A 57671-nucleotide genomic window follows, 5' to 3' on the forward strand; every position below is an offset into this window, starting at 1 on the left:
CGAAGGCAATCTCGCGCCGGGTGGCGCGATCATCAAGCAATCCGCGGCGAATGCCGAGTTGATGGAGCACGAAGGCCGCGCGGTCGTGTTCGAGAATGGCGCGGATCTCGCGGCGCGCATCGATTCCGACGATCTCGACGTCACCCCCGACGATATCCTCGTGCTGAAGAACATCGGCCCCAAAGGCGCGCCGGGCATGCCGGAAGCCGGCTATATACCGATTCCGCGCAAGCTCGCCGTGAAGGGCGTGAAGGATATCGTGCGCATATCCGATGGGCGCATGAGCGGCACCGCATTCGGCACCATCGTTCTGCATGTGACGCCTGAATCTGCGGTGGGCGGACCGCTCGCGCACGTTCGAAGCGGCGACCGCATTCGCCTGAGCGTATCGAAGCGCGAGATCAGTCTGCTCATCAGCGACGAAGAACTCGCCGCGCGTGCGAGCGCATCGCCGGTTAGCGTGCCGAGCGCGGATCGCGGTTATCAAAAGCTGTTTTACGACACGGTGACGCAAGCGGACAAGGGCGTCGATTTCGATTTCCTGCGCGCGACGACGACGCGTGGTGTGATTCCTCGGTCATGATCGTGCGCGCATGAATGAATTCAATATCACGCATGCAACATGCCGATGCGCGCGCTTCGCTTTAAGATAACCACTTCATCATGACCGGCCCTATGCGCCAGGAGCGGCAGGTGCTTTTATTGAAACGTGGACATGGCGCAGCGCTGTGCATGACCTGCGCGTTGTCGTTCGGACCGATATGCGCTTTCGCGGCCGCGCCGCGCGCTGGCCATACGGCGAGCGCTGTCGAAGCCGCGAGCGGTGCCTCGGCGCACGGCATCATGTCCGCCGATGCGCTTCCGCCGGACTTCGCTGGCGACGATCCCGAGCACGTCCGCGACGCGCTCGCGGGTCACCCTGCTCCCGGACAACCGGTCTCGATCACGAACCGCGTCCGGGCATTTCTGTCGCGTCCATTTCGAAAAACGGAGCAAGGCGCCTCCGCGGCTACGGGCGCGAGTCAAACTCGCGAGCAGGCCGATCGCACGTTCACGTTCGTCATTCCGGTTTCGTACGGGGTGCGCTACCTGTCGAAGAAGAAAGTGCTTTCGGTGAACGTCTCGCTGGCTGCGCCCGAAAGTCCCGACGCGATTCTGCTCAAGCAGACGGTGAAGGGACAAAGCGGCCGTAAGCTCGTCGTCGCGCCCGAGGCCAAGGCAAAAGGATTCGTCCAGAACTTCGACGTCATTCAGTTGAAACCGGAAAACGGCATCAAGACGACCGTCAATGGTCGGATCATGCTCCCGAGTTTCGATCACGAGCATGGCAGCGGCGACTTCGCGATCGTGCTCATCTGCTCGCTCGCGCCACCCTATCTGACCGATGATGTCGAGCACAGCGCGCCCACCGACGAAGAACCCACCGACATCACGCGCAGGACATCGACATTGAATGGAAGGGTCGACGCTGCGTGGCTCATCGATCGCAAGGACGGCACGATCATCACGAAGCGGCTGCACCTCGTGAAATAGGCTGTCCTTTGGATCTTTCGAATGCAACGAAGTAGACAACTTCGTCTACTATCGCAGGCACGGTCACCCGATTCCCGGACGCCCGTGCGAAACCAATGCGGTCGGAACGACTACAATCGGTGTGCGAACACGCGCAGGGCTATTCATCAGATGCGCATCATATGCGAATAAGCCCCTCAAACAGGGAGCTTTCCGACGCAAGGCGTGATCGCGCCGCACACGATGTCGTGCCGGGTCGTGCGGAAATGGCGTCACGCGGAGAACCTGAATGCCCGCCAGATTGAATGCGGTTCGCAAGACCGGACGCATGGTCAGTCGCCGGCTGATGCGACGCAACAGCACTGCCGCGATGCGCTTCGCCGATTCGTTTTCGCGCTTTCCGGCGCTCGCCGGACTCATCGGCACCGCTATCGCCATTTCCATGGCCGTGTTGTCGTTTGCCGCGCTATGGCAGGGACGCGCGCAGGCGCTGCAAAACGCGCATCAGGCAGCGGCCAACCTCGTCGCCACGTTGAGCGCCGATATCGCACGCAATGTCGAATCGAGCGATCTGTCGCTGCGCACCATCGTCAGCGGCACGCAAAATCCCGCCGTGATGGCACTGCCTCCCGATCTGCGCAAGCTCGTCCTCTTCGACGGCGCCACCGGCACGAACTTCGTCGGCGGCGCATTCGTGATGAATCGCGAAGGACGTATCGTCGTCGAACGAAAACCTTCAGAGCATGCCGACCTGCTCTTCGACGATCGTGACTACTTCAAGGTTCACGCCGAGCATCCCGACGCCGGCCTCTTCATTTCCGGACCGTACATATCCCGGCTGCGCAAAGGCACGGCTTCGCTCGCGCTGAGCAGGCGCATCGACGCACCGGATGGCTCGTTCGCAGGCGTCGCCGTGATCGCGTTGAACGTCGCCTATTTCAACAACCTGCTTTCGCGCGTGAGCGTCGGCAAGTCGGGCTCGGTGTTCATCGTGCAGCAGGACGGCGTGATGATCGCCCGCAAGCCCGCATTGCCCTCTGACGTAGCCGGATACGTCGCCAGATCGCCAACCTTCGCTGCGATGCGGGACGCGCCGTCCGGCTCGTATCTCTCGCGATCGCCGATCGACGGCGTGCGGCGGCTTTATACATTCCAGCATGTGCCGGGCACCCAGCTTATCGCGGCGGTCGCGCCCGCCGAGGATGAAGTGCTCGCGGCCTGGCGCGAGCGCAGCATCGTCATCGGCGGATTGACCATGATGTTCGGCGGAGGCTTTGTCGTCATCTCCTGGCTGCTCGCAATCTCACTGCGATCGCGGGCGATCGCGCAAGAGAAGCTGCAACGGCTCGCAGGTACCGATTCGCTCACCGGCCTGTGCAACCGCCGCGCGCTGGATCGCCGGCTCGACGAAGAATGGCGACGTGCCCGCCGCGCCGATCAACCGTTATCCGCTTTGTTCGTCGACGTCGACTACTTCAAGCTCTATAACGACACCTACGGTCACGCGATGGGGGACGATGCGCTCGTCGCGGTGGCCGATTGCATACAGAATTCCGCGAAGCGGCCCGGCGATATCGTCGCGCGCTATGGCGGCGAGGAATTCGTAGTCGTGCTGCCGGGCGCCGAAGCGAGCGGCGCACTCACGTTCGCCGAGCGTCTTCGTGAGAGAGTCGAACAACTCGACATCGCCAACAGCGCCGCGCCCAAGGGCGTGCTGACGATCAGCATCGGCATCGCAACCGCCTCGCCGCGTCAGATCGCGGACGCGCTCAAGCTGCTCAACAGTGCCGACTCCGCGCTTTATCTCGCCAAACGCACCGGACGCAATCGCGCGATCCACGAAGACAGCGTCGCGGGCGGCGAGCCGTAGCGCGAGGCTCCGCATTGTCGCGCGTATGATGCATCGTGGATGCAATCGTGCGTTATGTATGCCGCATGCAAACCACATTCGAGCGAATTCAGAACAAAAGGAGACAATCCGATGACCGCATCCACCGCCGTATTCGCGATTCTGTTCTCGCTGCTTTTGGGCGCGATGATTCCCGGCCCGAGTTTCGTGATCGTGGCCCGCAACTCGATCGGCATATCGCGCGCCGATGGTCTCGCGACCGCGCTCGGCATGGGCGTCGGCGGCATCTTCTTTGGCGGCATCGCTCTAGCGGGACTCTATACGCTGCTCGTCGCCGTCGAGTGGCTCTACATCGCGCTCAAGATCGCGGGCGGCCTTTATCTGATCTACATCGCGTCGAAGATCTGGCGCGGCGCCGCGAAGCCCATGCAGATGCCGACGCAAGACGACGCGCCGACGCTCACGACGAGCGCGCGCAAATCGTTCTGGCTCGGCCTCACGACGCAACTGAGCAATCCGAAGACCGCCATCTGGTACGGCAGCATCTTCGCGGCGCTTCTGCCGCAACATCCTCCGCTGTGGTGCTACTTCGTGCTGCCGCCGATGGTCTTCGCGATCGAGACGGGCTGGTACACCGTCGTCGCGCTGGGTTTCTCCAGCAAGCGTCCGCGCGAGATGTATCTGCGCGCGAGGAAGTGGATCGATCGCATCGCCGCGAGCGTGATCGCCATGCTCGGCCTGCGGCTCATACTCACCGCGGGCAGAACCGGTCTGTAATTCCGCATGCAAACGACATAAGGCGAAAGGCAAAAGGCCGGACGGGCCGCGAGGCACGTCCGGTCGTCTCACTGGCAGGAGCGAAGCTCCCGCATCACAGCGGATGCAGCTTGCCGTCGAGGTCCATCGTCCACTGTGATCCGTCCTTGAATGTCAGCACGCCGCTTTGAGCGTCGATATGAGTCGGCCTGCCGGCTGGCTCCTTCTTGTCGCCTCCGATGATCCGGGACATCTCGGCAGAGGACAGTTTCTGGGCATGTTGCAGATCGTCGAGCTTCAGGTTCGCCATGGCGTTTCTCCTTGCGGTGCGTAAGCGGGAGTTCATTAGAATCGAATCGAGCGTGGAGGCGCTCGCTTCAGTCTTTTGCATTGTGTATGCCAACGCTCGGGCATATGCCTTCAAAGCCTGCCGCGCCTTATGCCGTGGGCTTGCGGCATGCAAAACACATCAACCATCGGCGCAGCAAGTCAGATGCGCGCCAACACACGAGGCACGGCACTGTCGGCGTCGCGACGACATCTCACATCCTTTCGTTTCGCCAACACAAACGCCGCTCGCGGTCTTTGGCTCAGGACTTGCTTTTATCCGCGCTCACGCAACCGGCGATACGACCGGAACTTGCACAAGGAGGAGATGATGCAAGACGATGTCCGCGAGATCGCGGCGACCCCCGATGAACGAGAGAGCGGCTGGCTGATCCCGTCGATCCGCAAGGCGCACGAGCGGTCGGAGACATTCGGCCTGAACGCATCGACTCGTCCCGATTACGACGTGCTCACCGATGGCGACTTGCTGCTCAAGCTCGAGCAGAACCGTGTGCTATGCGCACACGCGACACCGGTGATGGAAACCCTGCGTGAACAAATCGTCAACACGCAGAGCATGATCGTGTTGACCGACGCTCAAGGCCTTATTCTCCATTCCACCGGCGACGACGACTTCCTGGCACGCGCCGAGAAGGTCGCGCTTATAGCCGGCGCGAACTGGGCCGAGGAACGACAAGGCACCAATGCGATCGGCACGGCGATCGCTGAATGCTCACCGACCGTCGTGCATGGCGATCAGCACTATCTCGCGGCCAATCGCTTTCTCACGTGCTCCAGCGTGCCGATCCTCGATCCTTATGGCGATCTGATCGGCGTGCTGGATGTCACCGGCGATCATCGAAGCTACCATCGCCACACGATGGCGCTCGCCCGCATGTCGGTACAGATGATCGAAAACCATCTGTTTTCCAGCACTTTTCAGGGCATGCTGCAGATCGCGTTCCATAGCCGCCCCGAGTTTCTCGGCACGCTGATGGAGGGCATCATGGCCTTCACCTGCGATGGCCGCTTTCTCTCCGCCAATCGCAGTGCGCAGTTTCAGTTCGGCCTGCCGCTCTCGGCGTTGCGCGCGCATACGCTTTCATCGCTCTTCGGACTGACGAGCGCGCAACTGATCGATCGTTCGCAGGCGAGCCGCGCGCCCCATATTCCGCTCGACCTGAACAACGGCGCCGTCGTGTGCGCGCGCGTGCGCCTGAACCGCGCTCCGATCGCCGGCATGGCGTCCACGCCCGTCGCGATCAAACCCGCGCCGCGCGCTTCCGTTGCGATCGATGCGTCATCAAAACTTGCGTCACTAGATACGGGCGATCCCAGAGTGGCCGCGGTGATCGGCAAGGTACGCAAGGTCATCGGCAAGGACATACCGATACTCGTCACCGGCGAAACGGGCACCGGCAAGGAGTTGCTCGCGCAGGCGATTCACAGCGATTCACCGCGTCGCGCGGGGCCATTCGTCGCGGTGAACTGCGCATCGATTCCGGAGAACCTGATCGAGTCGGAGCTCTTCGGTTATGAGGAAGGCGCGTTCACCGGCGCACGACGCAAGGGCGCGGCCGGCAAGCTGCTGCAGGCGAATGGCGGCACGCTGTTTCTCGACGAAATCGGCGACATGCCCTATCCATTGCAAGTGCGCCTGCTGCGCGTGCTGCAGGAGCGCGTCGTCGATCCACTCGGTTCCAGCAAGTCGATACCGGTCGATGTTGCCATCATCTGCGCGACGCACCGCAATTTACGAGAGATGATCGAGCAGAACAGCTTTCGCGAAGACTTGTACTACCGCTTGAATGGACTCGTCGTCAAGCTGCCGCCATTGCGCGAGCGCACCGACCTCGCGACCGTGATCACGAAGATGCTGCAGGCCGTGAGCGCCGACGAAGCGTGCGGCATGCGCCTGTCCATCGACGATGAAGTGATGACGCTCTTCGAGCGTTACGCTTGGCCCGGCAACTTCCGGCAACTATGCAATCTGCTGCGCACCGCGGCCGCGATGGTGGACGACGATGGCTGCATTCGTCGGGAACATCTTCCGGAAGACTTCTTCGAAGAGCCCCTCGGCAATGTACAAACCATGTCTGAAGCGTACCCTTCATCGGCGCTCGCTTCGGGACGGCTACAGGAAGTCACAGCATCCGTGATCGCAGCGGCGCTCGCGCGCCATCGTGGCAACGTATCCGCCGCCGCGCGCGCGCTCGGCGTTTCGCGCAACACGATCTATCGCAAGATGCCCGCTTGTTCACCGATGGAGCAATGAGTTGTTCCATGCGGTGTTCCACTTCGATACACCCCTGTCACGAAGAGGCACAGCGCGGCACATCGGCCACGCATCTTCGAAATTGAACTGAAAGGCAGAAGCGTGCACATGCACTGTCTTTTCATCGAAGGCATAGAGCTTGCATTTTCGACGTCCGATTGCGAACGCTTCGCGATCCAACTCGAACATCACCCAAGGAGATGAACATGCAATGGACGACACCTGCCTTCACCGATCTTCGCTTCGGCTTCGAGATCACGATGTATATCGCCACACGCTGATGCTTCGATGATGCAAGCCCGGGTTGCATCGCACCCGGGCCTGCCCTTCTTTTTCCGTCCCACATGAATCCAACGACCGCGCATGCGGGCGCACCCACGCGCCCGCGTTTGCGTGCGCCTCTGAAGCTGCATTGGCATGCGGACATGAGCACGTGTGAAATCGTGCATCCGAGCGGCAGCGTCGAACTCAATCGCAGCGCCGGCGAAATACTCGTGCGCTGCGATGGCACGCGCGAACTCGACGACATCATCGGCGAGCTTGAAGTGCGCTTCGGCATGGAGGGGCTCGCAGTCGACGTATATCGCTTCATCGATGAAGCGCGACGTCTCGGCTGGCTCGACTGAACTCGCATTGTCACATCGGGCAACACGTCAAACGTCCCACTGCTCCACGATGCAACACCCCCGCATCAACACCACATGCGTCCTCGCGCGCAGTGCTCGTGCATGAGATCCGCATGCAGCAAGGCACTCGCGTGCGTGAATGGTCAATGGCATATGACTTGCCTTGAAGATGCCGCAACCGTTTCGCATCGCTATCGAGATTCAAAAAGAAGTTGCATCGACAATACCCAGGAGACAACGATGAAGATTCGCTTCAGTCCGGCAATGCGCATCGCGGCCATTGCAGCAGGCGCCGCTGCCGCATTCAGCGTAGCGCAGCATCAGGCCATCGCGGCGAGCACCACGCCGACGCAGTATCCGGATGTCAGCTATGAGCGTCTCGCGAGTGCGCAGGAAGATCCAGGCTGGCTCACGTACTACCGCACATATAACGGTCACGGGCATTCGCCGCTCAAGCAGATCGACACCAGCAATGTGAAGAACCTGAAGCAGGTATGGAGCTACAAGTTTCCGAAAGACTTGCAGCAGGGCTTCGAAGCGACGCCCATCGTCAACGGGCGCTTTCTTTTCGTGACGACGCCCAAGGACAACGTCTATGCATTCGATGCCGCGACGGGCAAACAGCTCTGGAAATACGAGCCGAATCTCGATGCGAGATCGTTCAAGACCGCATGTTGCGATGTGGTCAATCGCGGCGTCGCGTTATATGGAAAGAACGTCTATGTCGCGATGTTGAGCGGCGAAGTAGCGGCGCTCGATGCGCAAACAGGCGCGCTCGTGTGGAAGAAGGCGATGTTCGATCCGGGCGTCGGCTATGCGTTCTCGCTTGCACCGCTTGCACTCGATGGCGCACTCGTCGTCGGCAGCTCGGGCGGCGAATATGGCGCGCGCGGCTTCATCGCGGCACTCGATCCCAATGACGGCAAGGTGCTGTGGAAGCGCTACACGGTGCCTGGCGCGAAGGAACCCGGCGGCAATACATGGCCGGACGGCATGCAGGAACATGGCGGCGCGCCCGCATGGCTCACCGGCACATACGACGCGGCGAGCAAGACGCTTTATTGGGGCGTCGGCAATCCGGGACCGTGGCTCGCCGATCTTCGTCCCGGCGACAATCTCTATTCCGATTCCCTGCTCGCGCTCGATCCGAAGACGGGCGACCTCAAGTGGCACTATCAATACACGGCCCATGACACGTGGGACTATGACGGCGTGAACACGCCCGTGCTTGCGAACATCAAGTATCAGGGCAAGGACTACGACGCGATCATTCATGCTGACCGCAACGGCTTTTTTCATGCGATCGATCGCAGCAACGGCAAGCTGATCTATGCGCGGCCTTTCGTCACCGCGACATCGGTCACGGGTTATACGGACGATGGCAAGCCGATTCAGGATGCAGCCAAGTATCCGAAGACGGGCACGACCATCGAAACATGTCCGAGCTTCCTGGGCGGCAAGAACTGGTGGTCCGTGTCATACGATCCGCAAACGCATCTCGCGATCGTGCCGGCCCTGCATGCGTGCATGTCCTTGTCGGGCAAGTCGGTGAATTACATGGAAGGTCTGCCTTATCTCGGCGAAGGCTTCGAGATCAAGCCCGAGCCGAACAGCAAGGGTTATGGTGAACTGCAGGCCATCGATGTGGATACCGGCAAGAAGGTCTGGAGTCACTGGAGCAAGCTGCCCTGGAACGGCGGCGTCGCGACGACGGCGGGCGGTCTCGCATTCAGCGGCTCGCTCGATGGCCATCTCTATGCGTTCGATGAAAAGACCGGCAAGGTCTTGTGGCAAAGCCCCAAGCTCGCGAGCGGCATCATCGCGCAGCCTTCGGTGTATGAGATCGATGGCAAGGAATACGTCGCCATTCTCGCGGGCTATGGCGGCGCGAATCCGATCTGGGGCGGACCGATGGCGAAAGCCGCGGACAAGGTCCCGCGCGGCGGCACGCTCTATGTGTTCGCGCTGAATCGCACCTGACCCAGTCTGATCGGACCGCGAGCTCGCGTCATCGCGCGCTTGCGGTGCTCACTGTCATCACCGGACGCATCGACATGAACCATCCTCTCAACTCCATTCGCGCGGCGGGCATGCTGGCCGCATGCATCGCGCTCGCGCCATCGGCCTCCGATGCCGCGGTGAAGATCTGCACGTTTCCCGGCAGCCCGTCGGCGGCGCTGGATCGCAGCGTCGCGCAGGCAGTCTTCGCCCGCGCCAACATCGCGGCGACGATCGTTTCAAACGGCATCGGGGAAGGCGACGACGACGGCGTGTCGCTCACGGAACTCGACAAGACACTCGCGCGCGATTGCGACGTGATTGCGGGCTTTCCACGTTCCACCGTCGCCGATGCATCCGGCGGCAAGATGCAATTCTCGCGCGGCTATCTGCGCGCAGGCTATGTCAGCATCGAAGCGCCCGGCGCGGATCTGAAGGACGCCGCGAAGCGCACGATCGCCGCGACCTATGCGAGCCCGGCACAACTGATCGCCGTGCAACAGCACGACGTGACGCTCGATCTGGAGAACACGTCGGCATCGACGGTGGAAGCGGTGGCGAACGGACGCGCGCAACGCGCGATCGTATGGTATCCCGCGGTCGTCGCGTATCGCGTGGCGCATCCCGAGCGCAGCTTCACGGTCGCAACCGCCGACTCACCGTATGCGGACTGGCAACTGACCTTCGCGTTCGGCGAAAGGACCGCCGCATTGCGCACGCGCATCGACGATGCGCTCACGTCGATGACCAACGATGGCCGCTTGCAGGCGCTGACGAAACAATGGGCCTTGCCTTCGCAAACAGCGTCGGCAACACGTTATCTCGACAAGCCGTCGAACGCATCGTCCGCGCATGTGGGCATCATGCTCGCGGATGCCAACGCAACGCGCGCAGGCCGCTTCATCAAGGTCGCGAATGAGGGTGGCGTCGAGCCGCCGTCGTTCGAACAGGCGCAAACCACGCACGGCAAGACGCTTTATTCGAGTTCGTGCGCGAAGTGCCACGGCGCGCAACTCCAGGGCGTGACCGCGCCCGCGTTGCAAGGTCCTGCATTCGCGCCGCCGTCGAATTCGCACCTGACTGTCGGCGGCATTTTCACTTACATGACGACCAACATGCCCGCGGATCGTCCCGGCAAGATGAAAGATCAGGACTATGCCGACATCATGGCCTTCCTGCTGATGTCGAACGGCTACAAGCCCGGCGGAGCGAAGATGACGGCGGACAGCGCACGTGCGTCGAAACTTCCGCTGAACGCCGGGCCCGCCCGATGAGTTCGCCATGCGGACGCCGGTCACGCAACTTTAAATACGTCACAACGTGACATATAATTAAGTTGTCGCGCGGGCGGATCGACATGGGGCCGCGGCGCGGCGCAATGCGCAAGTCAGCCGGTTCCAGCCGGCGGGAGGCCAGCGTCGTGCTTATCAATAACGAGTTTGAAATCGGCTATCTTGTCGTCGTTTTCGCTTTGCTCGGCGTCATCCTGATCGGCGCGCTGCTCACGGCGCTGCATCTGGATCGCTGGCATCCGAAGCTCATCAGCGCAGCCATCGGGGCGCTACTCGGGCTTGCGCTGATCGAAGCGGTGCCGATGCTCACCTGACGACACACCCTGACGCTTCGTCGAGACTTCGGTACGTCGCGGCACAAGAGCGGCAGCATGCTCGGCAACATGGAGCATGCGTGCCGCCTTGTTTCTTTTCATCCCTCACATCTTTCATTTCGCGCCGTGCGCATTGGCATAATGCAGCACGAGCACGCGCACGGGTCGCGTCTTCGCCGATCATTCCGCCTCATCACCGAACGAAACCGCATGACAGCGATCACTCGCACGCGACGACGCGTGCGCGCCTTCTTCGGCGCACCGGAAGCCAGACGCCTCCTTCGTACGCTGATGAGTTGCGCGATCAGCTACGCCGCCGCGCGGCTCGCGGCGCTTCCGGAAGGCTATTGGGCGCTCATCACGACGCTCGTCATCGTGACGCAACCGAGCCTCACGCAAGCCGTCGATACCGCTCGCGATCAGATCATCGGCGCGTTCATCGGTGCGGTGACGGGCGTGCTCGGTATCGTCGCGATGGAACGCGGTGCGCCGCCGCTCGCGGTCTTCTCCGTCGCGCTCCTGCCGCTGGCCGCGTTGAGCGCCAAACGTCCCGCGTTCAGGCTTGCGTGCGTGACGCTCGTGATCGTCGTACTGATTCCGGCAGGACCAGGCTCGCCTTTCGAACGGCCCATGCATCGCGTACTGGAGATTCTGATCGGCGCGGCATCGTCGTTCGTCGTGGCGGCGCTCTGGCCGAATCGCGCGCTCACGTCGGCACATGCCAGCGTCGCCGATACCTTGAAGAGCATCGGTCAGTTGATCGGGCTGTATCTATCGGGCGAACAGGACGAAGCGCGCGCGACGCGCCTCGAAAAGCAAAGCACGGACGCGCAAAAAGCGTTCGACGATGCGTTGAAGGAAGCCGAGCGCGAGCACATCATCGTGCTCGTGCAGAATCGCCGCTCGGATGCCATCGACAAGGCCGCGCCTTTTCTGCGGCGTCTGCATAGCGATGCGATCTTTCTCGCGAAGGCGGTGTCGCGTCTCGATCGCGAGACCTGCGCGGCGCGGCTCGGCGCAACGGGCCGCGAATTGCAATCGTTGTTCGAGACGCTCGCAAGCGTGCTTGCATCGAATCGTCAGGACGATACGAAACTCGCGCGCGCACGCTCCGCCGTGATCGAACTCAAGAGCATGCTCGCGAAGCAGGAGGCGACGCATGGCGCGCAGGAAGTGGCGCAGTTTGTCGTCGGCCTGATCGTCGCGGATCTCGATGCGTTGATCGCGACGATCTATCCGCTCAAGGAGTCATCGGCCTAGCGTGAAAGACCCCGCGCATCGATCGGCCATATTTCCGTCACGCGGCCATTGCGATGGCACACGTACTCGTCATAGAGATTCACGGTCGGATCGCAATGTCCGGGCGGCAACAGAATGCGTTTGCCCACCAGTCCCGCGAAGTCGCCATCTGACTCGTGCTGTGCTTGCAGCATGCCGTGTTCGTCGTTAGCGGAGATATAGGTCAGCGCCGGCGCGCCCTTCGCATCGAGCCAGTGCACGCTGCGCGGCAAGCCTGAATCCACTGCGAGCCCTTTGAGGCCGACATCGCACACGGCCATGCCGGGCCGCGTCGCGCTCATGACGGTCGACAGTACGAACAGGCTGTGACGCCAGCCTGATTCGCCACCCCAGCCAATGCTGCCGTAATCGCCGTCCATGAAAAGATATGAGCCCGGTTGCAGTTCGGTGAAGACGCCGCTCGCGGCATCGAACTCGACAGTGCCGGTGCCGCCGCCCGTCACGATGCCGCAACGCACGCCGCGTGCATCGAGCGCCTGCACGTAGCGTGCGGCAACGTCGGCGGCGCGGTTTGCTTCGTTCTTGCGCGCGGCCCAGTCCGCGACATGTTGTATACCGCCGTGATATGCCTGAATACCCGCGAAGCGCAACGCGCTCTGCGATGCGATGCCGTCGACGAGTGCGAGCAGCGCGTCCTCGCTCGTCACGCCGCAGCGACGTTGCCCTGCATCGACTTCAGGCAGCACATCGATCGTCACGCCCGCACGCTCTGCCGCGTCGCCGAGCGCATGCACTTGCGGCAACGCATCCACGCAAACCGAGAGGCGCACATGCGAGGCCAACTCGACCGCCATTTCCAGCTTGTCCGCGCCGACGAACTCGTTGCTCACATGAATGCTCGCGATGCCGGCCGCCGCTAACGGATAGGCCTCCGACAACTTCTGACAGCACACACCGACCGCGCCCGCTTCGATCTGACGCTTGGCGATCTCGCTGGACTTGTGCGCCTTTGCATGCGGACGCAACGCGACGCCATGCCGTGCGGCGAACGCCGACATGGCCGCGAGATTGGCGTCGAAGGCATCGAGATCGATTATCAGGGAAGGCGTGGCGACGGATGCGAGCGAGTCGCCCACGCGGGCGGCGGGTGGCGGTGCGAGGGTCATGGCGGGTCGTGTCGATGAAACGGGATCAGGCATCGATCATAGCGCTGAATATTGCATGTCGAATGCAAAAAACCGGTACGTCTGAAGTCGACGTCATGCCGGAACTCCCGCTTCGAGGATCGCGCCTTCATCCTTGAGCGCCTGAATGCGCGCATCGTCGAAGCCGTATTCGTTGAGCACCTCGGCGGTGTGCTGCCCGAGAAGCGGCGCAGGACGCGAAGCCTGCGTCGATCCCTCGGAGAAATGGATCGGCAAACCGAGGCCGCGCATCGGACCTGCGAGCGGATGTTCGGTCTCGACGATCATCCCGCGCGCGATTGCCTGCTCGTGCGACGACGCCTCCGGCACACCGAGCACCGCGCCGCTCGGCAGGCCGATTTCATCGAAAGTGCCGAGCCACTCGCCGGTGGTCCGCTCGACGAGGCGCGCGCTCAGGATCTCGACGAGCGCCTCACGATGCGTCAGGCGGCCCGCATTGGTGTGAAAACGCTCGTCTTCGGCGAGGCCGGGAATGTTCAACACGCCGACGAGCCGTTCGTAGTTGCGCTGGTTCGCCGCGCCGATGTTGATCCAGCCGTCGCGCGTGCGAAACGCCTGATACGGCGCGCTCGTCGGATTGGCGGAGCCCGCTTTCGGCAACACCGTGCCGTCCGCGAAGTAGTTGGCGAAGGCCCAGTACATCTGTTGCAGGCCGGCTTCGAAGAGCGACGTATCGACCATTTGGCCGAGGCCCGTCGTCTGCTTTCTGGCATAGGCCGCGCTGATGCCGAGCGCCGCCAGAATGCCCGCGTTGATGTCGGTGACAGGCGAGCCTGCCTTGATCGGCGCCTGTCCCGGCTCGCCGGTCATGCTCATCAGGCCGCTCATGCCCTGCGCGATGAGGTCGAAGCCGCCCTTGTCGGCCATCGGTCCGCTGCGGCCGTAACCCGAAATCGCGCAGTAAATGAGGCCGGGGTTCACCGACTTGAGCGTGTCGTAGCCCATGCCCAGCTTTTCCATCGTGCCGCGCCGGTAGTTCTCCGTCACCACATCCGCGCTCGCGAGCATCTTCCTGAGCACGTCCTTGCCGCCGTCCGTTTTCAGATTGAGGGCGATGCCGCGCTTGTTGCGGTTCACGATCAGAAACGACGCGGATTCGCCGCTCGGGAGAATCGGCGCGAAACGCCGGCAATCATCGCCGTTTGGAATTTTTTCGACCTTGATGACATTGGCGCCCATGTCCGCGAGCATCATCCCGCAGATCGGTCCCGACATAATGTGTGCAAGCTCGATCACGCGCATGCCTGCAAGCGGCCCCGCGCCGGGTGCGGCCGCCGGTTTCGTGTCTGCCATGTCAACGTCCCTTGAATTGCGGTTTGATCTTGTCGAGGAAGGCCTGATAGCCGGTCCGGAAATCCTCGGTCCCGAAGCACGCGAAGCCTTCGTCGCGCTCTTGGTCGGTGAGTGGCGCGGGGTCCATCACGCGGCGCACGAACTGCTTGTGCCAACGCGCGACGAGCGGCGCGCCGTCCGCGATGCGCCGCGCGGTTTCATACGCGTGCGCGGTCACTTCCCCATCCGCGACGACGCGCGCGACGAGTCCTTTGGCGAGCGCTTCCTTCGCATCGAAAATGCGTCCTTCGAGAAGAATTTCGAGCGCGACGGCGGGGCCCACGAGACGCACGAGCCCTTCCATTTCCGCATGCGCCATCACGAGACCGAGGTTCTTGATGGGCACGCCGAAGCGGCTCGACTCGCCGCAAATGCGCAAATCGCACATCGCCGCGATCTCGAGGCCGCCACCGACGCAGATGCCATGAATCATCGCGACGATCGGATGCCTGCACTGGCGCAACGCATTCAAAGTGCGATGCATGATCGCGCCGTACTCGCGCGCCTGTTCGACATTCGCTCGATCCGTGCGGAATTCGCCGATGTCGTTGCCCGGCGAAAACGCTTTCTCGCCCGCGCCACGCAATACGATGCAGCGCACCGTATCGTCGCTGGAAAGGCTCTCGATGGTCTCGCCGAGCGCGCGCCACAAGGGCTTGGTCATCGCGTTGAGCTTCTCGGGCCGGTCGATCACGACCGTCGAGATATCGCCATCGCGCTGGATCAGGATGGATGGTTCCGCCACACCGCCTCCTCGAATTGAATGCCGAATGCCGAATGCTGAATGCGTTATCCGATGCGGTTCAACGCATGCAAAATGCATTGAACCACCGCCGTCGCCGCCGCCCGATCACACGAACTTGCGTGCGTCTGCCGCGTCCTTCTTTTCCTCGTCGGTTTCGAGCGTGCGGTCCGGGCGCATCGTGAACGACAGGATGATGCCGACCGCCATCAGGATCATCGACACCGTGAACGGCAAATTCCAGTTGCCCGTGCGGTCGATCAGCCAGCCGCCCACGACCGGACTGATGATGGCCGCCAGCGCCGAGCCGGAATTCATGATGCCGGATGCCGTACCCGAATGCTTCGGTGCGATGTCCATCGGCACGGACCACATCGGGCCGATCGTCATCTCATTGAAGAAGAAGCCGGCTGAGAGACACACGGCCGCGAGCGTGATCGAGATGTCGGAGATCAGCATGATCGGCGCGAGCGACAGAAGCGTCAGCAGCATGCACACACCGACCATCACGTTGCGCGCCAGGCGCACGTTGCCGCTCTTTCTCAGGATGCGGTCGGTGAGTGAACCGCCGAGCCAGTCGCCGAGCACGCCGGCGAAGAACACGCCCGACGCGAACAGCGCCGACTTGCCGAGCTGCATGTGATAGCTATGCAGGAAGTATTGCGGAATCCAGCCGAGAAAGAGCCACAGCACCCAGCCATAGCAGAAATACACGGCCGTGACGGGCGCCATGCGGCCGAGCAGCGTGCGCCACGGCACCGGCGCGCGTTGCTTCACGCCCGAATAAGTCGCGAGCGTCGCGCACTCGGTTTCCGTGATGCGCGGATGATCGCGCGGGTTGTCGCGGAAGTAGAAGACCCACGCCAGCGCCCACAGGAAACTGATGATCCCGGTGATGATGAACGCGCCGCGCCAGCTCGTCGCGACCATCAACCAGACGATGAGCGGCGGCGCTACCGCATTGCCGATACGTGATGCTGCATGCGTAATGCCTTGTGCAAAACCGCGCTGGTCGGCGGGCATCCAGTTGGACATCGCGCGCGTGGCGGTCGGAAAGGTCGCGCCTTCGCCGAGTCCGAGCAGCACGCGCGCCACGATCAGCGACACGAAGCCGCCCGCGAGACCGGTCAGCACGGTGGCGCCCGCCCAGATGATCGCGCATAGCGTCAGCGTTCGGCGCGGCCCGAAGCGGTCGCCCACCCATCCACCGATGATCTGGAACACAAGATACGGATATGCGAAGGCAGAAAACACAAACCCGACCTGCGTGTGCGAGAGGCCAAGCTCCGCGCCAAACTGGGCCGCCGCGGTACTGACATTGACTCGGTCGATATAAGTGATGAAATACATCGCGCATAGCAGCAGCAGAACGCGCGTCGTGGCTCGACGGAACATCATCGTCTCCTTGTTGGCCGCGTGCGTGGGCGCGACGCCTTCGCTTTTCGAAAGGCGCCCCATGTCACGGCATGCGGAACTTCGCGTGGGTACGTCGGATGAGGACAGCGGCTCGATATGAGCCCGCTTATTGCGTTCTGCGGCGCAGCTTGCGAATGCGTGGTTTGCGCGGTGATGTCATCGCTCGTCTCCTGGGTCGCGGCTCGTTTGATGTCCGCTGTTTTGCTTCGGTGAATGAAACTCTGGTCCCGCCGTTGTCAATCCTTTGCGTCGAGCGCCATCGCCAGAACGCGTGCGACATGCAGCGCTTCTCTTTGCGCACCGTCCGCGATCTGATGACGGCAGCTCGTCCCGTCCGCCACGATGAGCGCGTCAGGTGCCGCACGCACGGTCGGCAATAGCGACAGTTCCGCCATCGCCTGCGACGCGGCGTAGTGCTCCGCTTCATAGCCAAAGCTGCCCGCCATGCCGCAGCATGACGATTCGACCGTCTTCACTTCGAGCCCCGGAACCCAGCCGAGCACTTTCTCGATGGGGCGCACGGCATCGAATGCCTTTTGATGGCAATGGCCATGCAGCAACGCTTTCGATCGATCCAGCGCCTTCAGCTTCAGTCGCAAGCGCCCTGCTGCCTCTTCGCGCACGAGAAATTCCTCGAACAGAAAAGAAGCTCGTGCAAGGTCGCGAGCGCTATCGCCATAGCCGTAGCCGAGAAACTCGTCGCGCAACGAGAGCAGGCACGACGGTTCCAGTCCGACGATCGCCACACCACGTTCGACATACGGCATGAGCGCATCGAGCGCGCGGCGCGCTTCGGCCTTCGCTTCATCGACGAGACCCGCCGAGAGGAACGTGCGTCCGCAACACAGCGGCCGCTCGCCCGCCTTGATGTTCAGGTGAACCGTGTAGCCGGCCGATTCGAGCACGCGCTTTGCGGCCCGCGCGTTCTCCGGCTCCATGTAGTTGTTGAAGGTATCGACGAAGAGCAGGACTTCGTTAGTCGCAGATGCAACCGGATTGCTGGCCGCATCGGTGAAAAAGGGCTTTGCAAAACGCGGAAACATTCGCTCCGGCGCGAGGCCGAGCGTGGACTTGAGCCAGCGTGCAACGCCCGGCATATTCGCTTCGAATGCGTTCGACAGCGCCGGCATGCGGCTCGCAAACGGCGCATAGCGCGGCAGGAACGCAATCAATCGCTCGCGCAGGCGCAGGCCATGACGTTCGGTCCATGCGGCGCGCGCCTCGATCTTGATGCGCGCCATATCGACGCCTGTCGGGCAATCACGCTTGCAACCCTTGCACGACACGCACAGATCGAGCACGTCCTTCACATCCTGACTCGCGAGCCCGTCATCGCCCAACTGTCCCGACAGCGCGAGCCGCAACGTGTTCGCGCGGCCGCGCGTGAGATGCTGCTCATCCTTCGTGATGCGATAACTCGGGCACATCGTGCCCGCATCGAACTTGCGGCAATGACCGTTGTTGTTGCACATCTCGACCGCTTTCGCGAGTCCACCCGACAGATCGCCGCCCGACCCCGCCGCACCCTCTTGTCCCGTCGATGGATCGCGCGTCACGTTCCATGCGGACCAGTCGAGCCGCGGCGTCAACGCACGCTCGCGATAAGAAGGAGGGAAGCGGAAGTTGCGCGCATCGTCCATCTTCGGCGGAGCGACGATTCGATCCGGGCTCAAGCGGTTCTCCGGATCGAAGAGCTGCTTGATCTCGCGAAAGGCCTGGTTGATACGCGGGCCGTATTGCCACGCAACCCATTCGCCGCGACACAAGCCGTCGCCGTGTTCGCCCGAGAATGCGCCCTTGTATTCGCGCACCATCGACGCGGCCTCTTCCGCGATCGCGCGCATCTTGATGGCCCCGTCGCGGCGCATGTCGAGAATCGGCCTCACATGCAGCGTGCCGACGCTCGCATGCGCATACCACGTACCTTCGGTTCCGTGCTGCCTGAAGACTTCGGTCAGCCGGCTCGTGTATTCGGCCAGATGTTCGAGCGGCACCGCGCAATCCTCGATGAAGGACACCGGCTTGCCGTCGCCCTTCATGCTCATCATGATGTTGAGGCCCGCCTTGCGCACTTCCCACAGCGCTTTTTGCGGACCCGCATCGGGCATCTGCACGACCGAGTTGGGCAAGCCGAGATCGCTCATCAGCTCGACGAGTTGTGCGAGCTTCGCGACTTGCGCATCGTGGTCCGCGCCGGCGAACTCGACGAGCAGGATCGCTTTCGGCTCGCCGACCAAAGCCTTTTCGATCACGGGCCGGAAGGCGGGATTCGACATCGCGAGATCAATCATCGTGCGATCGACGAGTTCCACCGCGACCGGTCCAAGCTTCACGATGTGCTGCGTCATGTCCATCGCGTCGTAGAAGCTCGGGAAGTTCACCACGCCGAGCGTCTTGTGCGCGGGCAGCGGCGCAAGCTTCAATGTCAGCTGACGGCTGAACGCAAGCGTGCCTTCCGAACCGACCAGCAGGTTCGCGAGATTCGGCTCGCCGTCTGCGCTGAAAGCGAGCGGGCTCTGGCAATCGAAGAGATCGAGGTTGTAGCCTGCGACGCGCCGGAGGACCTTGGGGACGTGCTCGCGCATTTCCTGCTGCTCGCGCAGCGCGATGCCGCGCACGCCGTCGACGAGATCGCGCATACGTGCATCGTTCGTCATGGCCGAGAGCTTGCCGAATCGCGCTTCGTGACCATCAGCGAGGATCGCGTCGATCGCATCGACGTTATGCACCATGATCCCGTATTCCATCGAGCGCGAGCCGCACGAGTTGTTACCCGCCATGCCACCGATCGTGCATTGCGCGCTCGTCGAAACGTCGACCGGGAACCACAGACCGTGCGGCCTGAGCCACGCGTTCAGATGATCGAGCACGACGCCCGGTTCGACCGTGACCGTGCGTGCATCCTTGTCGAAATGAACGATGTTGTTGAGCCACTTCGTCGTGTCGATGACGAGCGCCTCGCCGACCGTCTGCCCACACTGGCTCGTGCCCGCACCGCGCGCGAGCACGTTCGCGTGGCTGTCGCGTGCAACCTGCAATGCGAGGCGCAAATCGTCCTGATCCTTTGGCACGACGACGCCGAGGGGCATGATCTGATAGATCGACGCATCGGTGGCGTAGCGCCCGCGCGATGCGCGATCGAACCTCACATCGCCTTTCAGCTCGCGTTGCAGTCGCGCCTGCAGCGGCGTCGGCGTGGACCCGGGCCGCGCACGCGCGGAAGCGGGCATCAAATGAATCGGCTTGACGAGCCGGTCTGTAGGGGAATTGAGCATCGTCGCTGTCGGTGAGTGCCAGAGCGCTGTGCGGTTCGTGGCCTTATGAATGCGTTATGCGAAATGCAATTCGACGGCAGGCAAGCCCTCGATGCTGCCCACAGCCGTGCCGGGTGCTTCGGGGAACGCGAGGCCGGTGTACGAGCCCGCCGTGAGCACGGTGCCGCGCTCGACGGCAAGCCCGCGCGACACACTGTGGTTCACCGTCCAGGCAAGCAGGCGACGCGGGTCGCCCGCAGGGTTCGCGGGGGAGCCCTGGAAGAGCGGCGCGCCGTCGAAGGTGAACGTCATCGCGGGCGATACGAAGGGAAACGCCGCGTCGTAAGGCACGCCGTCGCCCACGATCAACGCGCCATGGTTCTGCAGGTCGGCGAGCTGCCAGGGCTTCTCGACATCGGGCCACGCGGCGAAACGGCTCGCCACGACTTCGATCGCGGCATGCACCGACTCGATCGCGGCAAACACGTCTTCATCGCCATAGGGACCGCTGCCCGGTTCGAAGCGCCGACCGAGCCTGAACGCGACTTCGAGTTCCAGTCCAGACTTGCCGAATGCATGCATCGAGAGACGCGCGCCTGAATCATGCATGCCATCGGCAGGAAGCGGCGCGCCCTGAATCGGCCCATCGTGCGATTTCGCGCCTACCTTCCATCCGCCGATGTCCGCGTTCAGCGCACGCAACGTCGCTTCCTGCGCGGCGTAGGCTTCATCGGCGTTCTGCGGACGCGCGCTTTCCGGCAACACTTCGAGCTTCGCCCGATGCGCGCGGGCCTCGACAAAGAGCCGTGCGAGCGCGTCGGCGTCGAACACGGCGCTCATGCTGCCGCCTTCAGCGCGGGCTTCGCGACGTGACTCGTCAGGTAGTCCATCGCCGCCGCGACACCGCTGCCCTTCAGTCCGATACCCGCGAGCCTCAATCCCATCTCGCAGCCGGAGAGCGCGGCCATCAGCGTTAGATCGTTGCAATCGCCGAGATGGCCGATCCGGAACATACGTCCCTTCACCTTGCCGAGCCCCGTGCCGAGCGACATGTCGAAGTGTTCGTAGATGAGCTTGCGCACCGCATCGGCATCGACGCCTTCGGGCGTCATCACGCCCGTCAGCACCGGCGAATACACGGCGGGATCGGCGCACTGAATCTCGAGTCCCCATGCGGTGACCGCCGAGCGGCACGCGGCCGCGAGCCGTTGATGGCGAGCGAACACGTTATCGAGCCCTTCGCCGAGGATCATGTCGAGCGCTTCCGAGAGCGCGTAGAGCAGGTTCGTGTTCGGCGTGTAAGGCCAGTAACCCTGCTTGTTCATCTCGATGATCTCGTTCCAGTCCCAGAACGCACGCGGCAGCGTGGCGCGTTTCGACGCCTCGCGCGCCTTCTCCGATACCGCATTGAAGCTGATTCCGGGCGGCAGCATCAAACCTTTCTGCGACCCGGAGACCGTGACGTCCACGCCCCATTCGTCGTGACGATAATCCGCCGACGCAAGACCCGAGATCGTGTCCACCATCAGCAGCGCAGGATGCTTCGCGGCGTCGATGGCGCGCCGCACGGCGGCGATATCGGACGTCACGCCCGTCGACGTTTCGTTATGCACCACGCATACGGCCTTGATCACGCCCTGCGTGTCCTCACGCAAGCGCTTCTCGATCATGTCGGCCTGCACGCCGCGCCGCCATCCGTCGATACCGGGCAAACCCAGAAACTCCGGCTTGAGCCCGAGGTTCTCGGCCATCTTCTTCCACAGCGTAGCGAAGTGGCCCGTCTCGTACATCAACACCGTATCGCCGGAACTCAGCGTGTTGCAGAGCGCCGCCTCCCATGCACCCGTGCCCGATGCCGGATAGATCACCACCGGCTGACTCGTCTTGAAGACCTTCTTGATGCCATCGAGCACCTTCAATCCCAGCGCGCCGAACTCGGGGCCGCGATGATCGATCGTCGGATAGCTCATTGCACGCAGAATGCGATCGGGTACCGGACTGGGCCCCGGGATCTGCAAAAAGTGACGGCCAGCAGGATGGAAATCGAGCTTGAACATGAGTCCGCGTCCTCTTAGATGTAATTTTGCATGCAAAATACAATAACGCAGTGATCGAGACGCGTAAAGGAATACATAGGCCGAACGGCCTAGGGATAACCCGCTGGCGGTTTTTTCCGCTAGCGCTGGGTTAAAATTGCCGTAAATGGAATCAGAGGTATTGAATGCAAAATCCCGATTTTCCGGAAACGCACGTTTCCTCGTCACTGCCGAAGGTCGAACGCCTGCGCCTGCACGACACCGTCGTCGATCATTTGCGCGGCTTCATCGTCGAGGGCTTGCTCGCGCCGGGCGTGAAGCTCAACGAGCGCAAGCTATGCGAGACGCTCGGCATCTCGCGCACGCCGCTTCGCGAGGCGCTGAAGGTGCTGGCCGCCGAAGGCCTCATCGAGATTTCGCCGAACCGGGGCGCGTCGGTATCGCAGATGAGTGAGTTCGAGATTCGCGAGATGTTCGAGTTGATGAGCGGGCTGGAGGCGTTTTCAGGTGAACTGGCGTGCGAGCGCATCACGCCGCTGGAGATCGCGGAGATAAAAGCCCTGCATTACGCGATGCTCGCGTGCCGCGCGCAAAACGATCTCTCGGGCTACTACAGCCGCAACCAGGCCATTCACGACAAGATCAACGAAGCCGCGCGCAATACCGCCTTGCGTCAGACCTATGTGTCGATCAACCGGCGTCTGATGGCGCTGCGTTTTCGTTCGAACTTCCAGACGCCGAAATGGGACAGCGCCATTCGCGATCACGAAGAGATGATCGAGGCGCTCGAGACTCGTGACGGCAGGCGCATGGGCGAGATCCTGCGCAAGCACTTGCTGTCCAAGCGCGATGCGGTTCTCGCCGAGCGCACGCTGACGACGGTGAAACCCGCAACACAAAAAAAGCGTGCGACGAACAAAGTAGACGGTGGATGAGCGCTAGAGAATAGAACGGTCACGCGATTTCTCGGAAGATGGGATACGATACCGGCCTACGGCCGCCAGAGCCTTCTACCGGGGAAAACCTTGACCAGAATTCGAGGGGTATGCATCGCGCTCGGCGCGGTGCTCGTCATCACGGGCTTCACGTTCTATCACTCTTCGGACTTCGACACTGCGCAGGCCGCAATGGACCGCCAGACTGTCGACTGCCTCACGCGCGGACTCACGCGTGACGAGAAAGTCCGCATCGCCCAACTGACCGCGGTGCACGACCGCGAAGGGCTTCGTCCCGTCTACAGTGATGTCCTCTCGCGCTGCGTCGTGCGTTCCGATCAATGGGACCGCCGTCCGCAACTGGTCACGAGCGCGCGCCAGGTCCTGTCTCAAGACCCCGAATTCAGGCAGATGCTGAACGCGAGCACGATGGAACTCGCGCGGCGTCCCTGATTCCGCGCGCATCGATCAAGCCGTCAGCCCGCTGCCCGCGCCGAGTTGAACCTCGGCGCGTGTGCTCGCCGCATGCGCACTGAGCACGGCGATTTCATGCTGCGTGTAATGCGTGACCGGCGCGATGGCCGCGAGCGCGGCGGTGATGACGATGGCGGCGATGCTGATCGAGATAGCGTTCATGTTCGGCTCCTTTGGCTGTTGTCGCTGAATCGTTGCTGTCGATGTGAGGCATTGTGGCCGCCTAAAGTTAGCGAAGAGTGAGCATCGGCGCGCGACGATCATGCAGGCTGCCGGAGTAAGATCGGCATGCAATCGACCATCGCGCATACGGCATTCAAAATGCATTCGACCATCGATACATCGACCGCCGCGCTCGAACTGCCCTTCAAGCGGCCTTTCGACTGGACGCGCATGCTGAAATTCATCGCGGGGCGGGCGTCCGCGGGCGTCGAATCGGTTGAAGACGGCGTCTATCGACGTGCGATCGAATGGCAAGGCGACGACGGCACCGTCGAAGTGAAGCCGCACGAAAGCAGGCATCGGCTCGTCGTGAACGTCGAGGGCGCGGTGGCGCGCCACGCCGATGCGCTCGCCGCGCCGCTCTCGCGCATGTTCGATCTGCATGTCGATCCACGCGAAATCGCCCGGTGCCTCGGCGATGACCCGGTGCTCGCGCCACTCGTCGCGGCCGCGCCGGGCTTGCGCGTGCCGGGCGCGTGGTCCGGCTTCGAGCTCGTGGTGCGAACGATCGTCGGACAACAGGTGAGCGTGAAAGGCGCATCGACGATCACGAATCGCATCGTGCAGCGCGCGGGGAAAAAGATCGCGGGCCATCCGCACGAAGGCACCGCGTGGCGCTTTCCCACACCCGCCGAGCTCGCCGCCGCCGACCTGGAGAAGATCGGCATGCCGACGAAGCGCATCGAGACCGTGCAACGCTTCGCACACGCGGTGGCGACCGGCGCGTTGCCGCTCGACGAACCGGGCGCCGACATCGAACTTCTGAAACGTGACATGCTCGCGATGCCGGGCATCGGGCCGTGGACCGTCGGCTATGTCGCGATGCGCGCGCTACGCGATCCCGACGCGTGGCCCGACGCCGATCTCGTTCTCATGCAGGCGATCGCGCGACGCGATCCGTCACTGGCGAAGCCTGCCCAGCAGCGAGCGCGCACCGAACGCTGGCGTCCGTGGCGCGCCTACGCGGCGATGCACCTGTGGAACGGCGTGGCGATGGAAACGGGACTTGCGCGCGGCGGCTGATATCGCATGCAACCGACCGCGATCGCATGTTGCGTGCATTTTGTACGCATGCAAAATGCCGGGAAGCGATGCCGGATTCACCCATGCAATACGAGCTTCTGCACTCGCCAGTTGAGCAGTTCCGCCACGAACAACGTGTTCTCCGCCGGACACGCCATTTCGTGAATCCATCCGAACTGCTTCAGTTGCTTGCCCGATCGACCGAGCACGCCCAAGAGTTTTCCATCGAGCGATAACTTGTAGATCCTGCCGGGAAACGCATCGGCGGAATACAGGAATTGAGTCGGACCCGGCGAAATGCAAATGGCCCACGGCGATCCCGGCGCAAACGTGCCCGCCGCGATCGCGGCTTCATCGGGCATGTTGCCGATAGCCGGGCGCGCATCGGGCGGCACGGGCACGTCGATCGTGAATTGCCGCTGAAAATTCCCTTCCCCGTCGAAGACCTGAATGCGCCGGTTGCTGCGATCAGCGACATAGACCAGGCCGCTTCTGTCGACGGCAATGCTATGAGGCGTATGGAATTGCCCCGGCTCCTTGCCGCGCTCGCCCCAGGACTTGAGCCAGTTGCCGTCCTTGTCGACCTTCGCGACGCGCGAATTGATGTATCCGTCGCTGATGTACGTGTTGCCCGCGGCATCCCATGCGACATCCGTGACTTGTCGAAAGCGGCCGGGCTCCGAAGGCAACGGCGGATTCGGATGCTTGAGCGGCGCGGTATCCTCATCCGATGCTTCCTGCTTGCGTCCGAACACCATCGCGACACGGCCTTCGGGCGTGAACTTGATGATCATGTCCGAGCCCTTGTCCGTGACCCACACGTTGTCCTGCCGATCCACCTTGACCGTATGCGCGAACGACCACGCATAAAGGTTATGGCCGATCTCGCGCACGAAACGTCCGTTGCGATCGAATTCGAGCAATTGCGCCGCGGCCGCGCCATATGCGGGGCCGATGCTATTGCCGCGCGAGAGCACGAAGATATGTCCCGCCGAATTGAGCGCGACGCCGGAGCATTCGCCGAAATATACGTCGCGCGGCAAACGCACCGGATCGGGAACCGAGTCGTAGGCAATGGCCGGCACGTCGTTGTCGGCGTAAGCGAGATGCGGAAAGAGCGCGAGCGCGGCGGCGCTCTGGCCCGCGAGCATCAGAAAGCGCCGGCGGCTTGCAGCGCCCGGCGTCATGTCGCAACATGGGCAGTACATCGAGTGTCGAAGACTCACTGTTACCCTCCTCTTGTTCGTCGCATGCAATGATGAACATCGATGGTCGGCTTGCTTCGCGATGCGAGAGGAAGTGTAGTGCATGAATCGCATTATTCACATGCACGTGCTTTTATCGCTTTCAACGCTGAAAGGACATCATGACCGAATCCTGGCAATATCAAGTTCGAATCCGGCTCGCGCCCGAATACGCGGCTCTGGCGCGTCAAGATCCTGCGAGCGAAAAGCTCGCGCCGATCAACGCAGTGCTCATCAGGCACGATGCCCAATTGAAATGCCAGTACGACGCCTTCGCCGACTACGTCGCGCAAGCGGAGCGAGATGGCATCGAGCACTATCCGCTCTATCGATGGACGCGCGAAACCATCGAAAATCCCGCTAAAAAGGCGAAATATCTCGAAGCGTTCACGCTTTATGTGAACGGCGACGAAGTCTATGACAAGGCGCTCGCCGATGCACTGGAGGAAGCTCTTCAGTTACTCGCAAGCGATGCGATCGTCGATATCCGCAAGCTCGATACGAACCCCGCAAACAATCCGCAACCGCCTTCGTATAACAATTGACGAGGTTGACGTCGTGCATCGCTCGAGCTAAGGTTTGGTAAATCAACCAAAATCCGGAATGCGCCCCGTGCAGGATCGTCGTCAAACCATACTCGAAGCCGCGCTCGCCACTTTGCGCGAAGAAGGCTATTCGGGATTCACGCAACCGCGCGTCGCCGCGCGCGCGGGCGTGCGTCAGAGTCATCTCACGTACTATTATCCGACGCGTCTCGCGTTGATCGAAGCCGTCGCGCGCACGGCGATCGACGGCCAGCTCGCCGCCGTCGATGCCTTCGCGGGCGAAGCGTCGCTCAAGGTCACTGCTGCATCGATCGCCAATGTCGCGATACGCCACGAGAACACCCGCGTGCTGATGGCGCTCGCGCAAGCCGCCGACGAAGAGCCGACCATCCGCAGCCTCTTTCGCGAACTCGCGGAAGGCGTCGCGGTGCGCATCACGCGCATGCTCGAAGCAATGGGCCTCGCCGTGACGAAAGAGCATGTGGCGATGGTGCATGCGCTCGTCGTCGGGCTTGCGGTCATCGATCTCGCGATGGGCCGCTCGGACGGCAAGCGTCGCGCGAGCAGCGCAATCGAAACCTTGTTCTCGCTGCTGCCCGACGAATCGAAGCCTTCATAAGCAGGACGATCACGCCTTGCGCGCATCGAGCCATTCGACGATATTGCGCACCGTATCGCCATAAAACGTGCGATACAGCTCCTCCGATACATAGCCGATATGCGGCGTCGCCAGCACGTTCGGCAGCGCGCGCAGTGGGTCGTTTGCAGCGAGCGGCTCTTCGTCGTACACGTCGATGGCCGCGCCCGCGAGCCTGCCCGATTTCAACGCGTCGACGAGCGCAGCGCTATCGACGATCGGCCCACGCGACGTGTTCACGATACGGCTCGTCGGCTTCATCTGCGCGAGTTCCTTCACGCCGACGAGATGATGCGTGCGCTCGCTCAGCCGCACGTGAACCGAGAGCACATCGGAAGTCTTGAAGAGCGTGTCCTTGTCGACGAGTTGCACGCCCTTTTCTTCGGCGCGCTCGCGCGTGAGGTTCTGGCTCCACGCGATCACGTTCATGCGAAACGCGCGGCCGATCACGCCGACTGCCGATCCCACGCGCCCGAGCCCGAGCAGGCCGAGCGTCTTGCCCGCCAGTTCGGTGCCGAGGCCCACCTGCCAGCCGCCTTCCTTGAGCGAGCGGTTTTCGGCGGGGATGTTGCGCATCATCGCGAGAATCAGCGCCCACGTGAATTCGATCGTCGGTGTGGACGCGTAGCCCGTGTGACGCACTTCGATGCCGCGTTCGGCGGCGGCTTCGAGATCGATCGATGCATTGGCCGCGCCCGTCGACGCAATCAGTTTCAGGTTCGGCAGATGGTCGATGATGTCGCGCGAGAACGGCGTGCGCTCGCGCATTGCACACACGACGTCGAAGGGGCGCAGGCGTTCGAGCAGCGCGTCGCGATCGGCGATGTGATCGTTGAACACGGTGATCTTGGCGCGTCCGTCGAGCGGCGACCAGTCGGCCATGGAAAGCGAGACATGCTGATAGTCGTCGAGAACGGCGACCTTGATCGGATCGGATGTGGCCATGATGGTTTCGTCTGGTTTGTTATTACGAATGGATCGAGCGGCAGCCGCCAGTGTGACGCAATGCGCGAATTTATGTCGCGCGGGGCCTCGGCGAGTTTCCATGAAGCCCGGCAAAGCCTTGCTGCATAAGCCGGAGCGCCGTCTCCGAATGCATGACATGGCGTGAAATAAGTTACCGCGGGACTTCGCGTGTGCCCTTCTCTATAGTCACTTCCGTCGCCACACGAAACGCAACGTGGCCTTGAGAACCGAGAAGGACATCCCGTGAAAAACAGATCGACTTTCGCTTCAAACGTCCGAGTTGCTTCCGCCTCCGACGCGAGTTCCGGCAAGAGCCGCATGCGCCAGTTGCTGGTATTCGCGGCGGCCGCCGCCCTCACGCTGTGCAGCAGTTCCGCCTTCGCTGGATGGGCGCGCGGCGGCACGGCCTACACCGGCCGCGGCGAATATCAGGGCGCGCACGTCGGTTCCTGCGGCGGCGGAAGCTGCTCGCATGCGGGCGCCGTCGAAAATCCGTGGGGCCGCGTCGGCACCAACTCCGGCACCGTGACGCGCACCTCGCCCGGCCAGTTCTCCAACTCCGGCACCGCCTACGGTCCGAACGGCCGCTCGGTACAACATGCGGGCGACACGAGCTGCGCCAGCGGCAGTTGCTCGCACAACGGCAGCGCGACCGGCCCGAACGGCAAGACCGCGACCGGCAGCGATACCGTGACGCGCACGGCGCCCGGACAATACTCGTCGTCGGGCTCGGTGACGGGGCCGAACGGCAACACGTCGACGCACTCGGCATCGACGAACTGCGCGGGTTATACGTGCAACCGCTCCGGCACCGTCAACACGGCGAATGGCGGCACGGTGGCGCATTCAGGCAGCGCGACGAGCGTAGCGCCGGGCGTGGTCACGACCTCGAGCACCGCGACGGTCACGAACGGCTCGCATAGCACGACGGTCGTCGGCGGCGGCACGGTCACGTCGAGCACGACGGTGGTTGCCACCGCGCCGGTCGTCACCGGGACGACGGTCATTGCCGCGCCGGTGATCGTGCCGCCCCCGCCGTCTTCGACGACCGTGGTAGTCGCTCCGCCCCCGGCTTCGTCGACGGTCGTGGTCACGCCGCCTCCGCCGCCGCCCGCCAAGACCGTGGTGGTCGCACCGGCCCCGGCTCCGGTCAAGACCGTGGTGGTCGCACCGGCCCCGGCTCCGGTCAAGACCGTGGTGGTCGCGCCGGCCCCCGCTCCGGTCAAGACGGTGTATGTCGCACCGCCGCCGCCCGCCAAGGTGGTTTATGTCGTGCCGCACCGCGCGGTCCTGATTCCGGGCCATTGGGTCGGCCGCTTCTGGATTCCCGCTCACTGGGCATAAGCGGGCATCGACGAAAACGAAGGCCGGCCGCATGCGCGCCGGCCTTCTCGTTTTGTGCGCACCTCGCGTTACACTGCGAAGCAACGCCGCTTCCGACACAGACACGACATGCTCCATGTCTTTCCCGGCACACAAGCAGTCACGACCGCACGCTCATGACGAGGCATGGCATGAAACGCCCGCATCTGCCTCGCGATCATGCAAAAGGCGTCCTGCACGACATCACGTGGACGGCCGGTCCCGTCGTGCTGGTCATTGCGATCATCGTCGCGCTCGTCTACTGGCTCGTCGATCCCGCGCCGCCCAAAACCATCACGATGAGCGCGGGCCAGCCGGACAGCTCGTTCTACGTCATCTCGCAGGAATACGCGAAGCTGCTCGCGCGTAACGGCATCACGCTGAAAGTGCTGCCCTCGGACGGCTCCGTGCAGAACCTCGAACGTCTGCTCGATCCGAAGCAACACGTCGATCTCGCGCTCGTGCAAGGCGGTATCGCGACGAGGGAAGAAGCGTCGAAGCTGATGTCGCTCGGCAGCGTGTCGTATGTGCCGCTCGTCGTGTTCTATCGTGGCAAGGGACTCACGCTGCTGTCGCAACTGGAAGGCAAGCGCATCGCGATAGGCCGCGAAGGCAGCGGCACACGCACGCTCTCACTGAAGCTGTTGGAAGCCAACGGCATCTATCCGGGTGGCGATACGAAGCTTCTGCCGACCGACGGCCTGCAAGCCGCCACGCAACTCGTCAGCAACGAAGCTGACGCGGTCTTTCTCTCCGGCGACTCCGCGACGCGCGGCCTGATGCTGCGTCTCTTGCGCGTGCCCGGCATCTCGGTGATGGACTTCAACGAAGCCCTCGCATATACGCGCCTTTTCCCTTATCTCGACGATATCGAGCTACCCCCCGGCGTGCTCGATCTCGGCCGGCGCATCCCGCCGGAGTCCGTGCATCTGATCAGTCCGACAGTCGAGCTGGTCGCGCGGCCGACTTTGCATCCGGCGTTATCCGACTTGCTCATCGAAGCGGCGCAGGAAGTGCACGGCACGGCCGGCTTGCTGCAACGCGCTGGTCAGTTCCCGAGCCCTGTCGCGCACGAGTTTCCGATCAGCGAGGACGCTAGCCGCTATTACCGCTCGGGCAAGAGCTTTCTTTATCGAACGCTGCCGTTCTGGCTCGCGAATATCGCGGATCGCGCGCTCGTGCTGTTGCTGCCCGTTGCGGTGCTGATCTTTCCCGCGCTACGGCTCGTGCCCGCGCTGTATCGATGGCGCGTGCGCTCGCGCATCTATCGTTATTACGGCGCGCTGATCGCGGTGGAGCGCGGCGCGATGCGCGTCACCAGTGAAGAAGAACGGCGCGCGTTGCTGGTCGAACTCGATTACATCGAGGAATCGCTGGATACGATCAGGCTGCCGCTCGCTCACGCCGATGCGCTCTACGTCCTGCGCGAGCATGTCAGCTTCGTGCGCTCGCGCTTGACCGAAGCGTCGCGGCGAGACAAGAGCATGGCCTAACCGAGGATGCACGATGAAACTTCGTACATGGTTCGCTGTTACGGCGATGCTGTTGATGTCGGCATGCGCGAGCCTTCCGCCGCAAACCGGACGCGTTGAAACACACGCCCTCACCGACACCGCGAACACGCGCCTCGGCACAGCCTTCGCCGCGAGCGAGGCCGCGCATCCCGGCGACAATGCGTTTCACTTGTTATCGGATGGCACGGATGCGCTCATCGCGCGCGTGATACTGAGCGAGACCGCCGATCGCACGCTCGATCTCCAGTACTACATCTGGCACGACGATCTGACGGGCCGCGAAATGGCTGCATCGATCATGCGTGCCGCCGATCGGGGCGTGCGCGTGCGCCTGTTGCTCGACGACCTCGGCACCAACGCCGACGATCAGATCCTGCTCGCGCTCGCATCGCATCCGAACGTGCAGGTGCGGCTCTTCAATCCGGTGGCGAATCGCACGTTCAAAAAACTGGGCTCGGCGGCCGAGTTCTTTCGCGTGAATCGTCGCATGCATAACAAGGCGCTCATCGCCGATAACCAGGCCGCGATTCTCGGCGGCCGCAATATCGGCGACGAGTACTTCGGCGCATCGAGCACGGTCGCGTTCGGCGATCTCGACGTGCTCGTGCACGGGCCTGTCGTGCCCGAGGTATCGACCGCATTCGATCTTTACTGGAACTCGGATGCGGCCTATCCGATCGATAACCTGATGCGACGTACCGCCGATCCCGACGCGCTTGCGGGTTATCGCGAGAAGCTCAATGCCTATCTGTTGTCGGAGACGCATTCGCCCTATGTGGCGCAAGTGCGTGCGCGCCTCGCGAGCGTGATCCAGCAGCGCGACGCCTCGTTTTCGTGGGGCAAGGCGACGCTGCTCTACGACGATCCCGCGAAGATCACGCGCGCGCCGGGCGACACCGAAGGCCATCTGATGTCGCAATTCAAGGCATTGAATCTCGATCCCGACAAGGACATGCTGATCGTGTCGCCCTATTTCGTGCCGCGCGAGGAAGGCGTGCGATGGCTGCGATCGATGACATCGCGCGGCGTGCGCGTCACCGTGCTCACGAATTCGCTCGCTGCCACCGATGTCGCCGCAGTGCATGCGGGCTATCAGCGCTATCGCAAGGACATGCTCGAAGCGGGCGTGCGCCTGTATGAGCTCAAGCCCGTCGCATCGACGGATAACGACAAGACCGTGAAGAAGTCCACGTTCGGATCGTCGAAGGCGTCGCTGCACGCGAAGACGTATGTGTTCGACCGCAAGCGCATCTTCATAGGCTCCATGAACCTCGATCCGCGTTCCGTGGAGTTGAATACGGAGATCGGCGTCTATTGCGAAAGCGCGGAGGCGGCCGAAGAAGTGGCGGGTGGCATCGGCGCGAATATCGATCGCATCGCGTGGCGTGTCGAATTGCTCGATGATGGCAACGGCGGCACGCGCATGGTGTGGATCGACACGGACGCCAACGGCAACACGACCCAGCTCGACAGCGAGCCGGGCGTGTCTGCGATGAAGCGCGCGGGCATCTGGATGCTGGGCATCCTGCCTATCGAATCGCAGTTGTGAGCCGCGCGCTTCCCGGCGTTCATCGCCGCTTCATTTGAAACCCGCGACCGCATGCGGCACATAGGGCGCTTCGAGTTGCGCGATCTCGTCGGACGTGAGATTGAGCGTCAACGCGGCGACTGCATCGCTCACGTGATTCGGCTTCGATGCCCCGATGATCGGCGCGCTCACCGGCGCCTTCTGCGCGACCCATGCGAGCGCCACTTGCGCACGCGGCACGCCGCGCGCCTTCGCCACCGCGGCCACGGCTTCGACCACCGCGCGATCGGCATCGTCCGTGCGATAGAGCGTGCTGCCGAATGCATCCGATTCCTGACGCGCGCTCGTCGCGTCCCATTCGCGCGTAAGACGTCCGCGTGCGAGCGGACTCCACGGCAACATGCCGATGCCCTGGTCCTTGCAAAGCGGGATCATCTCCCGCTCTTCCTCGCGATACAGCAGATTCAAATGATTCTGCATCGTCCTGAATTCGACCCAGCCGTTCGCGCGCGATGTGTAGAGCGCCTTGCTGAACTGCCACGCATACATCGATGACGCGCCGATATAACGCGCCTTGCCTGCCTTCACGACATCGTGCAGCGCTTCGAGCGTTTCCTCGATCGGCGTCCGGTAATCCCAGCGATGGATCTGAAAGAGATCGACGTAGTCGGTGCCGAGGCGCTTCAGGCTGTTGTCGATTTCGTTGAAGATCGCCTTGCGCGATAGCCCCATGCCATTCGGTCCGGGAGGCATGCGATTGAAGACTTTCGTCGCAATCACGATGTCGTCGCGTTTCGTGAAATCGCGCAGCGCGCGTCCGACGATTTCTTCCGACGTGCCGTCCGAATAGGTGTTGGCCGTATCGAAGAAATTGATGCCCGCTTCGAGCGCCTCCTTGATGAGTGGACGACTCTTTTCCTCATCGAGCGTCCACGGATGCGTGCCGCGATCGGGCACGCCGTAGGTCATGCAACCAAGACAGAGCCGCGACACATCGAGGCCGGTCGAACCCAGTTTCACGTATTCCATCGTGCGAAATCTCCTTGCAAAGCGAAAGGGTATGCGCAGGCGCGCTCGCGCATGAACGACGAAGCGTAAAACATTAACTCACTATCGCGCAGCCTGCTTTCTCGAACCCTGTCGGCCATGCGCGAAGATCGATGCATCGCGAGCGTATCGACCATCAAAGCGCCAGCACATTCACCGCCACATCCACATGATGCGCGCCACCGCCGAGAATCATCCCGCGCAATAACGACACGTCACTGTAATCACGCCCCGTCGCAAGCGTGACATGATCGAGGTCCGCGAGCACGTCATTGGTCGGATCGAGATCGATCCAACCGCTTTGCGGACAATGCACCGATACCCACGCATGCGATGCATCCGCGCCGATCAGACGCGCATGCCCCGGCGGCGGGTCGTTGCGCAAGTAGCCGCTCACGTAGCGTGCCGGCAGCCCGAGCGAACGCAGACAGCCGATCATCACTTGCGAGAAATCCTGACACACGCCATGACGCAATTCGAACGCGCGCGATGCGGGCGTATCGAACGCGGTGGCCGATGGCTTGTATTCGAAGTCCTCGTGAATGCGATGCATCAGGTCGATGGCGCCCGCAACGAGCGGCGTGCCCGCATCGAAACTCGCTTGCGCATAGGCGCGCAATGCATGATCGAGCGAAATATTAGGCGACGCATAACAAAACTCGCTCTCCGGATAGAACGACTCACCGGCCCGATAGAGCATGCGTTGCGCGACGGTTTCCCACGGCGGCGTGGCCTCTGCATCGAGCGCATTCCAGCGCGGCGTGAGCCGCACCGTGGTTTCGCTCGTCATCGAAAGACGCTCGTGCGGCGCGTCGAGCGAGAAGTACAGCACGTCGTTGCCGAATGCATCGACGCGGCTATGCACATAAGACGGCACCGGCTCGATGCGCTCCGTATGCGAAATCACCTGCTGCCACGGGCAATGCAACGGACGAATGGTCGCGAGATGCTGCGCGATTTCGACCGGCGTCGAATAGCGATAGGTCGTGCGATGCGTGACCGCGAGCACGGTATCGTTCATGCCGAGACTCATGACGACACCTGCGCGGAAAGCGTGTTCGCATGACTGAAGTAGCGCGCGCTCACTTCATTCGATGCCGCGAAAACCGATGCCACGAGCCTGTCGCATAGCGCGATCAACGCATCATGTAGGCCGTTCTCGTCCGTCTCGCACAGCGCGGTGAGATCCGGCAATGCATCGGCGTGAACGAGCAGGTCCGCGAAACGCGTCGCTTGTGCGCGGCGTGCGCCGCCCGCAGCGGCTGCGATCTCGTCGAGCTTCGTGCGCAGGCGCGCGTACACGCCATAGAGTCCGCGCGGATTGGTTTGATCCACCACGATCAGATCGATCAGCGCCGGCACTTCGAGCCTGCCCGGATAGAGCGAACGGTACGTGAGCGTACTGTCGAAGAGTTGCAGGAGCAGATCGAAGCCGGCAGGCGATGCGAGCGTGCCGCGCTCGGCGACCACGCGCAGAATCGTCGCCATCGTCGAGACGCGTTCGATGTGCCGCCCGATGAACAGTAGCCGCCACGCCTGGTCGCGCGTCATGCGATCGCCCTGCGCGCCGCTGATCGCGGACAGTTGCGTCGCGAGTTGTTCGAGTGCGCTCGCGAGCATCAGACGATCATAGTCGCGACCGATGCGCACCGTGCTTTCGTCAGGGGGATCGCTGAACACGAGGCGCGCGAGCGCATCGCGAAAATCGTTGCGCGACGCGAGAATCGTGCGCCAGTGATCCGTCGATAGCCGGTCGCGTATCTCGCCGCAAGCGCGGGCCTGATCCGCGAGATTGTTGCCGATGCTCGTCGCTCTGCCCGATTCCGGCAGCCCCGCGACGAGCACGCGCTCGAACGCTTGCGGCGTGCTGCGCGCGAGCGTATCGACCGATGGAATCAGCCCGCATTCCGACGCGAGTTCCACGAGTGTCGGGAAGAGCTCATCGGCGACGCTGCCATCGAGCATCCCGAGTAAAAGACGGCACACCCGCACGTTGTTTTCTGCGCGTTCGCCGTAACGCCCGGCCCAGAAGAGATTTTCCGCGGCGCGACTCGATACGATGCGATGCTTGCGCAAATCGCCCGGCTTCATCGGCGTGGGCAGCAACGAAACCGACCCTCCGGGCTGGCTCGACATCACCCAGGTATCGACGCTGCTGCCGCCGAATTGCATGGACACTGTCGCGCGCTTGTCGGCCGCGAGTCGTGTGAAGCCGCCCGGCATCACGCTCCAGCTTCCGTCGATGTTGGCGATCGCGTAGGCGCGCAGCACGCAGGGACGCGATCCGATCGCGCCATCGTGAAAGCGCGGCGCACTTGAGAACGGCAGATCCTCCTGCACCGTGAAGACATCGGGCGCGCGTTCGATGCGCTCGCGCCATGCCGCAATATCCTGGACGCCCGCATCGATGCCCGGCACGTGTTCGGCCTCAGGGCCCGGCCACGTCGGCGCAATGAACGCGCTGTCGACGCGCTCGAAGACCTCGCGGCGCGCGGCCTGCTCGCCGCACCACCATGTCGGCACGGTCGGCAATTCGAGTTCTTCGTCCAGCAATGCCTGCGCGATGCCCGGCAGAAATGCATTGAGCGCGGGCGATTCCGTGAAGCCCGCCCCCGGCATGTTCGACACCATCACATTGCCCGCGCGCATCACCTGCAACAGGCCGGGCACGCCGATCGTGGAATCGGCGCGCAATTCGACGGGATCGCAAAACGCATCGTCCAGGCGCCGCAAGACCGCATGCACGCGCGACAGGCCGGCGAGCGTCTTGAGATAGAGCTTGTCATGGCGAACCGTGAGATCCTTGCCTTCGACGAGCGTCACGCCGAGATAACGCGCGAGAAACACATGCTCGAAATAAGTTTCGCTGAACGGACCCGGGCTCAGCAACGCGATATGCGGCGCGTCGTTCGATGCATCGCTGCGGCCGTCTTCGTCATCGCGCATCGTCGCGCGCGCGGCTTGCGCGATGGTCGCGATGAGTTGCGAATAGGTCGCCGCAAGACGGCTCACGCGCATTGCACGAAACGGTTCGGCAAAAAGGCTCGCGACGATCATGCGATTTTCCAGCGCGTAGCCGAGCCCCGAAGGCACTTCCGTCCGATGTGCGACGACCGTCCACGCGCCGGATGGCGCACGCGCGAGATCCACCGCGACGATCTGCAGGAAGCGGCCGAAGGGCGGCATGAAACCCTTAACCGCGCGCAGATAGCCGGGGTGTCCGAACACGAGCGCGCTGGGCAATAGCCCGCGTTGCAACAGCGTCTGCGGGCCGTAGACATCCGCGACGATCGCTTCCATCAAGCGTGCGCGTTGCGCGACGCCGCGTTCGATCAACGCCCATTCTTCTTCATCGATGATGAGCGGCAAAAGATCCAGCGACCACGCACGCGGCTTGCCGTTGTCGGCATAAACGTTGTAGGTGATGTCGTTGTCGCGCACCTGCTGCGCGACGGCGCTTACACCATCGTCTAGCCGCGCGATGCCCTGCTCGCCGAGCAACTCGAAGAAGTGCCGCCACGGCTCGCGCAACTGGCCCGCCGTGTCGCGCAGTTCGTCCCAATGCCCTTCACGCGCGGGCAGCGTGCGCAGCAGCGCGAGCGCATCGATGCGCGCCGCGGCGGTATCGAAGGGTAAGGTCGATTGATAAGCCAATGTCGTCAATGTTCTTTATTCGAATGATGAATGCATTTCAACGATAGCGCAGGTCGAGCGTGAACGGGAATTCGAGGCTGCGTTTGCGGGCTTCGACGTGCATCGTGCCGGGCGTATGACCCGTCGCGAAGAAACGTGCGCGCCTGCGGCTTTCCGCTTCATACGCGTTGATCGGGAAGGTCTGATAGTTGCGCCCGCCCGGATGCGCGACGTGATACTGGCACCCGCCGATCGAGCGTCCCGTCCATGTATCGACGATATCGAAAGTGAGCGGCGCATGCGCCTCGATCGTAGGATGCAGCGACGCCGCCTGCGACCAAGCGCGAAAGCGCACGCCCGCGACGTATTCGCTTACGCGTCCAGTCGGTTGGAGCGGCAATGTCTCGCCGTTGACGGTCACGACATGTCTATTGCCGTTCAGCCCGAGCACGCGCACTTCGAGACGTTCGACGGACGAGTCCACGAAGCGCACCGTGCCACCGATGGCGCCTTCCTCGCCCATCACATGCCACGGTTCGAGCGCATTGCGAATCGTGAGCGCGATGCCGTTGGTATCGTATCCGCCGACCAACGGGAAACGGAATTCAAAGTGCGGTGCGAACCAGCTTTGCTCGAATGCGAAGCCCGCTTCGCGCAGTTCCGCGAGCACGTCATCGAAGTCCATCTGCACGAAGGTGCGGAGCATGAAGCGATCATGCAGTTCCGTGCCCCAGCGCGTGAGGCGCGCGGTATAGGGTGTGTCCCAGAATCGCGCGACGAGCGCGCGCAACAGCAATTGCTGCACGAGACTCATGCGTGCGTGCGGCGGCATCTCGAAGCCACGCAGTTCCAGCAAGCCGAGCCTGCCGGTCGGGCCATCGGGCGAATACAGCTTGTCGATGCAGAACTCCGCGCGATGCGTATTGCCCGTCACATCGATCAGGATATTGCGCAGAATGCGGTCGATGAGCCACGGCGGCACGGTCGCGCTGTCGCGGCCGCCGAGCAGATCGAGCTGACGCTGCAATTCGGCGAACGCGATCTCCAGTTCATAAACCTGATCGTTGCGCGCTTCGTCGACGCGTGGCGCCTGACTGGTCGGACCGATGAAGAGGCCCGAGAACAGCATCGACAACGAAGGATGGTTGTGCCAATAGCGGATCAGGCTCGCCAGCAGATCGGGACGGCGCAGAAAAGGACTGTCGGCAGGCGTCGCGCCACCGAGCACGAAGTGATTGCCGCCGCCGGTTCCGGTATGGCGGCCGTCGAGCATGAACTTCTCCGGGCTCAGATATGACTCGTGCGCCGCGTTATAGAGAAACTCCGTGTGTTCGACGAGATCGTTCCAGTTCGCCGCCGGATGAATATTCACCTCGATCACGCCAGGGTCGGGCGTCACCTGCAACATCTTGAGGCGCGCATCGCGCGGCGGCGGATAGCCCTCGACGATCACCGGAATCTTCAGATCGGCGGAGGTCGCTTCGACGGCAGTCAGAAGATCGAGATAGTCATCGAGCGAGGTAAGCGGCGGCATGAAGACATGCATGAGCTTGTTGCCGTTGCCGAGCTTCTTGAGTGCGTCGGCTTCCGCTTTGGGACCGGCCGCGCGCGAAGGATCGCGCGCTTCCACGCACAGCGCGATGCGTGCGATCCAGCCAGCCGATTCGCCTCGTTGCGGCTTGCGATCGCGCGACTCACTCGATGCGAGCGTACCCGATTCACCAGATTTACCCGATGCTCCCGCGCGCCCCGCCACGCTCGCATCGGCATTTTGCATACGCGATTCATTATCCAGATCCGCATATTGCATGCGTAATTCAGTAGCCGTGCGCAAAGGCGTGGACGGCGCGAACGGGTCGTGCGTGTGCTGCCACGGGTAATCGCCTTCCGAGACCCACGGCAGCGAGTCGAGCGGCACGCGGTATCCCATCGGCGAGTCGCCCGGAACCAGGTACATGCGCTCGTCGCGGAAGAACCACGGCCCGCTCACCCAGCGCGCCGGCTGCGCCCCTGCGCCTTCTTCACGCGCGATCGGCAATGCGTAGCCGGTGACAGACGGCAAACCCGCGTCGAACACACGACGCAGACGGGCGCGCTCCAGTTCGTCGCCGAGGCGCGAGTCGAACGGATCGACGTTCACCGGCAAGCGGCGCTCGCGCCACAGGTAGTACAACGTGTCCTCGTACCCCGGTTGAATGTATTTTGAATCCAAAGAAAGCTTGCCCGCGAGATGGTGCATGAAGCGCGCGGCGTCGTCCGACGTATATGAGGCCGGCTGACGTTCATCCGCGAAGAGCGCCGGATCGCGCCAGCACGGTTCGCCGTCCGCGCGCCAGAACAGCGACAGCGCCCAGCGCGGCAATTGCTCGCCCGGATACCACTTGCCCTGTCCGATATGCAGGAAGCCACGCGCGCCGTACTGCGCGCGCAGCTTGTCCATCAGCGAAACAGCGTAGGCGCGCTTGGTCGGGCCGAGCGCGTCGGTGTTCCATTCCGGCTCGTCGCGGTCGCGTACCGAGACGTAAGTCGGTTCGCCTCCCATCGTGAGGCGAACGTCCGATGCGCTCAATTGCGCATCGACCTGCTCGCCCATGCGCAGCACCGCGTTCCAGTCTTCCTCGCTGTACGGCTTCGTGACGCGCGGCGTTTCGCGCACACGCTCGATCGACATCGCGTGATCGAATTCGACTTCGCATTTTTCCACCGCGCCCGAGACCGGCGCAGCACTGTCCGGCTCCGGCGTGCACGCGACGGGAATATGTCCTTCACCCGCGAGCAGGCCGGACGTCGGATCGAAACCGATCCAGCCCGCGCCCGGCAGAAACACTTCGCACCATGCATGCAGATCGGTGAAGTCCACTTCGGTGCCGCTTGGACCATCGAGAGATTTGACATCGGGCGCGAGTTGCAGCAGATAACCCGACACGAAGCGCGCGGCCAGGCCGAGATGGCGCAGCGTCTCGACGAGCAGCCAGCCCGAATCGCGGCACGAGCCGGCCGCGCTTTCGAGCGTTTCTTCCGGTGTCTGCACACCCGGCTCCATGCGGATCAGATAACGAATCTCATGGGAAAGCCGCTGATTGAGCGCGACGAGGTAATCCATCGTGGCGAGCGGAGAGCGATCGATACTTTCGACGAATGCCGCAAAGCGCGGCGTCAGCTCACACTTCACCATGTAAGGCGCGAGATCGTGCAGCAACTCGGGCGCATACGCAAACGGAAACTTCTCGGCGGTCGGTTCGAGAAAGAAATCGAACGGGTTATACACGGCCATTTCGGCGACGAGATCGACCGTCACCTTGAATTCGCGCGTTTTCTCGGGGAAAACAAGGCGCGCCTGATAGTTCGCGAACGCGTCCTGCTGCCAGTTGATGAAATGGTCCTCGGGCTCGACGCGCATCGAATACGACACGATCGGCGTACGGCAATGCGGCGCGGGCCGCAAACGGACGACCTGCGGCGACAGACCGACGAGCCGGTCATAACGATAATGCGTGACATGGTTCAGTGCGACACGAATGGACACGCCGGACTCCTTTGTTCAATTGACGCCGTGCACGCAACGCGCGCTGCAACGCTTTTTCTGCTTGTCATGGAAAAACGGCCTTTTCGCGGCATGATGATTGCGTCTACACCGCCTACAGCGCGCACCGCACATCGCGCGATAACACTTCCACCGACCACACGATGAAGACCTTTCACTGCAACCGTTGCAACCAACTCGTTTTCTTCGAAAACACCCATTGCGAAAACTGCGGCGCGCGGCTCGGTTACGTGCCCGAGATCAATCAGATCAGCGCCTTCGAGGACACCGAAGACGGCCGCTGGCGCAGCCTTCATCCTCTTGCGAGTGATCTCTTCTACCGGCCGTGCCATAACTACGCGGTCGAAAATGTCTGCAACTGGGTTGTCCCCGCGCCCGACGCCAATACGCCCGATACCCTCGATACGCTCTGCTGCTCGTGCCAGTTGACGAGCACCATTCCGAACCTCTCGAATCCGGAGAATCGCGTCTACTGGTATCGCATCGAAGCCGCCAAGCGCCGCCTGCTGTACACCTTTGCGGAGCTGGGCCTGTCCGTGAAGTCGCGTCAGGAAGATCCCGAACGCGGCCTCGAATTTCAGTTTCTCGAAGGCGACGCGCAAGGTCACGGCGTGATGACGGGTCATAACAACGGCATCATCACGCTCAACATCGCCGAAGCCGACGACGCGCATCGAGAGAAAACACGCTCCGCGCTTCACGAGCCGTATCGCACATTGCTCGGTCATTTCCGCCATGAATCCGGGCATTACTTTTTCGATCGCCTGATCGGCGACACTGCGCGCATCGCGCCGTTTCGCACCGCATTCGGCGATGAACAAGCCGACTACGCCGCCGCGCTCGATCGTCATTACAAGGAAGGTCCGCCCGTTCAATGGGAAGACAACTTCATCAGCGCCTACGCCACGATGCATCCATGGGAAGACTGGGCGGAAACGTGGGCGCATTACCTGCATATCGTCGATACGCTCGACACCGCCGTTTCCTGCGGCCTCGTGCTCGTGCCCGATAGTCCGCACGAGCCCACGCTCACCGACCAGACACCGGTCGAGGAAACTACGTTCGATAACCTGATGAAACGCTGGTTTCCGCTCACTTATGTCCTGAACAGTTTGAATCGCAGTCTCGGCATGCCGGACGGATATCCCTTCACGCTTGCGCCGGCCGTCATCGACAAACTGCGCTTCGTGCATCGCGTCGTCGCGGCGGCGGCCAAGCGCTGAAGGCACGCGCTCAGCCTTTGCCTTGCGTCTGAGTTTGACTTTGAGTCTGGGTCTGGGCCTGCGTGGGCGGCTCGGGCTCCGGCTCCGGCGCGATCGGCAACAGAAACTCGCGGCTCACGCGGCCCGCGAGATCGTTCACGCGAGCGAGAAAGTCCACAAGGTAAGCGTGCAACCCGCCTCGGAGAATGTCGCGGATGCGCCCGTTCTTCAATTCCGCGCTCAGTTGCGCGGCGAGTCGCGTCGCTTCGGTATCGCGCCCTTTCGTCACCTGCCCGATAAGCTGCTCCGCTTCCGCGATGCTCGCTGCAAGCGAACGCGGCCAGTCGCCATAAAGAATCAGGAGGCCCGCAACGCGTTCCGGCGTAATGACATCGCGATAAACCCGCCGATACACCTCGAAGCCCGATACCGAGCCAAGTACTGCCACCCAGTGGTGATAATCGAACGGTTGTGCCGAAGTATCGGCGCGCTGTTCCATCATTTCGAACTTGACGTCGAGAATGCGCGCCGTATTGTCCGCGCGTTCGATGAAAGTCCCGAGACGCATGAAATAAAACGCGTCGTCCTTCACGAGCGTGCCGAGCTGAACCCCGCGCGACAGATGCGAGCGAAACTTCACCCACTCGAAGAAGGTATAAGGTTCGCGCTCAAGAATGCCGTCAGCGAGCATGCGCTGGCAGTCGAGCCAGGTCGTGTTGAGCGATTCCCATAACTCGCTATTGGTGGAACTGCGCACGGCTCGCGCATTCTCGCGCGCGGCCCGCAAACAACTGACGATCGATGAAGGATTCGATAAGTCGCGCGCCATGAAGTCGATCACTTCGCGGCTTTTCATGCCGTGGTGCGCAGCCGAATAGATGCCGCTCAATTCCGATATCGACAGCATCGCGCGCCAGCCGAGTTCCGCATATTCGTCGGACTGCGGCAAAAGCGAGAGCTGATAGTTCGCATCGAGCATCCGGGCAGTGTTTTCGGCGCGCTCGGTATAGCGCGCCATCCAGAAGAGATGATCCGCGGTACGGCTCAGCATGGGTGTTTCCGGTTGTTTGTCGTTGTCTTTAGTGGCGCCGCGTTTTCTTCAGAACTTTTCCTTAGCGCTCCAGTACCCACGTGTCCTTCGTGCCGCCGCCCTGCGATGAATTCACGACGAGCGAGCCTTCGCGCAACGCAACGCGCGTCAGACCGCCCGGGACCATGCGCACTTCGGTGCCCGACAGCACGAAGGGACGCAGGTCGATATGACGCGGCGCAATACCAGACTCGACATACGTCGGACATGTGGAGAGCGCGAGCGTCGGCTGCGCGATGTATTTCTCCGGATGCGCTTCTAGCACAGCACGAAACTCGGCGATTTGCGCGGTCGTCGATGCAGGCCCCACCAGCATTCCATAACCGCCCGCGCCATGCGTTTCCTTGACGACGAGTTCGGGCAAATGATCGAGGACGTACGCGAGATCGTCGGGCTTGCGACACATCCACGTCGGTACGTTGTTCAAGATCGGCTCTTCGCCGAGATAGAAACGCACCATGTCCGGCACGTAGGGATAGATCGATTTATCGTCCGCGATGCCGGTGCCCACCGCATTGCACAACGAGACATTGCCCGCGCGATACGCGCCAATCAATCCCGGCACGCCGAGCGCGGAATCCGGGCGGAACACCAGCGGATCGAGGAAGTCATCATCGACGCGGCGATAGATCACATCGACACGCTGCGGCCCCTGCGTGGTGCGCATATACAAGTAGTCGTTCTCCACGAAGAGATCCTGTCCTTCGACAAGCTCGACGCCCATCTGCTGCGCGAGAAACGCGTGCTCGAAATAGGCCGAGTTATACATGCCCGGCGTCATGACGACGATCGTCGGATTCTCGGCGGCGGCGGCTGGCGCGGACGCGCGCAAGGTGTCGAGCAGCAAGTCGGGGTAATGCGCGACCGGCGCAACGCGATTGCGCGCAAAGAGATCGGGAAAGAGCCGCATCATCATCTTGCGGTTTTCCAGCATGTACGACACGCCCGACGGAACGCGCAGGTTATCCTCGAGCACATAGAACTCGCCCTGTCCCGCGCGCACGATATCGATCCCTGCGATATGCGCATAGATATCGCGCGCGACATCGACGCCGCGCATCTGAGGACGATATTGCGCGTTGCCGAGTATCTGCGCCTCGGGAATGATGCCCGCGCGGATGATGTCCTGATCGTGATAGATGTCGTGGATGAAACGGTTGAGCGCGTTGACGCGCTGTCGCAAGCCGCGCTCCAATGAGCGCCATTCGTCGGCCGGAAAGATGCGGGGAATGACGTCGAAGGGAATCGTGCGCTCGGGAATGATGCCCGGAAGATCGCTCGTTCCATAGACCGCGAATGTGATGCCAACGCGTCTGAAGTTGAGATCCGCCTCCGCGCGCTTGATGTCGATCTGCTGCTCGCTTTGTGCGGCGAGCCAGTTCATGAAGTCGCGGTAGTGCGTGCGTGGATCGCCGACGCCGCGAAATGCCACTGCCGTCAGGCCGCGCGCCTCCAGATCGCTGCGCTCGAACATCTCGTTGAAGAATGCTTGCGTCATAGCCGGTCTTCCAAATGAAGTGCATGCCGGGGTGGCGGTTCCCGTCGCTCGTATTACTGGTTGCACTCGCGAAACGCTTGAAGAGCCAAAAGACGCGGCGTATCCGGCCTTCTGGATACGTCGATAGGCGACCTCGTAGCGCGATGCTCTCTTAAATTCTCACACCCTTAAGGGTGGAACATCGATTGCGCGGGCAGCCCAGTGCCGAATGAGAAAAAGCAACTTCAATGCCAATGATATGAGCGGGCCACCTCCTTGAATAAAGTACATCTGCGCCAGGCCTTTTTAACCGTTTGCACCAAAAAAGCGCATCGCGCAGGACGGTTGCACAGTCGAAGGTTGATTTTCATGCTGCATGACGGTGCGCGAAATACGGAAACCCTGTGTGGCGCCGGTATCATAGGCGTCTCATCGCACGTCAATCACGCCCATGAACACCCCTTCCGAAGCCGTACCCCGTCCCACTCTACGCGAACTTACGCCTCTCGAAGCACGCGTGCTCGGCGTGCTCGTCGAGAAACAGCATACCGTGCCGGACACATATCCTCTTTCGCTGAATTCCCTAACTTCGGGCTGCAATCAGAAGACCGCACGCGCGCCGGTGATGAACGTGAGCGAAGACGAGGTGTTGACGACCATCGATGGCCTGAAGCGCCTGAGCCTCGTTTTCGAAGGAAGCAGTAGCCGGGTGCCGCGCTTCGAACATAACGTGAATCGCGTGCTCGGCGTGCCGAGCCAGTCGGTTGCGCTGCTTGCAACCTTGTTCCTGCGCGGCCCGCAAACGGCAGCGGAACTGCGCGCGAACAGTGCGAGGCTGCATTCGTTTGCGGACATATCATCGGTCGAAAGCTTTCTCGACGAGTTAGCCGCCAACGATCCGCCGCGTGTCGTGAAGCTGTCACGCACGCCCGGTGAGCGCGAAAGCCGCTGGATGCATCTGTTATGCGGCGAAGTGAGCCTGGCCGACATCCCTTTGCGCGAAACGCCGGGCGGCGAATCCTTTTCGCTTTCCGAATTCGAAGCATTGAAGTCCGAGCAGAAACGCCTTACTCACGAAGTCGCGCAATTGCGCGCGATGGTTCAGCAAATGGCGAGTGAATTGGGTATTACGCTGAATCAATCGTCGTCCGGTGACTGAACGATGGATGAGCCGCTGAGCTCCGCGCCGCTCGTGTTTCGTGACGACGGAACGCCGTACTCACCGCGTCACGACGACATCTATCACAGCGCGGCAGGCGCGCTCGCTCAGGCGCGCCATGTTTTTCTTGACGGCAATGGCCTGCCCGCGCGCTGGCGCAAAAAGTCGCGCTTCACCGTGGTCGAGACGGGCTTCGGCATGGGCGTCAACTTCCTTGCGACATGGGCGGCATGGCGTGACGATCCACAACGCTCGCCGGCACTGGAATTCGTGTCGGTAGAGAAGCATCCATTCAGCGCAAACGATTTGCGCGCCGCGCATGCGGCGATCATCGACGACACCGCTATCGCGCAGCTCGCCGATGCGCTTGCTTCAGCATGGCCGCCGCTCGAAGCCGGCGTGCATCGGCTGGCATTCCTCGCTGGCGCGGTCACGTTGACACTCGCTTTCGGCGATGCCGGCACGCTCTTGCCGCATCTCGCCGACCACGGCCTTTCAGCGGACGCCATCTATCTCGACGGTTTCGCGCCAGCCAGGAACCCCGATATGTGGACGCCCGCCATCTTCGCGTCGCTGGCACGCATCGCCAGAGAAGATGCGACATTCGCGACCTATACCAGCGCGGGCCTCGTCAAACGCGCGCTCAGGGATAACGGATTCGACTATCTCAAGGTCGCAGGCTTCGGCGGCAAGCGCGCAATGCTTGTCGGCAAGCGAGTTCAATCTCGATCGGTTATTGATTCGTAAGCGTTGATCGTGTTTTTGTGAAAGCACGATAACTTCTCCCTCCATTTATCGGTCGGGCAACAAAGCGCAATAAGTTGGATAATGCGCAGCCTTAGCGGCGCGGCCCTTGCTCGCATCCTGTCAGCGCTGATTCATGAGGAGATAGGCTTTGGAATCCAACAACGATACGCCCGGCAGCCCGTGGCTCTGGGTCGTGCTATTGATACCCTACGTCGCCCTGCTCTGGCTGCCGTTCTATAACGACACGCGCCCTTCACTCGCGGGATTCCCGTTCTTCTACTGGTATCAGTTTTTGTGGGTGCCGCTCACGTCGCTCCTGCTTTATGTCGTGTACAGGGGCCTGAAATGAACGATCTCACACCGGTCGATCCGGTTGCGATGACGATCTTCATCGCGTTCTTTGCGCTCGTGACCGTCGTGGGCTTCTTTGCCGCGCGATGGAAGCGCGGCGATCTCACGCAGCTTCACGAATGGGGCCTGGGCGGCCGCCAGTTCGGCGTGTTGATTTCATGGTTTCTCGTAGGCGGCGATTTCTATACCGCCTATACCGTGATTGCCGTGCCGGCGCTCGTCTATTCGGTGGGCGCGTATGGCTTTTTCGCGCTGCCTTACACGATCATCGTCTATCCGTTCGTATTCGCGGTGATGCCGAAGTTGTGGAAGATCGCGCATGCGAAGAACCACATCACCGGCGCCGATTACGTGCAGGGTGAATACGGCGGCAAGTGGTTTCCGGCGGCGGTGGCGGTCACGGGCATCGTTGCGACGATGCCTTATATCGCGCTGCAACTCGTCGGTATGCAAGTGGTGATCAAGGGTCTCGGCGTGACGGGCGAACTGCCGCTCATCATTGCATTCGTGATTCTCGCGCTCTATACCTATACGAGCGGTCTGCGCGCGCCCGCGATGATAGCCTTCGTGAAAGACATCATGATCTATATCGTCGTGATCGCGGCGATATGGCTCATTCCTGTGAAGCTCGGCGGCTATGCGCACGTGTTCGACGCGGCCGATCAATACTTCAAGGCGAAAGGCGGTCCGACGGGCATTATCCTCCAGCCGGGTCAATTCACGGCGTATGCATCGCTCGCGCTCGGTTCTGCGCTCGCCGCCTTCATGTATCCGCATACGATGACCGCGGTGCTCTCGTCTTCGTCTGCGGCGACCGTGCGCAAGAACGCCATCTTTCTGCCCGCCTATACGCTGTTGCTCGGGCTGATCGCGCTGCTCGGCTATATGGCGATCGCGGCGGGCGTGCATGTGAAGTCGGCATCGGATGTCGTGCCGGTCTTGTTCGGCACGTTGTTTCCATCGTGGTTCGTGGGCTTCGCGGCTGCGGCCATCGCGATCAGCGCGCTCGTGCCGGCGGCGATCATGTCGATCGGCGCGGCGAATCTGTTCACGCGCAACTTGTGGCGTCCGCTCGTTTCGCCCGACATGTCGTCCGCGGCCGAAGCATCGACTGCGAAGCTCGTGTCGCTCGTCGTCAAGTTCGGCGCGTTGCTGTTCATCGTGTTCCTTCCGACGCAATATGCAATCGACCTGCAGTTGCTCGCCGGCGTGTGGATTCTGCAAATCTTCCCGGCCATCGTGTTCACGCTCTTCACGCGCAGGCTCACGACGCCCGGCCTTTTTCTCGGCTGGCTGTTCGGTATCGTTTTAGGCACGGGCCTCGCGATCTCGCAAGGACTCAAGCCGGTCTATGTCATGCATCTCGGTGACGCTTCATGGCCGGTCTACATCGGCCTGATTGCACTCGTCGTGAATATCGTCGTGACGTATGTCGTTTCGCTGGTCACACGACGCCAGTGATACCATCGGCGTCAAGACCTTTCCTTGACGCAATGCGTGTCATGACCGCAAGTGAAAACACTCTGGCCTCGTCTTCCATCGCGAATGCAGTATTCGCGCAAGACAAGCTTTCCATCGGCATAACATTGCCGATCACACGCGACAACGAAAGCATCGTTGACTTCAACGAGCAGATGGCAATCGCGCGACTCGCCGACCAACTCGGCTTTCGCGCGCTCTGGGTTCGCGATGTTCCGCTCAATAGCATCGACTATCCCGACCCGGTCGGACATCTCGATCCGTGGGTCATGCTCGGCGCGCTTGCATCGAATACGGAGCGCATCGCGCTGATCAGCGGCGCGATCGTGTTGACGCTCAGACATCCGCTTCATGTCGCGAAGGGTGCGATCTCCGTAAGCGAGCTCTCGCGGGGACGTTTCATTCTCGGCGTGGGTTCGGGCGACCGTCCGCCGGAATATGCAGCGTTCGGCCGCGATCCCGATGAACGACGCGATCTGTATCGACAGCATTGGGCCACACTCGCCGCAGCCGTTACCGTGCCCTCTCGCGTCATTCCGGACCACGCACCCGAAGGCGCGCCCGAGTTCTATCTCCTGCCTCGACAGAACGCTTCCATTCCGATGCTGGCCGTCGGTTCCGGCGGTCAGAGCGTCGACTGGATCGCACGTCATTCGCTTGGCTGGATGACTTATCATCGCGAACCGCAAGCGCAGCGCGGCCGATACAGCATGTGGCGCGCAGCAGTCGATCGCGCGGCGTCCGGGGCCTTTCGCGCGTTTGGCGTCGCAATGCGGCTCGATCTCGGCAGCGATGCCAACGAGCCCGCAACCGATATTTCCCTCGGATATCGCACCGGGCGTCGCGCGCTCGTGGCGCTTTTGCACGAGATGCGCGAGAGCGGTACACATCACGTGACGCTCAACATCGCATCGGAACGACGACCTGCACGCGGTATCATCGAAGAAGTCGCCGCCTATGTGCTTCCCGAGTTTCATCGCTGAATCCGTCCTCTCATTCACGACAAAACCATGACCGCCTCATCGCCCGACGACGATATCGTTTCACTCGACGCCATCGCGCTCTCGCAAGCGATTCAAACACGCGATGTCTCGTGCGTCGAAGTATTGAACGCATATCTCGCGCACATCGATCGCATCAATCCCGCGGTCAATGCGATCGTCGCGATGCAGGATCGCGCTGTCCTGCACACGCTCGCCACCGAACGCGATACGCAGTTATCCAGAGGCGAAAACCTCGGACCTCTGCACGGCTTTCCACAGGCTCCCAAGGACATCCTGCCCGTCGCCGGAATGGTCACGACGAAGGGCTCGCCTATATTTGCAAACGAAATCACGCGGGTCGATGCGGTCGTATTCGAACGCATGCGCAAGGCAGGCGCGATATTTATCGGCCGCACGAATTCGCCGGAGTTCGGCCTGGGCGGACACACCTATAACCCGGTGTACGGCACCACGCGCAACGCGTTCGAACAATCGCGCTCCGCTGGCGGCAGCAGCGGCGGCGCGGCCGTCTCGGTCGCACTGCGCATGCTGCCGTGCGCGGATGGCTCCGACATGATGGGTTCTTTGCGCACGCCCGCCGCGTTCAATAACGTCTTCGGCTTTCGCACGACACCGGGATGCGTGCCTTATGCGCCAAGCGACGACGTGTTCTTTCAGCAATTCAGCGTCGCCGGCCCGATCGCGCGAAACATTCCCGATCTTGGGTTGTTATTGTCGGTGCAGGCGGGCTTCGATGCGCGCGCGCCGCTGTCCCGCAGAAGCGACAAGCCCGCCGATTTCGCGAACGCGCTCGATCGCGATATGCGCGGCACGCGCATCGGCTGGCTAGGCAACCTGAATGGACATCTGCCGATGGAAGCAGGCTTGATGGACACGTATGCATCGGCGCTGCATCACTTCGAAACAGTGGGCTGCACCATCGAGACGGCCAGGATTGATTTCGATCTCGATCGTCTCTGGAATGCATGGCTCGATCTGCGCAGCCTCACTTTCTCCGGCACCAACGCGCCGCTCTATCGTGACGCCGCAAAGCGCAAGCTGCTCAAACCCGAAGCGGTGTGGGAAATAGAACGAGGTCTGAAGTTATCGGGAGAAGATGTTTCGCGCGCAATTCGCGAGCGTGCCGCATGGTATCAGGCGATCAATGCGCTATTCGATAACTTCGACTATCTGTTGCTGCCATCGGCTCAGGTCTTTCCTTTCGACGCGGAACTGGACTGGCCGCATGCCATCGCTGGCCGCGAGATGGATAGCTATCATCGCTGGATGGAAGCTGTCGTTCCAGCGACGATGGCATCGCTGCCCGCGTTGAGCGCACCGGCCGGCTTTGGCCCCGGAGGCTTGCCGGCCGGATTGCAGATCATCGGTCCGACACAAGGCGATCTGGGCGTGCTGCAACTCGGGCTCGCTTACGATCGCGCAAGCGGATTCTCAAGCGCGCGCAGTCCCTTGCTTGGCTAAAGCACGTAACGCTCAGGCCGCAGTGCTCTGCGCGCTCTTGCGCGAAGTTCTCTTCCCGGCAGGTCGGCCCGGTCGCTTCGGCGTCGAAGTGCGTGTTGTCGATGCCGCACGCCCCCGCCGCGCGGCTTTCTTCGCAGCATCGATCAGATAGGCGCTGCGGTCGGGCGCGTCCTTGATCCATGCCGGCGGACGCGCATGACCACTCCAGGTCGCGCCCGATACCGGATCGCGATACTTCGGTGGAAGTTTGGATTTGACCGCGCCATTCTTTGAAGCAGCCGATTTCTTTGAACCAGCCGGACGGCCGCGCTGTTTCATCGTTCCCAGGCCGGCTTTGGCCAGATCTGCTGTGGTCAAGCCAAATTCATCCATCATTGCCCGGATCTTGGCGATCACTTCGACCGACTCTTTTGCCCGCAATGCATCCGCGCGCTGCTGCAATTTCCGAATCTGGTTTTCCAATTGCGCCAATGTAGCCATGTCCCCTCCCGGATCGTTGCGTTGTGGATCACGAGGCGTTTGTCTAATAAGTACCCTTGACGCCCGATTTCCGTCACAAGCAGATCTTATATGGATAACGGCGATGCTAAGCACTCTTGTGAAAAGATTGCTTTTCAATACTTCTATTCTGATGCGCCGCATATCATAAGCGCGTCACTTGCGCGCTTGCGGGACATGGAGCTTGATCGATTTCTCTGTCGCGCGCTCGTCATACGATTGGTGACTCGCGCGGACCATGCAAGCGACAAAAACGCGTGCGTTGCGCACGCGTCATGCCGGGTTGAAATCGATCACTCGGAAACGACGCCTGATTCCTGTTCGGCCGGTGTCAGTGCAAGCGCCAGAATCATCGCGCCACTATTGAGCGGCACTGAACTGCCGACACGCCTCGGCCTATAGACCGGTTGTCCGCGCCTGATTGCCTGCCCGCTCAATGCACATGTTCCGCGCTTGCGGGCGGTGCAAAGCGCCCAGACCTGCTCCGAGTAGTTGAACGACGTGGGATCGTGCCATGAGAGCGCCAGCGTCGATTCGCTCAGACGCTCCAGCACGCGAATATTGACGCAATGCTCTTCGGCGGGCCCGAAGCATGCGCTCTTGCCCGGCACGTTGCGCACGAGCGACCGTGTCATCAGCGCGAGCTTCTCATTTGCTTCCGTTGGGCGGCTCGCACGGCTGTCGAGCATTGCCAGAGTACGGCTCCAGGGATCCATCAACGATGGATGCTTCATGTTCCGCTCCTGCTGGCGGCAAGTCCACCGCGACGAAAGTCGGGAGACGTTGCCGGTGGAGTTCCGGGGAATGCGCCGCACGACCCGCTTCCTGAGCCGGTATGCCGCGCCGCTTCGGATGATCGTTCCTAGAGTAGTACACCTGAGCATGCTTTTGTTTTCATTTTTCTTGGACATAGTTCGATATGCACGCCGGCTTTGACATTTGGGATTGGCGTGACATGGTGCGCCCGGGCGGGTGCAACCCGGACTACTCAGCGGCTATTTAACGTGAAATCGGCATGAACGAACGTTCGCTTAAATCATCTGATGTTATCTATGCCGCGTGCGCATTGCGCCTGCTTCTGGCCGTTTGCGCACGTTTCGCGCTGAATCGAGGATGCGCGAACTCGCAGATTTCTGACACAATAAAACCAGCGAACCGCATTTCTTCTGTCGGAACATGACAAGCAAGCTCTCGATCCATGCCACGATCTCGGCAGACCGCGCCTCGGTAAGCTTTGTCGCGTTCTCTCGCGAGCAGGCTATTCAGTGCAACATCACGCGCAAGGCATTGGAGCAGTGCTTCTGGGCGCCGGCCGGTGCCAGCGATGAGCGCCTGTTAAAGGCGCTCAGCGACGGCTACGAACGGATCAGCGCTCGCGTGCATCGAAAGTTTCTCGCTCATCCATCCAGTTCGATTCATCTGGATGTCATCGATTTTTCTTCTTAGCGCGCTGCCTGCGTCGCCTTGCGCATCTTCGCCACGTCCTCGGTTGGGACCGCTGTTGTGTTGTTGTTCCAGGCGCCGCGAATGAAGGTCAGCACATCGGCGACTTGCTGATCGCTCAGCACCGGCGCATAACGAGGCATCGGATACGGTGCGGGTACGCCATTCAGCACGAGATCGCCGGTACCGTTCAGCGTGACGTTGATGAGCGAAGACGGGTCTTTTTCCAGCACGTTCGGATTACCCGCAAGCGGTGCGAGCATCGGCGCGAAGCCGCGGCCGTCTACGCCATGACAATGCATGCAATAGGCCGTGTAGACGCGCGCACCCGAGTCCGTCGCGGCCGGGCGTGTCAATGACACTTTGGTGGCTTTCGGATCATATGAATACTGCGCGCCGCCATTCCCGCCCGATGCCGGCAATGATTTCAGGTACCGCGCCATTGCGTTGACATCGGCGTCGCTTAGTCCTTGCGTGCTGTTATTGATCACGCTCGTCATCGAGCCGAATGCCGACGCATGAACATTCGCGCCCGTCTTTAGAAAAGTCGCGACATCCTTTTCGGACCAGCGTCCGAGTCCCGTATTGTGTTCGCCCGTTAGATTGGAAGCGAACCAGTTATCGAGCAAGCCGCCCGTCAAATATGCGCTGCTGCTTTCGTCCAGTCCTTTTTCCTGAAACGCGATGCCGCGCGGGGTATGACACGATCCGCAATGTCCGAGGCCTTGAATCAGATAAGCGCCGCGATTCCACGCTACATCCTGGCCTGCCTTGCTTCGATAAACGCCTTTGTCGAGAAACACCACGTTCCAGAGTTTCAACGGCCAGCGCATATTGAGCGGCCATTTGATATCCGGCTCGCGATTCACCTGCTTGACAGCCGTGACGCCATGCATGAAATAAGCATAGAGGGCATGCATGTCCTCATCGTTGATCTTTGCATAAGACGGATAGGGCATCGCCGGATAAAGATTGTGGCCGTCCTTGGCCACGCCCTCACGCAATGCCCGCGCGAAATCCTCTTCCGTGTAGCGGCCGATTCCTGTGTCCGGATCGGGCGTGATATTGGTCGTGTAGATCGCGCCCAATGGCGTCGTCATCGGCAAGCCGCCCGCAAGTGGCTTGCCGCGCGGCGCCGAATGGCACGCGACGCAATCGCCCGCCCTGGCGAGATACGCGCCACGCGCGACCAGCGCATCGTCGGCCGCGTGGGCCGAAGCCGTGAATGCGAACAACGCCGCAATCAGAGGCTTGAATGCATTTCTCATGACAGCCTCCTCAAGCGCTTTGCAATTGATTGCCTACCGGTAACTGCCTTATCCGCTTGCCTGTCGCTGCATGGATCGCATTGGTGATAGCCGGCGCGAGCGCCGCTGTGCCAGGTTCGCCAATGCCGCCCGGCGCTTCCGTGCTCTTTACGATATGCACTTCCACCGGCGGCGTTTCGTGAATGCGCAGCATTCGATAATCGGTGAAATTGCTTTGCTCGACGCGCCCGTCCTTGATCGTGATTTCGCTATAAAGCGCAGCCGTGATGCCGAAGATGATGCCGCCCTGCACTTGCGCTTCGACTGTATTGGGATTCACGACCATGCCGCAATCCACCGCACATACAATACGGTTCACCTTCACCGCGCCGTCCTTGTCGACCGTGACATCCGCAACGATCGAGAAGAAGCTGCCGAACGCATGCATGACCGACACGCCGCGCCCTTGTCCTTGCGGAACCGATTGCTTTCCCCAGGCGGCCGCCTGTGTCGCGACGTCGAGCACGTTACGCGCACGCGGCGACTTGCCGAGCAGAGCACGTCTGTATTCGACGGGGTCCGCTTTTGCCTGAACCGCAAGTTCATCGATAAAGCTTTCGACGACGAAAGTACCGCGCGTCGGTCCCACGCCGCGCCAGAATGCGGTGGGCACGTCATGCGGTTCGAGCCGCACGTAATCGACGAGCTGGTTGGGCAAATCATAGGGAAGATCGGATGCCACTTCGACCGCGTCGGGATCGACACCGTCCTTGACAGCCGGCGGCGCAAAACGCGCGAGCACCGATGACCCGACGATGCGATGCGTCCACGCGACCGGCTTGCCGTTCGCATCGAGTCCCGCGGATAGCTTGTCGTAGTAGCACGGCCGATACATGTCGTGCTGAATGTCTTCCTCACGCGACCATGTCACCTTGACGGGCACGCCGAGCGCCTTGCCGATCTTGAGCGCTTGCGTGGCCATGTCGAATTCGAGCCGCCTGCCGAAGCCGCCGCCAAGCAGATGGTTATGCACGACGATCTTGTCGGCGGGCAAGCCGGTCGCTTTCATTCCGGCATCGCGAATACGCGTAGGCACTTGCGTGCCGAGCCAGATATCGCAACCATCGGGGCGTACATGCACGGTGCAGTTGATCGGCTCCATCGTCGCATGCGCGAGAAAAGGCTGGACGTAGACGGCGTCGACACGCGTCTTCGCCTTTGAAAACGCGTCGTTTACGTCGCCTTCCTTGCGCGCGACAGCGCCCGTGCGTTGCGATGCATTCGCCATGTCATCGACGATCTGCTTCGTCGATACGCCAGCGCTCGGCCCTTCGTTCCATTGAATCTGCAATGCGGCGGCGCCTCGCTTGGCAGCCCACGTATGGTCGCCGATCACCGCGACGCCATTGTCGAATTTCACTACCTGACGCACGCCGGGAATCTTTTTCGCGTTGCTATCGTCGACCGATGCGAGCGTGCCGCCGAATACAGGGCAATTCACGATAGCCGCATAGAGCATGTCGGGCAATCGCACGTCGAGACCGAACATCGCGGTGCCGTCGACTTTCTCCGGCGAATCGAGACGTCTGACCGGCGTGCCGATTATCTTGAAGCTATTCGCATCTTTTAGCTTGATGTCTTGCGGCACCGGCAATTTCGCGGCCGCTTCGGCGAGATCGGCATAACTCGCGCTACGATCGCCCGACGCATGCATCACCTTGCCGCCCTGCGCCACGCAAGACGACGGATCGCATTGCCATTGCTGCGCCGCAGCCGCGACAAGCATCATGCGCGCGGCCGCACCCGCACGGCGCAACGGCTCCCATGCATAGCGCACGGAAGTCGAGCCGCCCGTCAACTGGCCGCCCAATAGCGGGTCTGTGAAAAGCTTTTCGTTGGGCGGTGCATGATCGATCGTGACGCTATCGAGCGGCACGTCGAGTTCCTCGGCGATCAACATGGGCAACGCGGTATAAACGCCCTGACCCATTTCGACCTTCGGCATGATCAGCACGATCTTGCCGCTCTTGTCGATCTGCACGAAAGCATTCGGCGCGAATACGCCGTCTTGCGGAGACTCGACGCCATCGCCGCCTATCACCGACTTGCCCTTGTTCTGATCCTGGCTCGCGGCCGGAAGGCTGAAGCCGATCAGCAATCCGCCGCTTGCGGCGACACTCGCCGTCACACCGAACTTCAGAAACGCGCGACGCGAGAACCCCGCGCGCGCCGCATGACGTCCCGCTTCAATCAATCCTTGCGACATGTCACGCCTCCTTCGCGGCTTGCTTGATGGCCGCGCGGATGCGGTGATAGGTGCCGCAGCGGCAGATATTGCCCGCCATTGCGGCATCGATATCGGAATCGTTGGGATCGGGAACGGTCGTGAGCAATGCCGCCGCGGACATGACTTGTCCGGACTGGCAATAACCGCACTGCACGACATCGAGCCGACGCCATGCTTCTTGCACTTTCTTGCCGGCAGGCGTGTCGCCGACCGCTTCGATCGTCGTCACCTTGCGATCGCCGACCGCCGCGACCGGCAACACGCATGAACGAACGGCGACGCCGTCGAGATGAACGGTGCACGCGCCGCATTGCGCGATGCCGCAGCCGAACTTGGTGCCTGTCAGTCCCACGATGTCGCGCAATACCCAAAGTAGCGGCATGTCGGGCGGCGCATCGACCGTATGGTTCTGGCCGTTGATGGAAAGCGTAGTCATGAGCGGCTCCGGCTTATAAGGTTTTGGCGGATATCGCAGATGGCCGACTGCGTGGGGCGGCAGTCGGTTTTCAGGCATCCGGATTGTAGCGCCGACTAAAAAATCAGGCTTGGATGGCGGCGCGCTCACGGATAACTTTGTTCTCGCGCTTAACATTGGTGCGCGCTGTTTTGATTGCCCTGATTGCCTGAAACTCCGGTAATGACGCGAGCCTTACGGATTTAAAGAATGCTAATCGACAAGACAGTTAGTTGCAGCGTAAATCAATTCAATTTCCGCCAAGCGCTGCCATGGTTTCGTCCAGCAAGACACGCAGTCGCGCGACGCGTTTGAGATCACGGTGATAACCGAGCCATACGTCCCTCCCCGGCGGCGCTTCGCCAAGATCGAAGCGCGCAAGGCGCGTATCGGCATCGCCGAGAGGACATGGCAGAACCGCGTAGCCCGCACCTTGGGCACACATATGCGCTTGCGCATCGCGATTATTGCTGCCGAAAATGATCTTTGCCTTCGGCAACATGCGCTTTACCCAAAGCACGTCCGGCAACTGATCGAATGCGCTATCCATGCTGATGAGCGCCTGCCCTTTTCCATCACCCGCTTTCGGTGATTTGAGATCAGCGCGTCCATACAGCGCGTAATCGATATGCATGAGCTTGCGCTGTACGACATCCGGTTCATCGAATGGCGTGATGCGAAACACGAGATCCGCCTCGCGCCGCGCAAGGTTATAGCGCCGCGCATCGGTGACGAGTTCGATCGATACCTCGGGATGTTTCGCGAGAAAGCGCGCGAATATCGGCGTAAGCACATGCACGCCGAACCAGTCCGACGATGAAACCCGCAGCAAGCCCGTGAGCTTCGCGTCCTGACCCGCGAGCGCACGCGTGAAGCCGAGCGCCTCTTCTTCCATGCGTTCGGCATACGAAAGCACGGCCGCGCC

General features: G+C 61.8%; 49 protein-coding genes and 1 pseudogene (2 of these 50 running past the window's edge). 27 read left to right on the plus strand and 23 right to left on the minus strand.

Annotated features, from left to right (window positions below; translation table 11 throughout):
- From IAG25_RS07585 to IAG25_RS07600, 4 genes are all read left to right on the plus strand, one after another.
- Window positions 1–583, plus strand: the final stretch of a protein-coding gene (locus IAG25_RS07585; protein ID WP_187604298.1) for an IlvD/Edd family dehydratase. The gene continues 1175 nt to the left of window position 1, outside the view; the window shows 583 of its 1758 coding nt (coding positions 1176–1758); its start codon lies beyond the left edge, outside the window; the stop codon is at window positions 581–583.
- A 110-nt stretch (window positions 584–693) separates the two neighbouring features.
- Window positions 694–1533 (plus strand): hypothetical protein, encoded by an 840-nt coding sequence (locus IAG25_RS07590; protein WP_187604299.1) that lies wholly within the window; start codon window positions 694–696, stop codon window positions 1531–1533.
- 325 nt (window positions 1534–1858) lie between these two features.
- A complete protein-coding gene (locus tag IAG25_RS07595; protein ID WP_187604511.1) occupies window positions 1859–3382 on the plus strand; it encodes a GGDEF domain-containing protein in 1524 nt (507 codons plus the stop codon).
- Between the two features lie 111 nt (window positions 3383–3493).
- Window positions 3494–4138, plus strand: a complete 645-nt coding sequence (locus tag IAG25_RS07600) for a LysE family translocator (protein ID WP_187604300.1) — start codon at window positions 3494–3496, stop codon at window positions 4136–4138.
- Between the two features lie 94 nt (window positions 4139–4232).
- Here IAG25_RS07600 and IAG25_RS07605 read toward each other — a convergent pair whose 3' ends face one another.
- A complete protein-coding gene (locus IAG25_RS07605) occupies window positions 4233–4427 on the minus strand; it encodes a hypothetical protein (protein WP_187604301.1) in 195 nt (64 codons plus the stop codon).
- Window positions 4428–4775: 348 nt separating this feature from the next.
- On the opposite strand from IAG25_RS07605, the gene IAG25_RS07610 reads away from it, so the two are divergent.
- The 7 genes from IAG25_RS07610 to IAG25_RS07640 all read left to right on the plus strand — a co-directional run bounded on the left by IAG25_RS07610 (window position 4776) and on the right by IAG25_RS07640 (window position 12209).
- The gene (locus tag IAG25_RS07610) at window positions 4776–6719 is read left to right on the plus strand and encodes a sigma-54-dependent Fis family transcriptional regulator (RefSeq protein ID WP_187604512.1); all 1944 of its coding nucleotides are present in this window, start codon (window positions 4776–4778) and stop codon (window positions 6717–6719) included.
- A gap of 206 nt (window positions 6720–6925) precedes the next feature.
- On the plus strand, window positions 6926–7000 hold the full coding sequence (pqqA, locus tag IAG25_RS07615) for a pyrroloquinoline quinone precursor peptide PqqA (protein WP_008347847.1): 75 nt from the start codon (window positions 6926–6928) through the stop codon (window positions 6998–7000).
- 63 nt (window positions 7001–7063) lie between these two features.
- Entirely contained in the window at window positions 7064–7345 is a 282-nt protein-coding gene (gene pqqD, locus IAG25_RS07620) for a pyrroloquinoline quinone biosynthesis peptide chaperone PqqD (protein WP_187604302.1), read from the plus strand.
- A gap of 240 nt (window positions 7346–7585) precedes the next feature.
- Window positions 7586–9325, plus strand: a complete 1740-nt coding sequence (locus tag IAG25_RS07625) for a methanol/ethanol family PQQ-dependent dehydrogenase (RefSeq protein ID WP_187604303.1) — start codon at window positions 7586–7588, stop codon at window positions 9323–9325.
- A gap of 74 nt (window positions 9326–9399) precedes the next feature.
- Complete coding sequence (locus IAG25_RS07630; RefSeq protein WP_187604304.1) at window positions 9400–10617, plus strand: c-type cytochrome; 1218 nt, start codon at window positions 9400–9402, stop codon at window positions 10615–10617.
- Between the two features lie 146 nt (window positions 10618–10763).
- Window positions 10764–10949 (plus strand): hypothetical protein, encoded by a 186-nt coding sequence (locus IAG25_RS07635; RefSeq protein ID WP_035505719.1) that lies wholly within the window; start codon window positions 10764–10766, stop codon window positions 10947–10949.
- 210 nt (window positions 10950–11159) lie between these two features.
- Window positions 11160–12209: an FUSC family protein gene (locus IAG25_RS07640; RefSeq protein ID WP_187604305.1), complete on the plus strand. Its 1050-nt coding sequence runs from the start codon at window positions 11160–11162 to the stop codon at window positions 12207–12209.
- Here the strand turns inward: IAG25_RS07640 and IAG25_RS07645 are convergent.
- From IAG25_RS07645 to IAG25_RS07675, 7 genes are all read right to left on the minus strand, one after another.
- Window positions 12206–13354, minus strand: coding sequence for a DSD1 family PLP-dependent enzyme (locus IAG25_RS07645; protein ID WP_187604306.1), 1149 nt, complete (start codon window positions 13352–13354; stop codon window positions 12206–12208). The two genes, IAG25_RS07640 and IAG25_RS07645, sit on opposite strands and share 4 nt — an antisense overlap.
- 93 nt (window positions 13355–13447) lie before the next feature.
- The gene (locus tag IAG25_RS07650) at window positions 13448–14686 is read right to left on the minus strand and encodes a CaiB/BaiF CoA transferase family protein (protein WP_255503576.1); all 1239 of its coding nucleotides are present in this window, start codon (window positions 14684–14686) and stop codon (window positions 13448–13450) included.
- A 1-nt stretch (window position 14687) separates the two neighbouring features.
- Entirely contained in the window at window positions 14688–15470 is a 783-nt protein-coding gene (locus IAG25_RS07655; protein ID WP_187604307.1) for an enoyl-CoA hydratase/isomerase family protein, read from the minus strand.
- 105 nt (window positions 15471–15575) lie between these two features.
- Window positions 15576–16865, minus strand: coding sequence for an MFS transporter (locus IAG25_RS07660; RefSeq protein WP_187604514.1), 1290 nt, complete (start codon window positions 16863–16865; stop codon window positions 15576–15578).
- Window positions 16866–17119: 254 nt separating this feature from the next.
- Window positions 17120–20158 carry an FAD-binding and (Fe-S)-binding domain-containing protein gene (locus tag IAG25_RS07665; protein ID WP_187604308.1) on the minus strand — a complete coding sequence of 1013 codons (3039 nt, stop codon included), beginning with the start codon at window positions 20156–20158 and terminating at the stop codon, window positions 17120–17122.
- Window positions 20159–20212: 54 nt separating this feature from the next.
- Window positions 20213–20977 carry a 2-keto-4-pentenoate hydratase gene (locus IAG25_RS07670; RefSeq protein ID WP_187604309.1) on the minus strand — a complete coding sequence of 255 codons (765 nt, stop codon included), beginning with the start codon at window positions 20975–20977 and terminating at the stop codon, window positions 20213–20215.
- Window positions 20974–22194, minus strand: coding sequence for a pyridoxal-phosphate-dependent aminotransferase family protein (locus tag IAG25_RS07675; RefSeq protein WP_187604310.1), 1221 nt, complete (start codon window positions 22192–22194; stop codon window positions 20974–20976). Before IAG25_RS07675 ends, IAG25_RS07670 begins: the two co-directional genes overlap by 4 nt.
- Before the next feature lie 164 nt (window positions 22195–22358).
- Between IAG25_RS07675 and IAG25_RS07680 the strand changes: the two genes are divergently transcribed.
- Both IAG25_RS07680 and IAG25_RS07685 read left to right on the plus strand, forming a co-directional pair.
- Window positions 22359–23108, plus strand: a complete 750-nt coding sequence (locus IAG25_RS07680; RefSeq protein WP_187604311.1) for a GntR family transcriptional regulator — start codon at window positions 22359–22361, stop codon at window positions 23106–23108.
- A gap of 90 nt (window positions 23109–23198) precedes the next feature.
- Window positions 23199–23561, plus strand: a complete 363-nt coding sequence (locus IAG25_RS07685; RefSeq protein ID WP_187604312.1) for a hypothetical protein — start codon at window positions 23199–23201, stop codon at window positions 23559–23561.
- A gap of 15 nt (window positions 23562–23576) precedes the next feature.
- Here the strand turns inward: IAG25_RS07685 and IAG25_RS07690 are convergent, their stop codons facing one another.
- A complete protein-coding gene (locus IAG25_RS07690) occupies window positions 23577–23744 on the minus strand; it encodes a hypothetical protein (protein WP_187604313.1) in 168 nt (55 codons plus the stop codon).
- A gap of 159 nt (window positions 23745–23903) precedes the next feature.
- Between IAG25_RS07690 and IAG25_RS07695 the strand changes: the two genes are divergently transcribed.
- Window positions 23904–24827 carry a DNA-3-methyladenine glycosylase family protein gene (locus tag IAG25_RS07695; protein WP_187604515.1) on the plus strand — a complete coding sequence of 308 codons (924 nt, stop codon included), beginning with the start codon at window positions 23904–23906 and terminating at the stop codon, window positions 24825–24827.
- Window positions 24828–24904: 77 nt separating this feature from the next.
- On the opposite strand, the gene IAG25_RS07700 is transcribed toward IAG25_RS07695, so the two are convergent.
- Window positions 24905–26014, minus strand: coding sequence for a peptidyl-alpha-hydroxyglycine alpha-amidating lyase family protein (locus tag IAG25_RS07700; RefSeq protein WP_187604516.1), 1110 nt, complete (start codon window positions 26012–26014; stop codon window positions 24905–24907).
- Between the two features lie 179 nt (window positions 26015–26193).
- On the opposite strand from IAG25_RS07700, the gene IAG25_RS07705 reads away from it, so the two are divergent.
- Window positions 26194–26616 (plus strand): hypothetical protein, encoded by a 423-nt coding sequence (locus IAG25_RS07705; RefSeq protein ID WP_187604314.1) that lies wholly within the window; start codon window positions 26194–26196, stop codon window positions 26614–26616.
- 58 nt (window positions 26617–26674) lie between these two features.
- Window positions 26675–27235, plus strand: coding sequence for a TetR/AcrR family transcriptional regulator (locus IAG25_RS07710; RefSeq protein WP_222946404.1), 561 nt, complete (start codon window positions 26675–26677; stop codon window positions 27233–27235).
- A 9-nt stretch (window positions 27236–27244) separates the two neighbouring features.
- Here the strand turns inward: IAG25_RS07710 and IAG25_RS07715 are convergent, their stop codons facing one another.
- Window positions 27245–28198, minus strand: coding sequence for a D-2-hydroxyacid dehydrogenase family protein (locus IAG25_RS07715; protein ID WP_187604316.1), 954 nt, complete (start codon window positions 28196–28198; stop codon window positions 27245–27247).
- A gap of 264 nt (window positions 28199–28462) precedes the next feature.
- Here IAG25_RS07715 and IAG25_RS07720 point away from each other — a divergent pair, with 264 nt between their 5' ends.
- The 3 genes from IAG25_RS07720 (at window position 28463) to IAG25_RS07730 (ending at window position 32644) form a co-directional block, all read left to right on the plus strand.
- Window positions 28463–29563, plus strand: a complete 1101-nt coding sequence (locus IAG25_RS07720) for a hypothetical protein (protein ID WP_187604317.1) — start codon at window positions 28463–28465, stop codon at window positions 29561–29563.
- A gap of 170 nt (window positions 29564–29733) precedes the next feature.
- Window positions 29734–31074 carry a TAXI family TRAP transporter solute-binding subunit gene (locus IAG25_RS07725; RefSeq protein WP_238216293.1) on the plus strand — a complete coding sequence of 447 codons (1341 nt, stop codon included), beginning with the start codon at window positions 29734–29736 and terminating at the stop codon, window positions 31072–31074.
- Between the two features lie 13 nt (window positions 31075–31087).
- On the plus strand, window positions 31088–32644 hold the full coding sequence (locus IAG25_RS07730) for a phospholipase D family protein (RefSeq protein WP_187604319.1): 1557 nt from the start codon (window positions 31088–31090) through the stop codon (window positions 32642–32644).
- 30 nt (window positions 32645–32674) lie between these two features.
- Here IAG25_RS07730 and IAG25_RS07735 read toward each other — a convergent pair whose 3' ends face one another.
- The 4 genes from IAG25_RS07735 to IAG25_RS07750 form a co-directional block, all read right to left on the minus strand.
- A complete protein-coding gene (locus tag IAG25_RS07735) occupies window positions 32675–33652 on the minus strand; it encodes an aldo/keto reductase (protein ID WP_187604320.1) in 978 nt (325 codons plus the stop codon).
- A gap of 154 nt (window positions 33653–33806) precedes the next feature.
- Window positions 33807–34703, minus strand: coding sequence for a transglutaminase family protein (locus IAG25_RS07740; protein WP_187604321.1), 897 nt, complete (start codon window positions 34701–34703; stop codon window positions 33807–33809).
- A complete protein-coding gene (locus IAG25_RS07745; RefSeq protein WP_187604517.1) occupies window positions 34700–37324 on the minus strand; it encodes a circularly permuted type 2 ATP-grasp protein in 2625 nt (874 codons plus the stop codon). Before IAG25_RS07745 ends, IAG25_RS07740 begins: the two co-directional genes overlap by 4 nt.
- 37 nt (window positions 37325–37361) lie before the next feature.
- Window positions 37362–40829: a transglutaminase family protein gene (locus IAG25_RS07750; RefSeq protein ID WP_187604322.1), complete on the minus strand. Its 3468-nt coding sequence runs from the start codon at window positions 40827–40829 to the stop codon at window positions 37362–37364.
- Between the two features lie 161 nt (window positions 40830–40990).
- Here IAG25_RS07750 and IAG25_RS07755 point away from each other — a divergent pair, with 161 nt between their 5' ends.
- Entirely contained in the window at window positions 40991–42070 is a 1080-nt protein-coding gene (locus IAG25_RS07755) for a zinc-binding metallopeptidase family protein (protein WP_187604323.1), read from the plus strand.
- A 10-nt stretch (window positions 42071–42080) separates the two neighbouring features.
- On the opposite strand, the gene IAG25_RS07760 is transcribed toward IAG25_RS07755, so the two are convergent.
- Together IAG25_RS07760 and IAG25_RS07765 are read right to left on the minus strand one after the other, a co-directional pair.
- On the minus strand, window positions 42081–43100 hold the full coding sequence (locus IAG25_RS07760; protein ID WP_187604324.1) for an alpha-E domain-containing protein: 1020 nt from the start codon (window positions 43098–43100) through the stop codon (window positions 42081–42083).
- A 61-nt stretch (window positions 43101–43161) separates the two neighbouring features.
- Window positions 43162–44637 (minus strand): circularly permuted type 2 ATP-grasp protein, encoded by a 1476-nt coding sequence (locus IAG25_RS07765; RefSeq protein WP_035505619.1) that lies wholly within the window; start codon window positions 44635–44637, stop codon window positions 43162–43164.
- Between the two features lie 430 nt (window positions 44638–45067).
- Between IAG25_RS07765 and IAG25_RS07770 the strand changes: the two genes are divergently transcribed.
- The 6 genes and pseudogenes from IAG25_RS07770 (at window position 45068) to IAG25_RS07795 (ending at window position 50817) form a co-directional block, all read left to right on the plus strand.
- The gene (locus IAG25_RS07770; protein ID WP_187604325.1) at window positions 45068–45775 is read left to right on the plus strand and encodes a YceH family protein; all 708 of its coding nucleotides are present in this window, start codon (window positions 45068–45070) and stop codon (window positions 45773–45775) included.
- A gap of 3 nt (window positions 45776–45778) precedes the next feature.
- Window positions 45779–46489: pseudogene (gene mnmD / locus IAG25_RS07775) on the plus strand (tRNA (5-methylaminomethyl-2-thiouridine)(34)-methyltransferase MnmD); the annotation flags it as partial.
- 181 nt (window positions 46490–46670) lie between these two features.
- A complete protein-coding gene (locus IAG25_RS07780; RefSeq protein ID WP_035505628.1) occupies window positions 46671–46871 on the plus strand; it encodes a DUF3311 domain-containing protein in 201 nt (66 codons plus the stop codon).
- On the plus strand, window positions 46868–48334 hold the full coding sequence (mctP, locus tag IAG25_RS07785) for a monocarboxylate uptake permease MctP (protein WP_187604327.1): 1467 nt from the start codon (window positions 46868–46870) through the stop codon (window positions 48332–48334). Before IAG25_RS07780 ends, mctP begins: the two co-directional genes overlap by 4 nt.
- Before the next feature lie 41 nt (window positions 48335–48375).
- Window positions 48376–49335: an LLM class oxidoreductase gene (locus IAG25_RS07790; protein ID WP_187604328.1), complete on the plus strand. Its 960-nt coding sequence runs from the start codon at window positions 48376–48378 to the stop codon at window positions 49333–49335.
- A 27-nt stretch (window positions 49336–49362) separates the two neighbouring features.
- On the plus strand, window positions 49363–50817 hold the full coding sequence (locus IAG25_RS07795) for an amidase (RefSeq protein WP_187604329.1): 1455 nt from the start codon (window positions 49363–49365) through the stop codon (window positions 50815–50817).
- 12 nt (window positions 50818–50829) lie between these two features.
- Here IAG25_RS07795 and IAG25_RS07800 read toward each other — a convergent pair whose 3' ends face one another.
- Window positions 50830–51297, minus strand: coding sequence for an H-NS histone family protein (locus IAG25_RS07800; RefSeq protein WP_187604330.1), 468 nt, complete (start codon window positions 51295–51297; stop codon window positions 50830–50832).
- Between the two features lie 311 nt (window positions 51298–51608).
- Entirely contained in the window at window positions 51609–52226 is a 618-nt protein-coding gene (locus tag IAG25_RS07805) for a DUF3331 domain-containing protein (protein WP_255503578.1), read from the minus strand.
- A gap of 265 nt (window positions 52227–52491) precedes the next feature.
- Between IAG25_RS07805 and IAG25_RS07810 the strand changes: the two genes are divergently transcribed.
- On the plus strand, window positions 52492–52761 hold the full coding sequence (locus tag IAG25_RS07810; protein WP_035505640.1) for a DUF1488 family protein: 270 nt from the start codon (window positions 52492–52494) through the stop codon (window positions 52759–52761).
- Here IAG25_RS07810 and IAG25_RS07815 read toward each other — a convergent pair.
- The 4 genes from IAG25_RS07815 to IAG25_RS07830 form a co-directional block, all read right to left on the minus strand.
- A complete protein-coding gene (locus IAG25_RS07815; RefSeq protein ID WP_187604331.1) occupies window positions 52758–54026 on the minus strand; it encodes a cytochrome c in 1269 nt (422 codons plus the stop codon). The genes IAG25_RS07810 and IAG25_RS07815 overlap by 4 nt on opposite strands.
- A 10-nt stretch (window positions 54027–54036) precedes the next feature.
- Window positions 54037–56271 (minus strand): xanthine dehydrogenase family protein molybdopterin-binding subunit, encoded by a 2235-nt coding sequence (locus IAG25_RS07820; RefSeq protein ID WP_187604332.1) that lies wholly within the window; start codon window positions 56269–56271, stop codon window positions 54037–54039.
- A gap of 1 nt (window position 56272) precedes the next feature.
- Window positions 56273–56728 (minus strand): (2Fe-2S)-binding protein, encoded by a 456-nt coding sequence (locus tag IAG25_RS07825; RefSeq protein WP_187604333.1) that lies wholly within the window; start codon window positions 56726–56728, stop codon window positions 56273–56275.
- A gap of 268 nt (window positions 56729–56996) precedes the next feature.
- On the minus strand, window positions 56997–57671 hold the 3' portion of the coding sequence (locus IAG25_RS07830) for a LysR family transcriptional regulator (RefSeq protein ID WP_187604334.1). The gene runs 195 nt beyond the window's last position; the window shows 675 of its 870 coding nt (coding positions 196–870); its start codon lies off the right edge, out of view; its stop codon occupies window positions 56997–56999.

Source organism: Caballeronia sp. EK (assembly GCF_014384845.1).
GTDB classification, from domain to species: Bacteria; Pseudomonadota; Gammaproteobacteria; order Burkholderiales; family Burkholderiaceae; genus Caballeronia; species Caballeronia jiangsuensis.

Excerpts from the sequence above, each read along its gene's own strand:
- IAG25_RS07825 (WP_187604333.1), bottom strand. The coding sequence starts at position 56,728 with ATGACTACGCTTTCCATCAACGGCCAGAACCATACGGTCGATGCGCCG.
- IAG25_RS07730 (WP_187604319.1), top strand. The coding sequence starts at position 31,088 with ATGAAACTTCGTACATGGTTCGCTGTTACGGCGATGCTGTTGATGTCG.
- IAG25_RS07700 (WP_187604516.1), bottom strand. The coding sequence starts at position 26,014 with ATGACGCCGGGCGCTGCAAGCCGCCGGCGCTTTCTGATGCTCGCGGGC.
- IAG25_RS07805 (WP_255503578.1), bottom strand. The coding sequence starts at position 52,226 with ATGTCCAAGAAAAATGAAAACAAAAGCATGCTCAGGTGTACTACTCTA.
- IAG25_RS07630 (WP_187604304.1), top strand. The coding sequence starts at position 9,400 with ATGAACCATCCTCTCAACTCCATTCGCGCGGCGGGCATGCTGGCCGCA.
- IAG25_RS07755 (WP_187604323.1), top strand. The coding sequence starts at position 40,991 with ATGAAGACCTTTCACTGCAACCGTTGCAACCAACTCGTTTTCTTCGAA.
- IAG25_RS07605 (WP_187604301.1), bottom strand. The coding sequence starts at position 4,427 with ATGGCGAACCTGAAGCTCGACGATCTGCAACATGCCCAGAAACTGTCC.
- IAG25_RS07790 (WP_187604328.1), top strand. The coding sequence starts at position 48,376 with ATGACCGCAAGTGAAAACACTCTGGCCTCGTCTTCCATCGCGAATGCA.
- pqqD (WP_187604302.1), top strand. The coding sequence starts at position 7,064 with ATGAATCCAACGACCGCGCATGCGGGCGCACCCACGCGCCCGCGTTTG.
- IAG25_RS07650 (WP_255503576.1), bottom strand. The coding sequence starts at position 14,686 with ATGGCAGACACGAAACCGGCGGCCGCACCCGGCGCGGGGCCGCTTGCA.
- IAG25_RS07625 (WP_187604303.1), top strand. The coding sequence starts at position 7,586 with ATGAAGATTCGCTTCAGTCCGGCAATGCGCATCGCGGCCATTGCAGCA.
- IAG25_RS07815 (WP_187604331.1), bottom strand. The coding sequence starts at position 54,026 with ATGAGAAATGCATTCAAGCCTCTGATTGCGGCGTTGTTCGCATTCACG.
- IAG25_RS07665 (WP_187604308.1), bottom strand. The coding sequence starts at position 20,158 with ATGCTCAATTCCCCTACAGACCGGCTCGTCAAGCCGATTCATTTGATG.
- IAG25_RS07640 (WP_187604305.1), top strand. The coding sequence starts at position 11,160 with ATGACAGCGATCACTCGCACGCGACGACGCGTGCGCGCCTTCTTCGGC.
- IAG25_RS07715 (WP_187604316.1), bottom strand. The coding sequence starts at position 28,198 with ATGGCCACATCCGATCCGATCAAGGTCGCCGTTCTCGACGACTATCAG.
- IAG25_RS07660 (WP_187604514.1), bottom strand. The coding sequence starts at position 16,865 with ATGATGTTCCGTCGAGCCACGACGCGCGTTCTGCTGCTGCTATGCGCG.
- IAG25_RS07765 (WP_035505619.1), bottom strand. The coding sequence starts at position 44,637 with ATGACGCAAGCATTCTTCAACGAGATGTTCGAGCGCAGCGATCTGGAG.
- IAG25_RS07740 (WP_187604321.1), bottom strand. The coding sequence starts at position 34,703 with ATGAGTCTCGGCATGAACGATACCGTGCTCGCGGTCACGCATCGCACG.
- IAG25_RS07675 (WP_187604310.1), bottom strand. The coding sequence starts at position 22,194 with ATGTTCAAGCTCGATTTCCATCCTGCTGGCCGTCACTTTTTGCAGATC.
- IAG25_RS07600 (WP_187604300.1), top strand. The coding sequence starts at position 3,494 with ATGACCGCATCCACCGCCGTATTCGCGATTCTGTTCTCGCTGCTTTTG.
- IAG25_RS07705 (WP_187604314.1), top strand. The coding sequence starts at position 26,194 with ATGACCGAATCCTGGCAATATCAAGTTCGAATCCGGCTCGCGCCCGAA.
- IAG25_RS07680 (WP_187604311.1), top strand. The coding sequence starts at position 22,359 with ATGCAAAATCCCGATTTTCCGGAAACGCACGTTTCCTCGTCACTGCCG.
- IAG25_RS07810 (WP_035505640.1), top strand. The coding sequence starts at position 52,492 with ATGACAAGCAAGCTCTCGATCCATGCCACGATCTCGGCAGACCGCGCC.
- IAG25_RS07795 (WP_187604329.1), top strand. The coding sequence starts at position 49,363 with ATGACCGCCTCATCGCCCGACGACGATATCGTTTCACTCGACGCCATC.
- IAG25_RS07735 (WP_187604320.1), bottom strand. The coding sequence starts at position 33,652 with ATGGAATACGTGAAACTGGGTTCGACCGGCCTCGATGTGTCGCGGCTC.
- IAG25_RS07610 (WP_187604512.1), top strand. The coding sequence starts at position 4,776 with ATGCAAGACGATGTCCGCGAGATCGCGGCGACCCCCGATGAACGAGAG.
- IAG25_RS07820 (WP_187604332.1), bottom strand. The coding sequence starts at position 56,271 with ATGTCGCAAGGATTGATTGAAGCGGGACGTCATGCGGCGCGCGCGGGG.
- IAG25_RS07645 (WP_187604306.1), bottom strand. The coding sequence starts at position 13,354 with ATGACCCTCGCACCGCCACCCGCCGCCCGCGTGGGCGACTCGCTCGCA.
- IAG25_RS07695 (WP_187604515.1), top strand. The coding sequence starts at position 23,904 with ATGCATTCGACCATCGATACATCGACCGCCGCGCTCGAACTGCCCTTC.
- IAG25_RS07760 (WP_187604324.1), bottom strand. The coding sequence starts at position 43,100 with ATGCTGAGCCGTACCGCGGATCATCTCTTCTGGATGGCGCGCTATACC.
- IAG25_RS07595 (WP_187604511.1), top strand. The coding sequence starts at position 1,859 with ATGCGACGCAACAGCACTGCCGCGATGCGCTTCGCCGATTCGTTTTCG.
- IAG25_RS07770 (WP_187604325.1), top strand. The coding sequence starts at position 45,068 with ATGAACACCCCTTCCGAAGCCGTACCCCGTCCCACTCTACGCGAACTT.
- IAG25_RS07690 (WP_187604313.1), bottom strand. The coding sequence starts at position 23,744 with ATGAACGCTATCTCGATCAGCATCGCCGCCATCGTCATCACCGCCGCG.
- IAG25_RS07710 (WP_222946404.1), top strand. The coding sequence starts at position 26,675 with ATGCGCCCCGTGCAGGATCGTCGTCAAACCATACTCGAAGCCGCGCTC.
- mctP (WP_187604327.1), top strand. The coding sequence starts at position 46,868 with ATGAACGATCTCACACCGGTCGATCCGGTTGCGATGACGATCTTCATC.
- IAG25_RS07725 (WP_238216293.1), top strand. The coding sequence starts at position 29,734 with ATGAAACGCCCGCATCTGCCTCGCGATCATGCAAAAGGCGTCCTGCAC.
- IAG25_RS07800 (WP_187604330.1), bottom strand. The coding sequence starts at position 51,297 with ATGGCTACATTGGCGCAATTGGAAAACCAGATTCGGAAATTGCAGCAG.
- IAG25_RS07670 (WP_187604309.1), bottom strand. The coding sequence starts at position 20,977 with ATGAGCGCCGTGTTCGACGCCGACGCGCTCGCACGGCTCTTTGTCGAG.